This is a genomic window from Enterobacter sp. Ap-867, from assembly GCF_011752855.1.
Lineage (GTDB): Bacteria > Pseudomonadota > Gammaproteobacteria > Enterobacterales > Enterobacteriaceae > Cedecea.
Map to the genome: position 1 here is coordinate 344,628 of NZ_VWWS01000005.1, position 57,671 is coordinate 402,298.

A 57,671-nucleotide genomic window follows, 5' to 3' on the forward strand; every position below is an offset into this window, starting at 1 on the left:
ACCGCTCGCACCTGATTGAAAGCGCGATTGAAACGCTCTCCCACAAGCTGCTGGAAGAGTTTATCGTGGTCGCCATTATTTGTTCGCTGTTCCTGTTCCACTTCCGCTCTGCGCTGGTGGCTATTATTACTTTGCCGCTGGGGATTTTAGGGGCGTTTATCGTCATGCATTACCAGGGCGTGAACGCCAATATCATGTCGCTGGGCGGGATAGCAATTGCCATTGGCGCGATGGTCGACGCGGCGATAGTGATGATTGAAAACATGCACAAAGTGCTTGAGCAGTGGCGGCACGATCATCCGGGAGAGCAGCCGCGCAGCGAAGATTACTGGCAAATTTCCCAGCAGGCGGCGGTAGAAGTGGGGCCGGCATTATTTTGCAGCCTGCTGATTATTACCCTGTCGTTTATCCCGGTGTTCTCTCTTGAAGCGCAGGAGGGAAGGATGTTTTCGCCGCTGGCCTTCACCAAGACTTATTCTATGGCGGTGGCCGCGGGGCTGGGAATTACGCTGGTGCCGGTGCTGATGGGCTGGTTTATTCGCGGCAAGATCCCCGATGAAAAGGCCAACCCGATTAACCGCTGGCTGATTGCGGCCTACGAGCCTGTACTGGAAAAGGTGCTCGACAGGCCGAAAACCACGCTTGCGGTAGCCGGTGTGTTGCTGGTCGCCACGCTTTGGCCGCTGAGCAAACTGGGCAGCGAATTTATGCCGCCGCTGGATGAGGGGGATTTACTGTATATGCCTTCCACGTTGCCAGGTATTTCGGCGCGTGAGGCAGGACGATTGCTGCAGCAGACCGATCGCCTGATCAAAACGGTGCCGGAAGTTGAAACCGTTTTTGGCAAAGCGGGACGCGCCGAAACGGCCACCGACCCTGCGCCGCTAACAATGATTGAAACCACCATTCGCTTTAAGCCACGCGACCAGTGGCGGCCGGGAATGACGATGGACAAGCTGGTGAATGAGCTGGACAGCGTGGTGAAGGTGCCGGGCATTGCCAACGTGTGGGTGCCGCCTATTCGTAACCGACTGGACATGCTGGCCACCGGGATTAAAAGTCCGGTTGGGATAAAGGTGAACGGCAATAATATTGCCGCCATTGAGTCGGTTGCCGAGCAGATTGAACATGTGGTCAAGCAGGTGCCGGGTGTGACGTCCGCGCTGGCTGAGCGCCTGGGCGGCGGGCGCTATGTGGACATTGACATCGACAGGCGTAAAGCGGCGCGCTATGGCGTTTCGGTTAAAGAACTGCAGTCGCTGGTTGCCACGGTTATCGGGGGGGAAAACATGGGTGAAACTATCGAAGGGCGTGAGCGTTTCCCAATAAATGTGCGCTACCCGCGTGAACTGCGCGATAACCTGCAGAAACTGCGTGATTTACCGGTTATTACCTCCAACGGCAGCCAGGTGGCGCTTTCTGAGCTGGCAAATATTGCGATTACAGAAGGGCCGCCGATGCTGAAAAGCGAAAATGCGCGTCTTTCAAACTGGATCTATGTCGATCTGCGTGGCCGTGATTTGAAGTCCGCCGTGGAGGATATGCAGCGTGCGGTGGCCGAGCAGGTGAAATTGCCTGAAGGCGTTTCTCTTTCATGGTCAGGGCAGTTTGAATACCTGGAACGTGCGACGGCGAAATTAAAAGTTGTTCTGCCTTTTACCTTGTTAATCATATTTGTACTGTTATATGTCACCTTCTCGCGAGTGAAGGATGCGCTATTAATTATGGGGACTTTACCGTTCTCGCTAATTGGCGGCGTGTGGCTGCTTTACCTGTTGGGATATAACCTGTCGGTGGCCGGAGCCGTAGGCTTTATTGCCCTGGCGGGAGTTGCCGCTGAATTTGGCGTGATCATGGTACTTTATTTAAACCAGGCACTGACTAAGCATCAAAAAGCCGATGAGGTACAGGATGACGGTATGCTGCGGCGCGCCATTCACGAGGGGGCTGTCCTGCGCGTCAGGCCAAAGGTGATGACGGTGGCCACTATTATGGCAGGTTTACTGCCGATTATGTGGGGCAACGGGACCGGATCGGAAGTGATGCGACGTATTGCCGCCCCGATGATTGGGGGGATGGTGACGGCGCCATTGCTGTCGATGCTGGTTATCCCTGCGGTATATATGCTGATTAAAAAACGGAAATAAGTGTTGTTCGCCGGAGCGGATATAGTTATGCGCTCTGGCTTGCAATTTTATTCAACGTTGTCTGGCATCTGTTTGGGAATTCAGCGTATTGACAACAGGCAGTGGACAATTTTCTTTACAAGTCATGTGCTGATTTAGCCTTCATTGAGATATAATTCAGTAAGGTACCTGTCGAATTTTAATATGGTAATAAAGACGTGACTTACGCAAATAAACTGTTCTCAATTTTGATTTTTGTTTGCACGCTTGGGTTGAGCGCTTCTGCTGCTGCGGAAGGCGGCTTTTTCAGCAATGCATGGGAAACTTTCTCGGGCCAGGTGTCTGAAACCTGGAGTGAGCCAGAACACTACGATCTTTACGTGCCGGCGATTACCTGGCACGCCCGCTTTGCCTATGACAAAGAAAAAACGGATCGCTACAACGAGCGGCCGTGGGGTGCAGGTTTTGGCCAGTCCCGCTGGGATGAAAATGGTAACTGGAACGGCATCTATTTGATGGCGTTCAAGGACTCCTTCAATAAGTGGGAGCCAATCGGCGGCTATGGTTGGGAGAAAACCTGGCGCCCGCTGAGCGATGATAATTTCCATTTAGGGTTGGGGTACACCGTCGGGGTTACTGCTCGCGACAACTGGAAATACATCCCAATTCCGGTAGTGCTGCCGCTGGCGTCTATTGGCTACGGCCCGGCAACCTTCCAGATGACCTACATTCCAGGCACCTATAACAACGGTAACGTCTACTTCGCGTGGATGCGTTTCCAGTTCTGATTTTGTCGGCCTGAAGCCGGTGAAAACTGAGGGTTTTTATACCCCTTAAAAAACAAGGTGTAATGTGCAAGCTAGTAAAAAGTTAGCGACTTTTATCACTTTTTAGCAATTCTGGACTGGACAAAAGCCACCACAATTGTTGTACTGATGCCCGACACAGCATTTGTGTCGTTTTTTCATGTAAAGGTAATTTTGATGTCTAAGATTAAAGGTAACGTTAAGTGGTTTAATGAATCCAAAGGCTTCGGCTTCATTACTCCGGAAGATGGCAGCAAAGACGTGTTCGTACACTTCTCTGCAATCCAGAGCAATGGTTTCAAAACCCTGGCTGAAGGCCAGCGCGTTGAGTTTGAAATCACTAACGGTGCCAAAGGCCCTTCTGCTGCAAACGTAATGCCTATCTAAGTCATTACCAGTAGAATATAAAAACCCGCCAAGGCGGGTTTTTTTTTGCCTGTGATTTTAGGCAAACAGATAGGTTTTCAAAAACAGCCCAACGATAACGACGCTTATCAGCACGCTCGCCCAGCCGGTTATTTGCTTTTTCATTGCCCGCTCCCCCAAAGATATGGCTGGGATAGTGGCAGAGAAAAATTAAGCTAACATTAACGCTTCAGGGCTTATTGGGTCACGAAGAGAGAAACCAGCCAAAATGCGAGCGCGGTCATGATAAACGAGCCGGCCAGGTTGAGCAGGACGTTCATGCTGGCCCACATCAATCGCCCATCCTGCAGCAGCAAAACCACTTCCGCAGAAAACGTCGAAAACGTGGTCAGGCCGCCGCAGAAACCGGTGGTTATCAGCAACTTCCACATCGGATCGACGTTGCTGAAGCGGCTGAACAGCGCCAGCCCAAGGCCGATGATAAACGCCCCGGTCAGGTTAGCGATTAGCGTCCCGATGGGGATCCCCATATGCAGGGGATTGAACTTCATACTAAGAAACCAGCGTGCTACGCTGCCCATCCCGCCGCCGATAAAGACGGCGAATAGCATCTGAATCACGGTTAATCCTTATTAAACATCAACAATGGGAAAAGTGTAGCGTTCAGGTCGGGAGATTTATACCCAATGTGCTGTAATTAATCCTTTGAACGGCGAGGCGAATATGAAGGTGGCGGTCGGGCAGTTTGTGGTGGGGCCAGTCTGGCAGGAAAATGCGACGACCTGCGTCAGTCTTATGGCGCAAGCGGCGGCCAAAGAGGCCGATTTGTTAGTCTTACCCGAAGCGGTGCTAGCCCGGAGTGATACTGACCCGGATATGTCAGTCAAGTCCGCCCAGAAGCTGGATGACGGCTATGTACAACAGCTGCGGGCTGAAAGCCGGAAGAACGAGATGACAACGGTGCTAACGCTGCATGTCCCTACCCGTGATGGACGGGCGGCAAACACTCTGCTGGCCATTCGTGGCGGTGAGATTGTGGCGAGCTACCAGAAGGTTCATCTGTATGACGCTTTCAGCGTGCAGGAATCTAAGCAGGTGGATGCCGGAGCAAGCCTGGCCCCCTTGATTAAGGTTGCCGGCATGAACGTCGGGCTGATGACCTGCTACGATCTTCGTTTTCCTGACATGGCGTTGAGCCTGGCGCTTAGCGGAGCAGAAGTGCTGGTTTTGCCTGCAGCGTGGCTAAAAGGGCCGCATAAAGAGGCTCACTGGGCGACACTGCTCGCCGCTCGCGCGCTGGATTCAACCTGCTACATGGTTGCTTCCGGGGAGTGCGGCAATAAAAATATCGGCCAGAGCCGAATCATTGACTCGCTGGGCGTGACCGTCGCGGCAGCAGCCGAGGTGCCTGCGCTGATTTTTGCCGAGATGACAGCAGAGCGAGTGCTGGACGTAAGGCAAATGCTGCCGGTGCTGCGTAACCGCCGGTTTGCGCCACCGCAAATGTTATGATGCTTTTTTAATCAAATCTTGATTCACCTTGTTACAGATTGCTATTGTGTCGCGCGGACAAATGTCCGTTAATGCAATCAGGTCTTTTATTCGCCGTTGCCACGGCACGCATCACAAAAGAAGGTAGGTATGGGAGAGATTAGTATTACTAAGCTGCTGGTTGTCGGCGCGCTGATCGTATTGCTGTTTGGTACCAAGAAGCTGCGCACGCTGGGCGGCGATCTCGGTTCTGCCATCAAAGGCTTTAAGAAAGCGATGGCTGAAGACGACAATGGCAAAAAGCCCGATACCGAAGCTGAAGCCGCTGCAGAGCAACGCATCGTTCATAAAGACTGAACGACGACGGCAAAATAAAAAAACCGGCTCAGAATGGCCGGTTTTTTTATGAATGTCAGTTTATAAGTAACAAGATGTAACCAGCATTACTTCACTTCCATCCCTTTTGCCTGCAGGTCCGCATGGTAAGAGGAGCGAACAAACGGGCCACAGGCGGCGTGGGTGAAGCCCATGGCCAGCGCTTCGGCTTTCATCTCTTCAAACTCATCCGGGCTAACGTAACGCTGTACCGGCAAGTGGTGACGACTTGGCTGGAGATACTGGCCCAGCGTCAGCATGGTTACGCCGTGACGACGCAGGTCGCGCATCACTTCGATGATCTCTTCGTTCGTTTCACCCAGGCCCACCATCAGGCCGGACTTGGTTGGAATATTCGGATGAGCTTCTTTAAAGCGCTCAAGCAGCTTCAGAGACCAGTTGTAGTCAGCACCTGGGCGGACGTTGCGGTAGACGCGCGGTACGTTTTCCAGGTTGTGGTTGAACACGTCCGGCGGCGTTGCGGTCAGAATATCCAGCGCACGGTCCATACGCCCACGGAAGTCAGGCACCAGCGTCTCGATTTTGATGGTCGGGTTCTTTTCGCGAATAGCGCGGATGCAGTCAGCAAAGTGCTGGGCACCGCCGTCGCGAAGATCGTCCCGGTCAACGGAGGTAATTACGACGTAACGCAGACCCATATCGGCGATGGTCTGTGCCAGTTTTTCGGGCTCGTTAGCATCTGGCGCAACAGGGCGACCGTGTGCGACGTCGCAGAATGGGCAGCGGCGGGTACAAATTGCGCCCAGAATCATGAAGGTCGCGGTGCCGTGGTTAAAACATTCAGCGAGGTTAGGGCAGGAAGCTTCTTCGCAAACGGAGTGCAGACCATTTTTGCGCATCGCCGCTTTAATGCCCTGGATACGGGTTGAGTCAGACGGGAGTTTGATTTTCATCCATTCTGGTTTTCTCAACAGCTCCTGGCGCTCTGTCGCCACGTTTTTAACCGGGATCAGAGCCATTTTATCGGCGTCGCGGTATTTAACGCCGCGTTCCATCACAATGGGTTTGCTCATAGGGTGCGTGTTCCAGTTGCGGATAATGAAGTCAGGCTAATTCAAGCTAAGTTAGGATCTATCAACTATTTTTGAATTAATGGCCGGAAGTATATCATCACGGCCAGGGAGAATCAGTATACCCCAACGTGAAATGGAGAAAGAATTGTAAATGGGTTGTTGTTTTGTGCTAAATACGAGGTTAACGGGCATGGTGTTCACCTCTGAAACGTCCGGCAAGAGGTGAAAACCACTGAGGATCAAGCGAACTCGGTGTGAATGGCTTTGATTATCTCCTGCAGAACCGTGTCCCGGATGCTTAGCTTGTTAAAATGCATGCTGGTTTCCATTGTTTTATCAGCAAACAGATCGCAGTCAACGGCTCGCAGGTTCCAGGTCTCTTTGAACATTTCGTACAGCCGCCAGGGCATGAAGCCCAGCAAATCGCTGCTGCCAAGTAATGAAGACAGGGTGACATAGTTGTAGCTGCTAAACGCTATCTGCCTGTTGGGCAGCCGCTCGCTGATCTCCTGGCGTAGGTCGCGCAGCAAATCATCCTGCATGATCAGGAAGGTGTGCTCCATATTTTGCAGATCTTCGCGAGTGAGCCGCTGTTCAAGACAGGGATGACCTTCCCGGCAGACCACGGCGATACTTTCCTGATACAGCGGCACGCTGGTGATGGTGCGTGCATAGTGGCGACTGGTGTCAATAATCAAATCGGTTTGAAACTGGCTGAGCTGGGACTCACCATCGTTAATGGGCACATTGCGAATAAGCAGATTTGGATTGACCTTGCGGATCGCCGAATAGACTTTAGGGATAACTAAAGCCCCAATAGACGGCTGTGTGGCAATGGTGATGGTGCGCTGCTGGTCATTGCTGTTGTTGAAATCCAACGCGCCGAGAATGGATTCCAGGCCCTGGCTGATATATTCGTGCAGGTGTGCCGCATACGCCGTCGGCGTGACGCCCTGGCCTTTGCGAATGAATAAAGGATCGGGAAAAATATAGCGCAACTTTTGGATAGACTGGCTGATAGCCGAGGGCGTGAGATTTAGCACTCTGGCTGCATTGACGATGCCTTTATGAATGTAGACAGCTTCAAAAATGGTCAGCAAGTTTAAATCTATGTTGCGTAATGTCTTGAATACGGGATAGTTGTTTTCACCATCGCGATCCACGATTTTTTTCTCAGACAGTGGGTTTTGCCCCATGTCAGGTCTCCGCTAAAAAATAAAGAATATTATATTTATAGATACAAATAGACCGTTTGGGGGAATTAGCATAGTTATTTTGCCAACCCAAGCACGAATGAGAAAAATTAAGCCTCAGAAGCTATTCCCAGCTGTCATATTATTTAAATAATGACGTTGCTGAATTATCCAATTAGTGATTATAACCGATGGGCGAAAAAGTGATAAAAAGACAATATCAGGCCTGCGGGAGGCAGGCCTGACGTTTACTCCACTTCGCGGTATTCGTATGGCGGATGGTTTAGCAGGGAGATAAAGTTTTCTACCAGCCGGGGCTGGATATCCGCTACGGTGATGCCTTCTGCAAAATGGCTGACCTGGGTCATCTCCAGCCCGGCGTAGCCGCAGGGGTTAATCCGCAGAAAAGGGGATAAATCCATGTTGATGTTTAACGCCAGACCGTGGAAGGAACATCCCCTCCGAATACGAAGCCCCAGAGAGCAAATTTTGCGTCCGTCGACATACACGCCCGGCGCGTCGGCGCGGGGGTAAGCCTCAATATCATATTCTGCCAGCGTGTTCACCACGGTCTGTTCCAGCATGGTGACCAGTTCCCGTACGCCCAGCTTGCGTCGTTTTAAGTTCAGCAGGAAATACATAACCTGCTGGCCAGGGCCGTGAAAGGTCACCTGGCCGCCGCGATCGCTTTGCACAACGGGAATATCGCCCGGCATCAGGACGTGCTCGGCTTTACCGGCCTGGCCCTGGGTGAAAACCTGAGGATGCTCAACCAGCCAGATCTCGTCGGCCGTCGTCTCATCACGGGTGTCGGTAAAGTCATGCATTGCCTGCGAGACAGGTTCATAAGGCTGCAGGCCAAGGGTGCGGATCAGGATAGTGTCTTGAGACAAAACAACGTCTCCGGGAGAAAAGGGTGGCGGGAAGTATATCACAGCTAAAACCCGGCCTGAGCCGGGTTATCAGATTACAGCACCATACGAACGATTTCGATGTTGCCTAATTCTTCATACAGGGTTTCAACCTGCTCAATGTGGGTGGCATTGATGGTAATAGAAACTGAGTGGTAGTTCCCTTTGCTGCTCGGTTTAACCTGCGGCGTGTAGTCACCAGGGGCGTGGCGCTGCACCACCTCAACGACCAGATCAACCAGCTCCGGTTTCGCCAGGCCCATTACTTTGTAAGTAAAAGAGGTGGGGAATTCGAGCAGTTCGTTCAGTTTGGTTTTCATGGTAGCTCCAGCGTTACGGCAATAAAAATAATAACTCCCGCCGGCGGGCGGGAGTTGCTTTGATGCTAAGTATATGGGGTCAGGTTCGACACTTTCAAGTGTTCAATAATTAACCGAACCAGTGGTGGAACATCAGCTTGATGTAATCAATGATTCGGCTGAAGAAATTCCCTTCCGGCATCTCCTGCAGCACAACTAACGGACGCTGCTCGATGGTTTTACCGTCCAACTGGAAGTTGATGGTGCCCACAACCTGGTTTTTCTGCAGCGGGGCATGCAGTTCAGTCGTGGTCAGCACGTAGCTGGCTTTCAGATCTTTCATGCGGCCGCGAGGAATGGTCAGGTAAACGTCTTTATCCACGCCGAGAGAAACACGGTCGTTATCGCCAAACCAGGCTGGCTCAGAAGCAAACTCTTTACCGGCTTTCAGCGGAGAAACCGTTTCAAAGAAGCGGAAGCCCCAGGTCAGCAGCTTTTTGCTTTCTGTTTCACGGCCTTTGTAAGTGTGCCCGCCAAGAACCGCGGAGATCAGGCGCATCTGGCCTTCGGTAGCGGAAGCCACGAGGTTATAGCCTGCGGCATCGGTGTGGCCGGTTTTAATGCCGTCAACGTTGAGGCTGGTATCCCACAGCAGACCGTTACGGTTGGTCTGACGAATGTTGTTGAAGGTGAACTCTTTTTCTTTGTAGATAGCGTATTCGTTCGGCACATCGCGGATCAGCGCCTGGCCGATCAGCGCCATATCACGCGCGGAGCTGTACTGACCTTCAGCGTCCAGGCCGTGCACGGTCTGGAAGTGGGTGTTTTTCAGGCCCAGGGCAGAAACGTAGCCGTTCATCAGGCTTACGAAAGCATCCTGGCTGCCGGCGACGAAGTCGGCCATCGCCACACAGGCGTCGTTACCTGACTGCAGGTTAATACCGCGAACCAGTTTGTTGACCGGTACCTGCATACCCGGCTGCAGGAACATCAGCGAGGAGCCTTTAAACACCGGGTTACCGGTGGCCCAGGCATCTTTGCCGATGGTGACCATCGCATTGTCGTCGAATTTACCGGCTTTCATCGCCTGGCCAATGACATAGCTGGTCATCATCTTGGTGAGGCTGGCCGGGTCGCGGCGTGCGTCAGCATTTGATTCGGCCAGCACTTTGCCTGAGTTGTAGTCAATCAGGATATACGCTTCTGCATCAATCTGCGGGACGCCCGGGATCATAGTTTTAATGTTGAGGTCGTCAGCTTGAGCAGAGGCCATAGTCGCAAGAGCGAAAGCCGAGGTGAGCGCCAGGCGCTTAACAAAACGTGCAGAAGGAGCTGTATTCATGATGGAACTACGACGTCCGTGATGGAATTAAAAAAAAGTGCCTTACTATAGCAAAAGCATTTTTGACTGGCATCTGACTTTGCGCGTGAGTTTGTTAATGGTCTTTACACAAATTTACGGGCAAGAAACAGGCCAGTCATAGCTTTACATAGCGGGAGCGTTGGTCACAAATGACTGCTGTTGCGCTTCCGACATCAGGCGCTGCTGCAGGGCGGTGGCTTCAGTACGGCTGCTGAACGGGCCAAGCTGAACGCGATACACGGTGCCGTTATGAGACACTGCGCCCGGCACGCCAAACTGCTGGCTTAACTTTTGCTGCCACTGGCTGGCGCGTGCGCCGTCGCTCACGGCACCGACCTGAACAACGTAACGGCCGCTGCTGGCGGGTACGCTTGCTGTAGCTACACTGCGCTGAACGTGACCTTGAGTTGAACCAGGTGCGGTGACTGGCGCAGAAACGGCAGGCGCTGGCTGCTCAACGATCGGCGCTGGCTGTGGGGCTACTGGCGGAGTAGGCGCCACGGCTGGTGCCGCTGTTGCTGCGACAGGTTGCTGCGTCGCGGAGGCTGCTGCAGCCGTGGCCGGAGCATCAGGTGTTTCTATCACGCCTGCCGCAAGTGGCGTAGGAGCACCGAGAAAACCGCTGCTCTGAACAGGTGCGCCGGTGGTATCTGCGCTTTGCAGCGTCGAGTTGCTGATGGCGCGCACATCGCCCTGTGGTGCCGCTGGCTGAGAAGGGGAGGAGGCGCTTCCCATGCCGCCGCTAAGATCCGGACGGGCCGGCAGCGCATAGGTCTGTTTGGCGATAGTCGTACAGGCCGTACCTGGACCGGACATGGTGCCATCCTGTGCAACGATAATAGGGTCGATACGGACTTTAGTATTGTTTGAGGTGTTCAGCCTGTCTGCTGCCGCGCGAGACAGCGAGATCACCCGATCGTTGCCGTAAGGGCCGCGATCGTTGATGCGAACCACAATCATGCGGCCATTCGCGAGGTTAGTGATTCGCGCATAGCTTGGAATAGGCAGCGTTGGGTGTGCTGCGGTCAGCGCATTAGGATCGAACGCTTCGCCAGAGGCGGTCAGGTTGCTGCCTGGTTCGGCGTCGTAGATAGCCGCGAAGCCTGCCTGGCTGAAGTTTGCCGGATTCTGAACAATTTTGTAGCTTTTGCCGTTGTTCTGGTAATCCTGGTTAACTGACGGATTCAGCGGCTCGTAACGTGGCTCGGCGCCGCTGATTTCCACGACTGGACCGTTGCACACGGCCGGCTGTGGCGCCTGATTAACCGGCTGCTGACTCTCATCATTTGACGAACATGCTGCCAGTAACGCTGCTGCGATGCAGACGCCAGCCCACCGTTTTTGCTTACCCATTGCGCACCTCATCCAGTTACACGCTTTTTGATAACATTTTTCTGTGAGTATGTATCGACATGACGATACCAAACCCGGCCATCAGCACGATTAGCGCCGACCCCCCGTAGCTGACTAGCGGTAGCGGTACGCCGACCACCGGTAAGATACCACTAACCATGCCAATATTTACAAATACATAGACGAACAGGATCAGCATCAGCCCGCCGGCCATTACGCGGCCAAAGGTGGTCTGTGCCCGAGCGGCAATAAACAGGCCGCGCATGATCAGCAGCAGATAGAGCGCCAGCAGCACCAGAATGCCGACTAAGCCTAGCTCTTCCGCAAGCACCGCGAAGATAAAGTCCGTATGACGTTCGGGCAAGAACTCTAGCTGCGACTGCGTGCCGTGCAGCCAGCCCTTGCCGCGCAGGCCCCCGGAGCCGATGGCGATTTTGGACTGAATTATATGATAGCCCGCGCCGAGCGGATCGCTTTCTGGATCTAACAGCATCATCACGCGCGCGCGCTGGTAGTCATGCATCAGGAAGAACCACAGGATCGGCACGAAGGCGGCTACCAGCAGAACGGCAACCAGAATAAGTCGCCAGCTCATGCCGGAAAGGAACAGCACAAACAGGCCCGATGCGGCGACCAGAATGGAGGTACCCAGGTCCGGCTGGGCGGCGACCAGCAGGGTCGGCATGAAGATCAGGACGAGCGCAATGCCGGTGTTTTTCAGCGTGGGCGGGCAAACGTCGCGGTTAATAAAGCGGGCAACCATTAGCGGAACGGCAATCTTGGCGATTTCCGAAGGCTGGAAACGCACGAAGCCCAGATCGAGCCAGCGCTGGGCCCCTTTTGAAATGGCCCCGAAGGCATCAACCGCCACCAGCAGAATAATACAGAAGATATAGAGATAGGGCGCCCAGCCTTCGTAGACGCGAGGCGGAATTTGCGCCATGACGACCATAATCACCAGCCCCATCAGGATCTGGCCGATTTTACGCTCCATCATGCCCATATCCTGGCCGCTGGCGCTCCATACCACCAGGGCGCTGAACACCAGCAGCGCGAGGATGGTCACCAGGAAGGTCGGGTCGAGGTGAACCTTATCCCAAATTGTTTTTTTATTAGGATTGTCAGTCATGCTTATTGATCCTCTGCGGCCGAGGCGGCCGGTGCTTCCGACGGCAGTACCGTGTTGTTATCCCCTAACATGACGTGGTCGAGGATCTGACGCATGATGCTCCCGACGGCCGGGCCTGCACCGCCGTTCTCCAGTATCATGGTCACGGCGTACTGTGGGTTGTCATACGGCGCAAATGCTGTCATCAGCTTGTGGTCACGTAGGCGTTCGGCAATTTTATGTGCGTTATACGTTTCGTTGGCTTTCAGGCCAAAGACCTGCGCAGTACCAGATTTTGCTGCCACTTTATAAGGCGCATTCGCGAAGTATTTATGCGCAGTACCGTTAGGCCTGTTGGCTACGCCATACATCCCGTCTTTGGCAATTTCCCAATAGCCCGAGTGGATGTCGCCCACCGGTGCTTCAGTCGGCTGCTGCCAGGGAACCTGTTTACCGTTTTCGGTGGTGCTCATCAGCAGGTGCGGAACGCGAACGATGCCGTCGTTGATCAGGATCATCATCGCCTTGCTCATCTGGATTGGCGTGGCCGTCCAGTAACCCTGGCCGATACCGACCGGAATGGTGTCACCCTGATACCACGGTTTTTTAAAGCGCTTCAGCTTCCACTCGCGCGTCGGCATGTTGCCCGCGCGCTCTTCTGAAAGGTCGATGCCCGTCAGGTGACCGTAGCCAAACTTACTCATCCATTCGCCGATGCGGTCGATCCCCATGTCATAGGCGACCTGGTAGAAGAAGGTATCCGCCGATTCTTCCAGGGATTTTGTGACGTTCAGGCGGCCGTGGCCCCATTTTTTCCAGTCGCGGTAGCGTTTTTCCGAGCCGGGCAGTTGCCACCAGCCGGGGTCAAACAGCGAGGTGTTGCGGGTGATCACTCCGGCGCTCAATGCAGAAACTGCCATATAAGGCTTCACGGTAGAGGCCGGTGGATACACACCCTGAGTCGCACGGTTAATTAACGGCGTGTTCGGGTCGTTTAGCAGGCCAGAGTAGTCTTTGCTGGAGATACCGTCGACGAACAGGTTCGGGTTATAGCTTGGCATAGAAACCAGCGCCAGAATGCCGCCCGTACGCGGATCGGTAACGACCACCGCAGCACGACTCCCTGCGAGCAGGGTTTCGATGTAGGTTTGCAGCTTCAGATCGAGGGTCAGATAAATGTCATGCCCGGCCTGAGGCGGCACTTCTTTAAGCTGGCGGATGACGCGGCCACGGTTGTTAACCTCAACCTCTTCGTAGCCCGTTTGCCCGTGCAGGACATCTTCGTAATAGCGCTCGATACCGAGCTTGCCGATGTCGTGGGTCGAGGCGTAGTTGGCCAGCTTGCCTTCTTTATCCAGGCGCTCAACGTCTTTGTCGTTGATTTTAGAAACATAGCCAATGACGTGGGTTAGCGCGGAGCCATAAGGATAGAAGCGGCGTTTGTAGCCTTTCACTTCCACACCCGGGAAGCGGTACTGGTTTACGGCAAAGCGGGCAACCTGAACTTCCGTCAGGTTAGTTTTTACCGCAATGGAGGTGAAGCGGTGCGAGCGGGCACGCTCTTTCTTGAAATTCGCGATGTCGTCATCGGTCAGGTCAACCACCGGGCGCAGCGCCTCCAGCGTATCCTGAACGTTATCGACTTTCTCCGGCATCATCTCGATTTGATAGATGGTGCGGTTTAGCGCCAGCGGGGTGCCGTTACGATCGTAAATAATGCCGCGGCTGGGCGGGATGGGCACCAGCTTAATGCGGTTTTCATTGGACCGCGTCTGATAGTCGTTAAAGCGAACGATTTGCAGATTATAAAGGTTGGCGATCAGCACGCCGGTAAGCAGCAAAATGCCGATAAAAGCGACCAGCGCCCGGCGCACAAAGAGCGCAGACTCAGCAGTATAGTCGCGAAAAGAATTCTGTAATTTCATTCGCTGCTTAGTATTACCCGCTCAGGTTTACTCACGATGGTAAGGGTGGTTGGTGGTAATGCTCCACGCCCGATAGAGACTTTCCGCCACCAGCACTCTGACCAGCGGATGAGGCATGGTTAGCGTGGAGAGCGACCAGCTTTGCTCGGCAGCGGCCTTACAGGCTGGTGCTAATCCTTCGGGGCCACCGATTAACAGGCTGACATCGCGGCCATCCTGCTTCCAGCGCTCGAGCTGCGTGGCAAGCTGGGGGGTATCCCACGGTTGACCGGGAATATCCAGCGTCACGATTCGATTACCTTTGCCCGCGGCGGCCAGCATCATTTCACCCTCTTTTTCGAGGATACGTTTGATATCGGCATTTTTGCCGCGTTTTCCAGCCGGAATTTCTACCAGCTCAAAAGGCATATCTTTCGGGAAGCGACGCAGGTACTCGGTAAAGCCTGTCTGCACCCAGTCAGGCATTTTGGTTCCAACGGCCACCAGTTGCAGCTTCACCCGTTAGCTCCAGAGTTTTTCCAGTTCGTACAGCTGGCGGCTCTCTTCCTGCATGACGTGAACGATAATTTCGCCAAGATCGACAACAACCCAGTCGGAAGCGTTGATGCCTTTCACGCCCATCGGCGACAGGCCAACTTCGCGGGAGGACTGCACAACGTGTTCAGCAATTGACATGACGTGGCGGTTAGATGTCCCGGTGCAGATAACCATGCAATCGGTGATGCTGGATTTGCCTTTAACATCAATTGCGATGATGTCCTGGGCTTTGAGGTCGTCGATTTTATCGACAATGAAATCCTGAAGTGCTTTACCCTGCAAGTGTTCCCCCTGAGAGAATGAGAGTGTTTGGTTTAACCCGTAATAACCCTGGACCAGCAGGGCAGGCGGCTTTGGCTGAAAAATTGGCCGACCAGCGCGAATCGCGGGCTATCATCCCATTGCGCGCCGGAGTTTGCATTGCCATTTTTGTAAAACTATTTCAGAAAAGCCGGATTACGGGCAGGAAATTATGGCAGCGGAGCATAACAGCCTGAGAAGTGGTGTCAATGGCTGGCTTTCCCGGTGAATCATAATAGCGTAATCCAGTGCGCTTCACTGTTCTCCTCCCGTAATTTAGACGAGCCCCAACGCTTAGCGATAAAGCCCGTGCTGGAGAATAAAAGCCAGTACATCAGGCGGGAGCAGATCGTCGCAGGGCTGATTGCTCTCAAGCCGATGGCGAATGGTGGTTGCGGAGATATCGTAGAGCGGGGTTGGGGCTAGAAAGACTTTCCCGGCGGGCTGCTGGTGCAGCGTTACGACTGAATCAGTGACGTTTTGCGCGAGCCACGTTTGCTGTTCGGGTGTTTCCATGGTTAGCGGATAGCCGGGCCGCTGGGTGACCAACAGGTGGCACAGCGTGAGCAGCGTTTCCCAGCGGTGCCAGCGGTGCAGGCTGAGCAATGAGTCCTGGCCAATAATAAAGGCCAGCGGCTGTTTTGGCCCCAGCTCGGCGCGAAGCTGCTCCAGAGTTTCCACGGTCCATGACGGTGTCGACCGGCTCAGCTCCCGGTCATCCAGCGTGAAAAGCGGGTTGCCTGCTATTGCTAGCTCAATCATCTCTTTGCGCTGCGCGCTGCTCGCTTCCGGCTGTGGGCGATGCGGCGGCACATTATTGGGCATGATGGTGACGCTTTTCAGCTTCACCAGCCTGGCAAGGGCTTCAACGGATTTCAGATGACCATAGTGGATAGGATCAAAGGTGCCGCCATACAGCGCCAGAAGAGATGAATCAGGCATCAATAAAGATTTCCGGTAAGGCTTTATGGCAGATCAGAAGAGAAAGGCCTTCGAGTTCGTCCCAGACTGACTGCCCGTAGTCCTGCTTCAGCGTCAGTTCGATACGCGTCAGTAAACGAACGGCCTGATAAAGCTGTTCCGAAGAAACGCGATTGAGCGCTTCAGTAACCAACTGGCGGCGGTTTTGCCACACGCGTTGCTGATCGAACAGCGTCCGTAAGGGCGTCGTTGCCGACTGACGTTTGAGATTGACCAGTTGCAGCAGTTCCCGCTGCAGGGTTCGCAGCAGAATGACCGGCTCGCTGGCTTCCAGACGAAGCTGCTGCAATATGTGCAGTGCTCGTTTGCTCTTTCCGGCAAGCAGCGCATCTACCCAGTGAAAAGGCGTGAAATGGGCGGCATCGTTTACGGCTTGCTCAACGCGCGGTAGCGTCAATTTACCGTCTGTCCAGATGAGCGACAGCCTCTCTAATGCCTGAGAAAGCGCCAGCAAATTGCCCTCATAGCAGTAGCAGAGCAGCTGGTTAGCAGCCTCGTCCAGCGTCAGATTCATCTGTTTTGCGCGCTGAGATACCCAGCGGGGCAGATTGGCCTGTTCTGGCGTCTGGCAGGTCACCAGCACGGAGCGGTTTGCCAGTTGGGTAAACCAGGCGGCATTTTCCTGCGCTTTGGTCAGTTTGTTGCCGCGAACCAGGAGCAAAATATCGTCGTGGAGCAGGCTCACCAGCGTTTCTAGCTGAGCGTTAATGGCGGCATTTGGGCCGTTTTCCGGCAGCAATAAGAGCAGCGTCTGGCGGCTGGCAAACAGACTGAGCGCCTGGCAAATAGCAAACAGAGCCTGCCAGTCAGTGGAGGCATCTATCTGAACGGCGTGATGTTCTTCAAAGCCGTTTTGCTGGGCGTGTTTGCGCACCGCATCCTGGCTTTCCTGTAATAAGAGAGGATCGTTACCTAACAGCAGATACGCCGCGCGCAGCCCTTCATTGAGCTGCGCGTGGAGTTGTTCCGGATACACTCGGATCATTTGCTACCAGAGGTTGCCGGCAGAGTGGTGGACACCCGGCCTGCAGGTACGGCTGGTTTCTCTGCGCTAACGGGCTTTACTTCGTCTTTCGTTGCTGCAAGATCGGCCGCGTGTACTGCCATCAGTTTACGGATCAGCTGTTGGGCAACGTTGGTGTACATCTCTTTGATAATCAAATCCTGCTCGGCGTCTTTTGCCAAGGCAGTCAGTGGGTTATCAAAGAACGAACGGTAGGTCTTCGCGCTGATCGGATAAATGTCGTGCCCTGGGATCAGGACCTGAGCATTAACAACCATCACCATCTGGTATTCCGCGGTCTGGCCGTTCTGGAATACTGAAGCGGTGTCCTGGCTAAGACCGTAGGCGCCCACGCGCAGGGACGGAATATCCTTACGCACGCCAGTGCCGGTATCGTCAACAATCGTGACGCCGTTTAAGCGCAACTGTTTACGAATTTCACGCGTTAGCGGACCGTTAGGATCGCCAGAGTTGAGGATCAGCGTCTTCATCTCTGAAGGGACCTGCGTGTTGCCACGCAGGTGAAAACCACATCCAGCGGTGACCAGCACCGCCAGGGTTACTAACAGGGTGATAAAGGGATGTCGCACGCTTCCTCCTGCGCTTAGCCCACAACCAGGTTGAGCAGTTTACCCGGAACGTAAATCACTTTACGTACGGTTACACCCTCAAGATATTTCGCGACCAGATGTTCCTGACCGGCGCGCTCGCGCACTTGTTCTTCAGTGGCATCGGCAGGCACGGTGACTTTACCGCGTACTTTACCGTTAACCTGAACGACCACCAGGCGAGAGTCTTCGACCATTGCCTTTTCGTCAGCCTGCGGCCACGGTGCGTTATCCACATCACCTTCACCGCCCAGCGACTGCCACATATCGAAACAAACGTGCGGGGTGAACGGATACAGCATACGTACAACGGCCAGCAGCGCTTCGTTCAGCAACGCACGATCCTGTTCGCCGTCCTGCGGTGCTTTTGCCAGTTTGTTCATCAGCTCCATGATGGCAGCGATGGCGGTGTTGAAGGTCTGACGGCGGCCGATATCGTCGGTCACTTTAGCAATGGTTTTATGCACATCGCGACGCAGGGCTTTTTGATCTTCGCCCAGGGCAGCAATGTCCAGCGCTGGCGCAGCACCACGGTTGGTGTGTTCGTAGACCAGTTTCCAGACGCGTTTCAGGAAGCGGTTGGCGCCTTCAACGCCGGATTCTTGCCACTCAAGCGTCATGTCTGCAGGTGAAGCAAACATCATAAACAGACGCACGGTATCCGCGCCGTAGCGTTCAACCATGACCTGTGGGTCGATGCCGTTGTTTTTCGACTTCGACATTTTGCTCATGCCAGCATAGACCAGTTCACGGCCTTCTGCGTCACGGGCTTTGACAATGCGGCCTTTATCATCGCGCTCAACGATAGCGTCGACCGGGGAAACCCAGTTACGCTCGCCGTTAACGCCGGTGTAATAGAAGGCGTCCGCCAGCACCATGCCCTGGCAAAGCAGCTGTTTGGCTGGTTCGTTGGACGTCACCATGCCCGCATCGCGCATCAGCTTGTGGAAGAAGCGGAAGTAAAGCAGGTGCATGATGGCGTGTTCAATCCCGCCGATGTAGATATCCACCGGCAGCCAGTAGTTAGCAGCTTTGGAATCCAGCATGCCTTTGTCGTACTGAGGGCAGGTGTAGCGCGCGTAGTACCAGGAGGACTCCATAAAGGTGTCGAAGGTGTCGGTTTCACGCAGCGCAGGCATGCCGTTGACGGTAGTTTTCGCCCACTCAGGATCGGATTTAATCGGACTGGTGATACCGTCCATGACCACATCTTCCGGCAGAATAACCGGCAGCTGATCTTCCGGGGTTGGCATCACTGTGCCGTCTTCCAGGGTGACCATTGGGATGGGGGCGCCCCAGTAACGCTGACGGGAAACGCCCCAGTCGCGCAGACGGAAGTTCACTTTACGCTCGCCCACGCCTTTAGCGGCCAGCTTATCAGCAATGGCGTTAAACGCCTGCTGGAAGTCCAGACCGTCGAACTCGCCAGAGTTAAACAGCGCGCCTTTTTCGGTCATTGCGGAGGCGGAAAGATCCGGCTCGCTGCCGTCGGCATTCAGAATTACCGGCTTGATTGGCAGGCTGTATTTTGTGGCGAATTCCCAGTCACGCTGATCGTGGCCTGGAACGGCCATCACGGCACCTGTGCCATATTCCATCAGCACGAAGTTGGCCACCCAAACCGGAACGCTTTCGCCGGTCAGCGGATGAATGGCGTTAATGCCGGTGGCGACGCCTTTCTTCTCCATGGTCGCCATGTCGGCTTCGGCCACTTTGGTGTTACGGCATTCTTCAATGAATTCGGTAAGGGTAGGGTTATTGACTGCAGCCTGCTGCGCCAGAGGGTGACCGGCGGCAACGGCCAGATAAGTCACACCCATAAAGGTATCAGGGCGAGTTGTGTAAACGGTCAGCTTCTCGGCGCTGTTTTGTACGTCGAAGGTGATTTCCACGCCTTCGGAACGGCCAATCCAGTTGCGCTGCATGGTTTTAACCTGATCCGGCCAGTGATCGAGGGTATCCAGGTCGTTCAGCAGTTCGTCGGCGTAGGCGGTGATTTTGATGAACCACTGCGGGATCTCTTTGCGCTCAACTTTGGTGTCGCAGCGCCAGCAGCAGCCGTCGATAACCTGCTCATTCGCCAGCACGGTCTGATCGTTCGGGCACCAGTTAACCGCGGAGGTTTTTTTGTAAACCAGACCTTTGTTGTACAGCTGAGTGAAGAACTGTTGTTCCCAGCGATAGTATTCAGGCGTACAGGTAGCCAGTTCACGGCTCCAGTCGTAACCGAAGCCCAGCGTTTTCAGCTGGTTCTTCATGTAATTGATGTTGTCGTAGGTCCACGGGGCTGGCGCGGTGTTGTTTTTTACCGCGGCGCCTTCAGCCGGCAGGCCGAAGGCATCCCAGCCGATCGGCTGCAGGACGTTTTTACCCAGCATACGCTGGTAGCGTGCGATAACGTCGCCGATGGTGTAGTTACGGACATGGCCCATATGTAGTCGGCCGGAAGGATAGGGCAACATGGAGAGGCAGTAGTATTTCTCTTTGCCTTCGTCTTCGGTCACTTCAAAAGTACGGTTCTCTTGCCAGTGTTGCTGGACATTGGATTCTATCTCTTCCGGGCGGTATTGCTCTTGCATGGCAGCCAGTAGTCCTGTGTATGAAAGACGGCTACGAAACGTAGCCTTTAATGAATTCGAGTTTAGATCGCCATAGCATAGCCGATTCGACAGCGGCAAAACAGCCTTTCAACGCCCTCAGTAACCATTTCACCGTTCCGTAACGCTTGCAGTTTTTTACCCAGGGTGTGGCTAATCTAACAAAGCGTTGCCGGATTAACGTCTACTATTAGAGTCAGTTACCACGCCGCAAACGCGGGAATCCTTCAAGGAGGCAGGCTAACGATGAACAAGGTTGCTCAATTTTATCGGGAACTGGTCGAATCGCTAAGTGAACGGCTACGCAAGGGTGAGCGCGATATTGATGCGCTGGTTGCCAGCGCCCGTAAGCAGATGAATGATACAGGCGAACTGACCCGAACGGAGATAGAAGAGGTAACGCGTGCGGTGCGCCGTGACCTTGAAGAGTTTGCTCGTAGCTACGGGGAAAGTCAGGAAGAGTTCACCGACAGCGTTTTTATGCGGGTGATTAAAGAGAGTTTATGGCAGGAGCTGGCGGACATTACCGACAAAACGCAGCTTGAGTGGCGGGAAGTGTTTAAAGATCTCAGCCATCACGGGGTGTATCACAGCGGGGAAGTTGTTGGGTTAGGCAATCTGGTGTGTGAAAACTGTCACCACCACATTGCGATTTACACGCCTGATGTGCTGCCGGTTTGCCCGAAATGCGGCCATAATCAGTTTCATCGTCGGCCGTTTGAGCCTTAAAAAAAAGCCTTCCGTAAGGAAGGCTTTCAGACGGATACCAACTTCTGGCGAGAAAAGAAAAGTCCGGCGGCTCGTTAACCAACTGGAAAATCAATTCATTGATTTTCGGCTGATAACCACAAAGAGGGAAAAACCACGCTTTTTTCCTCTTTGTCATCAACATTAAAGCCTTCCGCAAGGAAGGCTTTTGACTGTGGTGCGTTACGTTTAGTGCAGGATTTTCGCCAGGAAGTCTTTGGCACGTTCAGACTGAGGGTTATTGAAGAAGTCGTCTTTGTTTGAGTCTTCGACAATTTTCCCCTCATCCATAAAGATCACGCGGTTTGCCACTTTGCGGGCAAAGCCCATTTCGTGGGTCACCACCATCATGGTCATGCCCTCATTGGCCAGCTCAACCATAACGTCCAGTACTTCGTTGATCATTTCCGGATCGAGCGCTGAGGTTGGTTCGTCAAACAGCATTGCAATCGGATCCATGCACAGGGCGCGGGCAATCGCCACACGCTGCTGCTGGCCGCCGGAAAGCTGCGCCGGATATTTATCGGCGTGTGCGGCCAGCCCTACGCGCTCAAGTAATTTTAACCCTTTGGCGCGGGAAGCGGCTTTATCACGTTTCAGCACTTTGACCTGGGCAAGCGTCAGGTTTTCGATAATCGACAGGTGAGGGAACAGCTCGAAGTGCTGGAACACCATGCCAACGTGGGAGCGGAGCTGCGCCAGATTGGTTTTCTTGTCGTTCACCTGGGTGCCGTTCACCAGGATTTCGCCTTTCTGTACGGGCTCAAGGCCGTTGACGGTTTTAATCAGCGTGGATTTGCCAGAACCAGAAGGCCCGCACACGACGACAACTTCGCCTTTCTTCACTTCGGTGGAGCACTCGGTCAGCACCTGAAAGTGACCATACCATTTAGAAACATTTTTCAGGGTAATCATTACACAGTCCTTTTCTTCAAGTAGCTGACCAACAGCGATGCACTGAGGCTAATCACAAAATAGACCAGGCCGGCAAACAGGATCATCTCGACCTGTGTACCGTCACGCTCGCCAATGGTGGAGGCGGTGCGGAAGAAGTCTGCCAGGCTTAAAACGTACACCAGCGAGGTATCCTGGAACAAAACGATGCCCTGGGTTAACAGCAGCGGCACCATCGCGCGGAAGGCCTGCGGCAGGATGATGAGTTTCATCGACTGCCAGTGGGTCATACCCAGCGCCAGGGCGGCATTTGACTGCCCTCTGGAAATACTCTGAATACCGGCGCGAATGATTTCCGAATAGTAGGCGGCTTCAAACATGGAGAAGGCGACCATCGCGGAAATCAGGCGGATATCGGTTTTTGGCGACAGGCCAAGCACCGACTGCAGGAAGCCAGGCACCACCAGATAGAACCACAGCAGTACCATCACTAACGGCACGGAGCGGAAAACGTTCACGTAAGCGGTAGCAAACCACGCGATCGGCTTGAAGCTCGACAGGCGCATGACGGCCAGCAGCGTACCCCAGACAATACCGATCACCACGGCGGTAACGGTGATTTTGAGCGTAATGACCAGCCCCTGCATTAAGTAAGGCAGGGCAGGAAGAATAGAACTCCAGTCAAGATTGAGCATTATTTGCCCCCCATATTGCCAGGCAGGCGAATTTTACGTTCTACCACATACATCACGCCCATGATGACGGCGTTGATCAGTACATAGGCAAGGGTAATCGCCGTAAAGGATTCATAGGCGTGTGCCGAGTAATCCAGCAGCTTGCCAGCCTGCGCCGCCATATCCACCAGACCAATGGTTGAAGCGATGGCCGAGTTCTTCACCAGGTTCATCATTTCGGAGGTCATCGGCGGCACAATAACGCGATAGGCATTAGGCAACAGCACGTAGCGATAGGCCTGAGGCAGCGTCAGTCCCATTGCCAGAGCCGCGTTCTTCTGGCCGCGAGGCAGGGATTGAATGGCGGCTCGTACCTGTTCACAAACGCGAGCGGCGGTAAACAGCCCGAGGCAAATCATTGACGAGAGGAAGAACTGAATATTGGGATCCAGCTCGGACTTAAACCACATGCCAATGTTTTCCGGCAGCAGTTCAGGCACCACCAGATACCAGGTAAAGAATTGGACGATCAGGGGAACGTTGCGAAAGAGTTCAACGTAGAGCGTACCTAGCCCGGACAGGAATTTGTTAGGGACCGTACGCAAAATACCAAACAGAGACCCCACCAGAAAAGCAATGATCCATGCGGTTATTGACAGGGCGACGGTGACCTGGAAGCCATTCCAAATCCAGCCCAGATAGGTTGTGTTGCCGAACGGGGCGGGCTGTAAAAAGATTCCCCAGTTCCAGTCTATAGACATAACTTACTCCGAGATAAAAAAAGAGGGTAGCGCAGGCTACCCTCGAAGATTGATGAGAAGCCGGTGCCCTGAAGCAGATCTTTGTCTGCATTTTTGGGCACCTTCACGCTGGTGGGGGAACGACCCACCAACGCATAGTCTGTCCTGGCTTCAGTTCGTCAATCGGGAGGGCGGATTTTTCCGGCCCCTGTGTTTCTAATTAGTTGAGAGCTTTGTCGTTTGGTTCCTTGAACAGCGCTTTCATTTCGTCAGAAAGGTCGAAGTTCATGTTGAGGTTTTTCGGTGGAATTGGCTGTTTAAACCATTTATCGAACCATTTCGCGGCTTCACCGGAGGTTTGTGCCTGCGCAATGGTGGTATCCATCAGCTTTTTAAACTCTGGGTCATTTTTACGCAGCATACAGCCGTAGGCTTCCTGGGACTGTGGCTTGCCGACGATCTCCCAGTTATCCGGCTGTTTAGCTTTCGCACGTTCACCGGCCAGCAGGGCATCATCCATCATAAAGGCAACGGCACGGCCGCTTTCCAGGGTACGGAAGGAGTCACCGTGGTCTTTGGCGCTGATAATACGCATGCCCATTTTCTGCTCGTCGTTCAGCTTGTTGAGCAGGATTTCGGAAGTGGTGCCAGAGGTCACAACAACGGTTTTCCCTTTCAGGTCAGGGAAGTCTTTAATTGGGCCGCCTTTTTTCACCAGCAAACGGGTGCCGACAACGAAGATGGTGTCGGAGAATGCGGCTTGCTTTTGACGTTCTACGTTGTTGGTGGTGGAACCACATTCAAAATCGAAAGTGCCGTTTTGCAGCAGCGGAATACGGTTCTGAGAGGTGATAGGAATGAGTTTTACCTGCAGATCGGGCTTATTCAGCTGCTTTTTCACCGCTTCTACGATGGCATTAGAGTAGTCCTGAGAGTAGCCAACCACTTTTTGCTGATTGTCGTAGTAAGAGAAAGGTACAGATGATTCACGGTGGCCGACCACGATAACGCCGTTGGCTTTGATTTTATCCAGCGTTGACTGCTGAGGCGTCGCGTCTTCTGCATGAACCATTGTGGCGCTCATGCCCATCACCAGCATTGCCGTGGCCAGTTTACGTAGTTGCATATCCAACTCCTTAATCTTAGTGCCAGAGGAGGCACCGGTATCCGATGTGAGTGTTGTGTTTTGTTGTTTTTTCATGCTGCTAAAAGCGTCATGCAATGCCCTTTTGTTAGCATCTACCCTAGCTGAATGTAAAGAAATTGCTAATAAGATGTTTATTTTTGCGAAGCGCGCCGCACCATTTAAAGGCAAAGATATGCCAGTGCACTATAACGGTGCTTGCGATGTCGCTTTTTGGTGCATGCATTTTTCACTGCCCGATACAGCCAGGCCACAGGGCGTCTTTGCGCCAGCTATTTGATTTCAACTGTTTATATCTAGCAAAGGTTGTGCCAGAAATGAAAAAGGCCAGCAAATTTGCCGGCCTCTATGAGCGAGAAGGGTGTGCTACTTTTTGCTGCGGTTACGCAGGCTTATCACCAGTGCGGTGAAACCGAATAAAGCGGTCACCACCCACAGCGGCCAGAAGCCGAAGCGTGCATAAGGCGTTAAGCCAGTGGTCGGTGTGACTTTCGCTTCCAGCACTTCGCGAGTGAACTGCGGGATGATGTTAGTGATCTCACCTTCGGCGTTGACCACGGCAGTTACGCCATTGTTAGTGCTGCGCAGCAAAGGCCGCCCCAGCTCCAGCGAGCGCATACGCGCCATTTGCAGGTGCTGCCATGGGCCGATGGATTTACCGAACCAGGCATCGTTGGAGATAGTCAGCAGGAAGTCAGTGTCTGGCCGGAAATTGTCCCGAACTTGTTCACCCAGGATAATTTCGTAGCAGATTGCCGCCGTCAGCTTGACGCCGTTAGAGATCAATTGCGGCTGAACATAGGGCCCACGGCTGAACGATGACATGGGCAGATCGAAGAACGGGGCCAGTGGGCGCAGAATCGATTCAAGCGGCACAAACTCACCGAATGGCACAAGGTGGTTTTTGTTGTAGCGATTACTGCTGGTGTAGCTGTAAGGGCTACCTTCACCGAGCGTGATAATGGTGTTGTAGGTATCGTACCTGTTTTGCTTATTCAGACGCGCATCGACGATACCGGTGATTAATGAGCTGTGTTTTGCCCGCAGCAGGTCATCCATCATGGTGAGGAACTGCTGCTGATTAATTTCCAGATCGGAGATAGCCGATTCCGGCCAGATGATAAGCTTGGCTTTGCCCATCTCCGGCTCTGTTTTATCCAGATAAATTTTCAGCGTGTCCAGCAGCTGGCTTTCATTCCACTTCAGAGACTGGGGAATGTTGCCTTGTACCATCGCTACGTCAACGGAACGCTCTGGCAGAGGCTGGAACCATTGAATGTTGCGCAGTGGCCAGGGTAATAACAGTAAAGCCGCAGAAACCACCGCAGGAGCCCATTTCCGTGCCTGCAGGGCGTACACCAGAAGGCCACTGATAATCATCAGCAGGAAGGTAATGGTGTCGACGCCCAAAATCGGCGCGATGCCTTTTAGTGGGCCATCGATCTGGCTGTAGCCAAACTGCAGCCAGGGGAAGCCGGTCAGCACCCAGCCACGCAGGAATTCGGTAATTTGCCAGACGACCGGCGCGGCAATAGCTACGCGCCACCACGTTGTTTTTGGCCACAGCCTGCTGAGAATACCGGCGAACAAACCTGTGTAGAGCGACAAATAAGCGGCCAGCAGAACCACCAGGAACACGTTCACCGGGCCCGGCATGCCGCCAAACTGTGCGATGCTGACATAGACCCAGTTGACCCCGCTGCCGAACAGCCCAAGCCCCCAGAAGAAGCCAATCGCGGCGCTTTGTACCGGGCGACGGTTAAGCGTCAGGCCCTGCAAGCCAGCAAGAGAAACAATAGCTGCAGGCCAGAAATCATAAGGGGAAAAAGCCAGCGTTCCGCAGGCCCCAAAGAAAAGCGCCAGCAGCAGGCGAACGCGCTGGCGTTGAAGAAGTTGAGCTATAGCCATAGCTGAGTTATTCGTCCAGTTTAGGTTGCGGCGAGTCGTCCGGAATTCTGACATGAACCTGAATAATACGACGGCTATCGGCCATGGCGACTTTGAACTGGTAACCATCTATTTCAATGGTTTCGCCACGGGCTGGCAGGTGCCCAAAGGCTTGCATCACCAGACCACCGATGGTGTCGACTTCTTCATCGCTAAAGTGCGTGTCGAAGGTTTCGTTGAAGTCTTCAATAGAGGCGAGGGCGCGCACCGTCCACGTATGGCGGCTCAGCTGACGGAAATCACCGTCTTCCTCGTCGTCGTACTCATCTTCAATTTCCCCGACAATCAGTTCGAGAATATCTTCGATCGTCACGAGACCTGAAACGCCGCCAAATTCATCAATGACAATCGCCATATGATAGCGCTGCTGACGAAACTCTTTTAGCATGCGGTCAACCCGCTTGCTTTCAGGCACGACAACCACCTGACGTAACACTTTTTCCATGCTGAAAGGCTCAGAGTCGCTGCGCATGAACGGCAGCAGATCTTTCGCCATCAGAATCCCTTCGATGTGATCTTTGTCTTCGCTTATCACCGGGAAACGGGAGTGAGCGGAATCGATAATGACATCGAGGCACTCGTCCAGCGTCTGGTTGTGTTTGAGCGTCACCATCTGCGAACGCGGGATCATGATATCGCGGACGCGCTGGTCGGCGATATCCATCACCCCTTCGAGCATGTCGCGGGTGTCCTGGTCTATCAGAGAGTTTTGCTCAGAATCACGAATAAGCGTCAGCAGATCGTCACGGTTTTTCGGTTCACCGTGAAACAGCTGGTTGAGAATGAGGGAGAAGAATCCCTTTTTGGCTTCCGGCGTGTCACTATTCTGTGAATTGTCGTCGCTCATGGCGTTAGGTTTTAGGCCTCATATAAATCAAAAACTAACAGGCAGCCTGATGGTGCACTGCCTGCGCGTGACGGCGGCAAAGGGAAAGCCCTGAGCCGACTACTCTTTCTCGGCAATGTACGGATCGGCATACCCAAGAGCAAGCATTATCTCTGTTTCCAGCGCTTCCATCTCTTCGGCTTCATCGTCTTCGATGTGGTCGTAACCGAGCAGATGCAGGCTGCCGTGTACAACCATATGTGCCCAGTGGGCCTCCAGCGGCTTCTCTTGTTCTTTGGCTTCCTGCTCAACCACCTGACGGCAGATGATCAGATCGCCGAGCAGCGGAAGCTCGATCCCAGGTGGGGCTTCAAACGGAAAAGAAAGCACGTTGGTGGACTTATCTTTTCCGCGATAGGTCAGGTTCAGGTCGTGGCTTTCGGCTTCGTCTACCAGACGAACGGTGACCTCAGACTCTGGCTGAAACTGAGGAATAACCGCATCCAGCCAGCGCTGAATTTGTGCTTCATCCGGCAGGCCGCTTTCTGCTTCGCAGGCAACCTGTAAATCTAAAATAACCTGACTCATTTGCTCTCCTGAGCGGTAGCCTGCAGGGCAAGGGCTTCGCGTTTACGCTCGGCGGCAAGCTCGTCTTTGCGTTTTTGATCGGCGGCTTCCCAGGCTTCATAGGCGTTAACGATGCGGGCCACAACCGGGTGGCGCACTACGTCTTCGCTATTAAGGAAGTTGAAGCTGATTTCATCCACCTCGGACAGGACGTCGATAGCATGACGTAAGCCGGACTTGAGGTTACGTGGCAGGTCTATCTGCGTCACATCGCCGGTAATCACCGCCTTGGAGTTGAAGCCTATACGGGTCAGGAACATTTTCATCTGTTCGGTGGTGGTGTTCTGACTTTCATCGAGAATGACAAAGGCATCGTTCAGGGTTCGGCCACGCATGTAGGCGAGCGGGGCCACTTCGATAACGTTGCGCTCAATCAGCTTTTCGACTTTCTCGAAGCCCAGCATTTCAAACAGCGCGTCGTACAGCGGGCGCAGGTATGGGTCAACCTTCTGGCTTAAATCGCCGGGCAGGAAGCCCAGTTTTTCACCCGCTTCAACCGCCGGGCGGGTCAGCAGAATGCGGCGGATCTCCTGGCGCTCCAGCGCATCAACCGCGGCGGCAACGGCAAGATAGGTTTTCCCTGTCCCTGCCGGCCCTATGCCGAATGTGATGTCGTGGTCGAGAATATTCGCGATGTACTGCGCCTGATTAGGCGTACGCGGCTTAATGACGCCACGCTTAGTTTTAATATGGATAGCTTTACCGTAATCCGGCACGCTGTCGGCCGTTTGCTCCAGCACCCGGCTTTCTTTAATAGCCAGATGAATTTGTTCCGGGTCGATATCCTGGCTTTGGCCGCGCATTGGCGCGGTGTCTACGTACAGATGTCGCAGAATATCCGCCGCGGCGTTAACGGAAAGCTCACGACCGGTGAGCCTGAAGTGATTGTCACGGCGGTTGATTTCAATCCCCAGTCGGCGTTCCAGCTGTTTGATGTTGTCATCAAAAGGGCCGCACAGACTAAGCAGACGGGCGTTATCCGCCGGTTCCAGCGTTAATTCACGTGTTTCGATATTCAAACTTATCCTCTTGGTCACTCGGGGCCAGTTAGAGTAAACGGTCTCGCGTAGCCGAAAATACGGTTCGGCTACAGGGAAATTATTTATCCCGCAGCGTGATGGCGCAAGCGTCACAATTGATATTTGGGTGATGCCTTCAGAATGCAAGTGCAAACAATGAGACAGCCTGCCGGGACGTGGAATTAGCGCTCCGGCAGGCCGTGGAGAGAATTAAGGCTGGTAAGTCCCGACGCCAATGTCATTCTCTTTGCGGGTACGAGCAATAACGGAAGCCGGGGTTTCAGCAATACGCAGGCCCATTTCGCTTTCTGTGCGCACCAGCTTCGCGCGCAGGGAGTTAGTCAGGACTTCGGTGATTTCGACATCCACGAATTTCCCTACCATATCCGGCGTCCCTTCGAAGTTCACCACACGGTTATTTTCGGTACGGCCGGACAGCTGCATAATGCTTTTACGCGAAGTCCCTTCCACCAGAATACGCTGTACCGTACCCAGCATTTTACGGCTCCATTCCATTACCTGCTGGTTAATACGATCCTGCAGGATATAAAGGCGCTGTTTTTTCTCTTCTTCCGGCACGTCATCAACCAGATCGGCCGCCGGGGTGCCCGGACGAGCGGAGAAAATAAAGCTAAAGCTGGTGTCAAAGTTGACGTCAGCAATCAGCTTCATGGTTTGCTCGAAGTCCTGGCTGGTTTCGCCTGGGAAGCCGACGATAAAGTCTGAGCTGATCTGGATGTCCGGGCGCGCTGCACGCAGCTTGCGGATAGTCGATTTATACTCCAGCGCGGTATGCGTGCGCCCCATCATATTCAGCACACGGTCGGCGCCGCTTTGAATCGGCAGGTGCAGGAAACTCACCAGCTCCGGCGTGTCGCGGTAGACTTCGATAATGTCATCGGTAAATTCAATCGGGTGGCTGGTGGTGAAGCGAATGCGGTCGATACCGTCAATCGCGGCAACCAGACGCAGGAGCTCGGCAAACGAGCAGATGCCGCCGTCGTAAGCTGCGCCGCGGTATGCGTTAACGTTTTGACCCAGCAGGTTAACTTCACGCACACCCTGTTCTGCCAGTTGAGCGATTTCAAACAGAATATCGTCGCAAGGGCGGCTCACTTCTTCGCCACGGGTATAAGGCACCACGCAATAGGTGCAATATTTGTTGCAGCCTTCCATGATGGAGACGTAGGCGGTCGGGCCGTCGGCCTTTGGCTCCGGCAGGCGGTCAAATTTTTCGATTTCCGGGAAGCTGACGTCCACCACCGGGCTGCGGGTGCCGCGAACCTGGTTGATCATTTCCGGCAGGCGGTGCAGGGTTTGTGGCCCAAAGACGATATCTACATAGTGCGCCCGCTGGCGAATTTTTTTTCCTTCCTGAGAGGCAACGCAGCCGCCGACGCCAATGATCACGTCCGGGCGTTTGGCTTTGATATGCTTCCAGCGCCCCAGCAGGTGAAACACCTTTTCCTGGGCTTTTTCGCGAATAGAACAAGTGTTCAGCAGCAGAACGTCCGCTTCATTCGCGTTATCGGTCAGCGTAAAGCCGTGGGTGCTGTCCAGCAGGTCGGCCATCTTCGATGAATCGTATTCGTTCATCTGGCAGCCCCAGGTTTTTATATGGAGTTTTTTTGTCATCGACTTGCCATTGCTCAAGGTGAAGTCAGGAATTAAGCCGGATAGTGTAATGCTTTGCTATGGATGTGACCAGCCTGGGAAAAGCCAGTAGAATCAGCAAAGATGAATGAAGGAAAGAGACTTATGGTAAATCAACCAATTGAATTAGCCGTTGTCGGCGGCGGTATGGTCGGCGCAGCGGCAGCGCTGGGGCTGGCACAGCACGGTTTCCGTGTGGCGGTGATTGAACATCATGCACCTGAGGCTTTTGTTCCTGACAGCCAGCCGGATGTCCGTATTTCGGCCATCAGCAGCGCATCGGTTGGCCTGCTCAAGTCTCTTGGCGTCTGGGACAGCGTTTTAGCGATGCGGACGCATCCTTATCGCCGGCTGGAAACCTGGGAATGGGAAAGCGCGCACGTTGGTTTTGATGCCGAAGAACTGGGCTTACCCGAGCTGGGCTTCATGGTCGAGAATAACGTGCTGCAGCGCGTGCTTTGGCAAGCGCTTGAGGCGCATCCGAATATCTCTTTACGCTGCCCGGCGAGACTGCGGCAAATCCATCGCCAGGCAGCAGATTGGGCGCTCGAGTTTGATGACGGCGCTTCACTCAATGCTGAAATGGTGATTGGCGCGGATGGCGCGAATTCCCAGATCAGAAAATGGGCGGGGATTGGCGTACATGCCTGGCAGTATCGCCAGGCCTGTATGCTGATTACCGTTAAATGCGAGTTTGAGCCGGGGGACAGCACCTGGCAGCATTTCACGCCGACAGGGCCGCACGCTTTCCTGCCGCTGTTCGATAACTGGGCCTCTCTGGTTTGGTATGACACCCCGGCACGTATTCGGCAGCTGCAGGGAATGAACATGCCCCAGCTGCAAAAAGCGATTACGGCCGCTTTCCCTCAGCGACTCGGGGCGGTTACGCCGGTTGCCAGTGGGGCATTTCCGCTGACTCGTCGACACGCTTTGCAGTACGTCCAGCCAGGGCTGGCGCTGATAGGGGACGCAGCGCATACGATTCATCCTTTGGCCGGGCAGGGCGTTAATCTGGGATATCGTGACGTGGATGCTTTGCTTGATGTCCTGATCGGTGCCCGTAGCCATGCGGAAGCCTGGGCGAGCGAGGCTATCCTGAAACGTTATCAGAGGCGGCGTCAGGCGGATAATTTCCTGATGCAGAGTGGAATGGATCTGTTCTATGCGGGATTCAGCAACAACCTGGGGCCGCTGCGCGTGGTGCGAAATATTGGGCTGATGGCGGCGGAAAGAGCCGGTGGCCTGAAGCGTAAAGCGCTGAAATACGCCCTGGGATTATAATGAAGACGAGCAGGGCGGTTTCCCGCTCTGCTTATGAGGACCACATTCCAGATAGCAAAAAGCCCGCTTGCGCGGGCTTTTCAGTGTGTGGCTGGGGTACGAGGATTCGAACCTCGGAATGCTGGTATCAGAAACCAGAGCCTTACCGCTTGGCGATACCCCAACAGGGTGCGCTCACAAAGTGAACGACTTTTGAAATTGGCTGGGGTACGAGGATTCGAACCTCGGAATGCTGGTATCAGAAACCAGAGCCTTACCGCTTGGCGATACCCCAACAATTTTTTTGGATTTATCGAAGTTAATCAATAATTCCTTTGTATGGTGGCTACGACGGGATTCGAACCTGTGACCCCATCATTATGAGTGATGTGCTCTAACCAGCTGAGCTACGTAGCCAAACTCTATCATATTTTTCGATGGCTGGGGTACCTGGATTCGAACCAGGGAATGCCGGTATCAAAAACCGGTGCCTTACCGCTTGGCGATACCCCAATAACCGTCGCGGTGAACCGCATGTATCGAAAAATAATGGCTGGGGTACCTGGATTCGAACCAGGGAATGCCGGTATCAAAAACCGGTGCCTTACCGCTTGGCGATACCCCATCCGTGCAACGCGAGAGATAAATGGTGCGGGAGGCGAGACTTGAACTCGCACACCTTGCGGCGCCAGAACCTAAATCTGGTGCGTCTACCAATTTCGCCACTCCCGCATAAAAAAGATGGTGGCTACGACGGGATTCGAACCTGTGACCCCATCATTATGAGTGATGTGCTCTAACCAGCTGAGCTACGTAGCCATCTTTTTACGCGCTACCTTATCGGCGTTGCGGGGCGCATTATGCTGAGTTGACTCTACAGCGTCAACTAGTTTTTTCCCGAAAACCCGCTCAGAATGCTCGTTTGAATGACTTGCGAACAGCTTGCTTGAAATATCGACAATAACGCACGTTTTTGTTTTTAATTCCGCTTAAAAACAGGGATAAAGCCTCGACAGGAATACAGAAACGACAACGGGCCATAAGGCCCGTTGTTTTAAGCTAAATCAGCGATTAATAGGCGGCCTGGTGCACACCTACCGCGCGTCCTGATGGATCGTTCATGGTTTTGAACGACTCATCCCATTCGATTGCTTTTGCGGAAGAACAGGCCACTGACGGGCCGCCAGGTACGCATTCTGCCGCGCTTTGCAGCGGGAATAGCTCTTCAAAGATTTCGCGGTACAAATAGGCTTCTTTCGAGCCCGGTGTGTTGTACGGGAAACGATAGGCCGCGGTAGCCAACTGCTGGTCGCTAATCTGCTCAGCGGCAACTTCTTTCAGCGTATCAATCCAGCTGTAGCCCACGCCGTCAGAGAACTGCTCTTTCTGGCGCCACGCCACGCTTGCAGGCAGGTAGGATTCGAAGCACTCGCGCAGGACATGCTTCTCCATTTTGCCGTTGCCGCACATTTTGTCCTGCGGGTTGATGCGCATTGCCACGTCGAGGAATTTTTTATCCAGGAACGGGACGCGGGCTTCAACGCCCCAGGCAGACATCGCCTTGTTCGCACGGGCACAGTCAAACATGTGCAGAGCCTGCAGTTTACGCACGGTTTCTTCATGCAGTTCTTTGGCATTTGGCGCTTTGTGGAAGTACAGGTAACCGCCGAATACCTCATCAGAGCCTTCCCCGGACAACACCATTTTGATGCCCATCGCTTTAATCTTACGCGACATCAGGTACATCGGTGTTGAAGCGCGGATCGTTGTCACATCGTAAGTTTCGATGTGATAGATAACATCCCGGATCGAATCCAGGCCTTCCTGCACGGTGAAGTGGATCTCGTGGTGAACCGTGCCCAGGTGGTTAGCAACTTCCTGCGCGGCTTTCAGGTCAGGAGAACCTTCCAGACCGACGGCGAAGGAGTGCAACTGCGGCCACCAGGCTTCGCTGCGCTCTTCATCTTCTACGCGACGCGCGGCAAATTTCTTGGTAATAGCGGAAATCACGGAAGAGTCCAGTCCGCCGGACAGCAGAACACCATAAGGCACGTCTGACATCAGGTGGCTCTTCACGGAATCTTCCAGCGCCTGGCGCAGCGCGTTTTTGTCCGTGACGTTGTCTTTTACTTCTTCGTAGCTGAACCAGTCGCGCTGGTAGTAGCTGCGAATTTCGCCGTCTTTGCTCCACAGGTAACTGCCCGCCGGGAACTCTTTGATGGTGCGGCAAACAGGCACAAGGGCTTTCATTTCTGAAGCGACGTACAGGTTGCCGTGTTCATCGTGGCCCATATACAGCGGGATAATACCGATGTGGTCACGGCCAATCAGGTAAGCGTCTTTCTCGCTGTCGTAAAGTGCGAAGGCGAACATCCCCTGCAGCTCATCAAGGAAGTCAGGGCCTTTTTCCTGATACAGCGCCAGGATGACTTCACAGTCTGAACCGGTCTGGAAGGTATAGCGGTCGCCGTATTCGGCGCGCAGAGCCTGGTGGTTGTAGATTTCGCCGTTAACCGCCAGGGCATGAGTTTTTTCGGTGTTGTACAGCGGCTGAGCGCCCGCGTTGACGTCAACGATGGACAGACGTTCGTGCACAAGAATCGCTTTATCGCTGGCGTAAACACCCGACCAGTCCGGGCCACGATGGCGCATCAGGCGCGATAATTCCAGCGCTTTTTTGCGCAATTCAACTGCATCAGTTTTGATATCCAGAACGCCAAAGATAGAACACATATAACTTCTCCGTACACTTGCCTGAGCGATTTGAGTTGTGGTGCTGCGTTGCCGATTTTTGCTTTTACTGCGGCTTTGCTGCGTTGCTTAGTAATGAAAATGCTCAATCGCTGAAGGGAATGCAAGGCTTTTAGCTTTCAGCTAATAAATAGTGCAGTGAGGATTGCTGATTGATGAAAAATGATGATGTTTTGGGCGTTAAAATTAACGGATCGTCAATTTTTAACAATTTGCACTGAGGTTTGCTTCTGCTACGCGGCGATTTTTTATCGATATAAAAATGCCGGCTCTGGGCCGGCATTCTGAATTAGAAGATATCGATTTCAGCCACAGAGGGGTAAATCCAGCTCGGCCTGAAGGGCATATCGTCAACGTTGTTCAGGCTGGAGACGCCAGACAGCACAAGGATGGTTTCAAGGCCGGCCTGGAAGCCCGCGAGAATATCCGTCCGCAGGTTATCGCCGACGATAACGGTTTGCTCGGAATGCGCCTGCATTTTGTTAAGCGCCGCGCGAATAATCCACGGGCTTGGTTTGCCGACATAAAACGGCTCGCGCCCGGAGATTTTCTCAATGCCAGCGCAAAGCGCGCCGCAGGCCGGACTAAATCCGTGGCCGTGGCTGTCAGGGTTGGTGGCAATAAAACGCGCCCCGTTTGCCACAAAGTAAGCGGCTTTATGCATCATCTCCCAGTTAAAAGAGCGGGTTTCACCGACGATGACAAAGTCGGGATTGATGTCGGTAATGGTAAATCCAGCTTTATAGAGCTCGTGAATCAGCGCCCCTTCACCGACGACATAGGCTTTCTTACCTTCCTGACGACGGAGGAAATCAGCCGTGGCCATGGCCGAGGTGTAAAACACGCTCTCCGGCACGTCGATGCCCGCGGAGGCAAAGCGGTTGGCAAGATCCTGGCTGGTCTGGGAAGGGTAGTTGGTTAGCAGCACCAGCGGCATTTCTTTGTCAAGAATACGTGCCAGAAATTCATTAGCGCCCGGCACGGCGACGTTGTCGTGCATCAGCACGCCGTCGATATCACAAATTACGTTCTGGATGGTGGTCATTAACAACTCTGGCTCACGGAATGAAGTCGGTAACTATAGCGTAAAATGCTGCCTGGGCAGCATTAACTTTCCAGCAAATGCTGAAGCAAGACGCCGTTTAGCATTGAGCGCTTAACCAGCGCAAAGGCGCCAATTGCCGAGCGGTCGTCCAGCTTTGAGCAGACGATAGGCAAGTTTTTACGGAAGGCATTCAATACCTGGGTGTTGATGCAGCCTTCGATGGCAGGCAGCAGCACTTTTTCGGCTTCGATTATCTCGCCGGCAAGGACAACTTTTTGCGGGTTAAACAGGTTAATGGCGATGGAGATGGCTTTCCCCAGATGGCGGCCAACGTGTTCCAGCACTTCACAGGCCAGCGCATCGCCTTTATTGGCCGCTTTGCAGATGGCCTGAATACTACAATCATCCAGCGTCAGGCGGCTGTTGTAGCCTTGCTCCAGCAAATGGCGGACGCGTTTTTCAATGGCGGCGTTCGCGGCAATGGTTTCCAGGCAGCCAAAATTACCGCAGTGGCAGCGCTCGCCCAGCGGATCGACCTGAATGTGGCCAATCTCACCCACGTTCCCATTACGGCCGATAAAAATCCGCCCGTTTGACAGAATTCCCGCCCCGGTGCCGCGGTGGACTCGCACCAAAATAGAGTCTTCGCAGTCGTGGGTTGCACCGAAGTAGTGCTCGGCCAGCGCCAGGCTGCGAATATCATGGCCGACAAAACAGGTCACCTTGAAACGTTTTTCCAGGCTGTCGACCAGCGCCCAGTTGTTGACGGCGATGTGCGGCATGTAGCGGATCACGCCGCTTTCGGGGTCAACCAGCCCTGGCAGGATGACGGAAATAGCGATAAGTTCGCGGGTTTTACGCTGCCAGGTTTCGATGAAGTGGCTAATGGCGTTAAGCAGCGCATGCTCGAGCGTTTCCTGCGTGCGTTCCGGCAGCGGATAGTGCTCTTCGGCGATGGATTTCGCGCTCAGGTCGAACAGGGTGATAGTGGCGTCGTGGCGCCCGAGGCGCACGCCAATAGCGTGAAAGTTACGTGTTTCGGTCGTAATAGAGATAGCGCGGCGGCCGCCGGTGGAGGCCTGCTGATCGACTTCTTTTATCAGGCCGCGCTCAATAAGCTGGCGAGTAATTTTTGTGACGCTGGCGGGCGCAAGCTGGCTTTGTTCGGCAATCTGGATGCGCGAGATGGGACCGTGCTGATCAATCAGGCGGTAGACCGCCGCGCTATTCAGCTGTTTTACCAGGTCAACGTTACCAATTTGGGCTTGTCCGCCAGTCGTCATGCTATTTACTCAGTTACGACCTCGTTACCATTAACGATGGTCTTGATAATTTTATAGTCGCGGTTAAACACGGTGAGGTTGGCCACTTTACCGGCTTCGATTGCGCCCAGGTGTTTATCCACGCCCATGGCGCGAGCAGGGTAGAGGGTTGCCATTCGCAGAACTTCATCCAGTGCGATGGCCGCGTGCTCCACCAAATTGCGAACGCCTTGAATCATGGTCAATGCAGACCCACTCAGCGTACCGTTCTCATCTACGCACAGACCGTCACGGTAGTATATTGTTTTGCCAGCAAAAATGAACTGATCGATGTTGGCACCTGCCGGCGCGGTTGCGTCGGTAACCAGGCACAGTTTATCGCCCTTCACACGTTTTGCGGTGCGGATGTTCGCATAATCCACATGTAAACCATCAGCAATGATGCCACAGTAAACGTCGGCTTCATCAAAAATTGCGCCCGCAAGGCCAGGTTCACGGCCGGTAATATAAGGCATCGCGTTGAAAAGGTGGGTTGCGAAGGTGATCCCTGCGCGGAAGCCAATTTTGGCTTCTTTAATCGTTGCATTGGAATGACCGGCAGAAACGATGATGCCTGCTGCCACCAGTTTCTGAATGACTTCTGGCTCAACCATTTCAGGTGCGAGGGTGATTTTGGTGATCACATCGGCATTCTGGCAGAGGAAATCAACCAGCTTCGCATCCGGCTTGCGGACGAAGCCTGGGTTGTGCGTCCCTTTTTTCACGATGTTGAGCCACGGCCCTTCAAGGTGCAAGCCCAGCGCCTGATGGCTGTATTTCGCCAGATAGTCGCGCATGACTTTCACGCCCTGCATCATCAGCTCGTCGCTGGTGGTGATAAGCGTTGGCAGGTAGCTGGTGCAGCCTGAGCGTTCGTTTGCTTTCTGCATGATTTCCAGCGTTTCAACGGAAACGGCTTCTGCTGTGTCGTTAAACTGCACGCCGCCGCAGCCGTTCAGCTGTACATCAATAAAACCGGGGGCAATGACGGCTCCGCCCACATCGCGCGTTTCGATACCTGCCGGCAGTGCATCAACAGGGCAAACGCGCTCAATCAGGCCATCGGCAATAACTACCGCGTGGTCATCCAAAATTTCGTGGCCGGTATAAATCCGACCGTGGATTAATGCATACATATCCTACCCCCGGTAATAACGTCGTGCTTTAAGACTGTAAGATCGCTAATAAAGAGGAAAAGCCGAAACACCTTCCTCTTTATGACTGACTTTAGAAAACCAATGCATTGATTTTCCAGAACTACTGACGCCCTCAGCGGTTGCCGTTTGAGGCGCATCAGTGGCCGACCAGGCCTTAAAGGCCTTTAATGTTTTCTGCTTCCAGCTCGTTGAAATATTTCAACGTTTTCACCTTCAGCTCCATGGTGGACGGCTCGTCACACACGATCACCGCCTTCGGATGCAGCTGCAGGCAGGTGATAGTCCACATATGGTTAACGTTGCCTTCCACGGCCGCCTGCAGCGCCAGCGCTTTGACGCCACCCAGCACCAGGATCATCACTTCTTCTGCATCCAGCAGGGTGCCCACGCCAACGGTCAGCGCGTATTTAGGTACCTGAGTCACGTCGCCGCCGAAGAAGCGGGAGTTTGCCACGCGTGTGTCATGGGTCAGGGTTTTAATACGGGTTCGGGAAGCCAGAGAAGATGCTGGTTCGTTGAACGCGATATGACCGTCGTTACCCACGCCGCCCATGAACAGGTGAATTTTGCCGTAGGAGCGAATTTTCTCTTCGTAGCGGCGGCACTCTGCATCAACGTCTTCCGCATTGCCGTTCAGCAGGTTGATATTTTCTGCAGGGATATCAACGTGATCAAAGAAGTTGCGGTGCATGAAAGTATAATAACTTTCCGGGTGTTCTTTCGGCAGGCCGACGTATTCATCCATGTTGAAGGTAACGACGTTCTTAAAGCTAACCTGGCCTGCTTTATGCATCTCAACCAGAGCTTTGTAAGCCTCCAGCGGCGTGCCGCCGGTTGGCAGACCCAGAACAAAAGGACGGTCCGCGGTCGGTTTGAATGCATTGATGCGATTTACAATATGGCGAGCTGCCCATTTGCCGACTTGTGCCGGGGTAGCCAGGGGAATCAGTCTCATCATTCACCTCGTAGTTTAAGAGTAAAAATAGGGTTAGCTGAATCGATCTCGATAAGCATAAGGGTAAACCACTTTTATACTGAACCGACAGGGATCAATCCGTCTTGATTTTTTGAATCATAAAATAAGTTTTCGGAGATAGCCAGTGAAGGGGGAGGGTTGAAGCGATATTTGGTGATAAATATCACAAAAAAGGTGCGTTTAATTTGCGGTACGAATTAATTTTTTTCACACTTCACCGTGTGATGTGAATCGTCGCCGTGTATTCAATGTAAGTAAGACAATAAAAACACTGCTTGAGCGAGCCTTAACGGGGTCTCATAGGGGGAATAAAGTGAGTATTCTAGGTTATCTACAGCGCGTGGGCCGGGCACTTATGGTGCCGGTGGCTACACTGCCAGCAGCAGCAATATTAATGGGGGTTGGTTACTGGATTGACCCAGTTAGTTGGGGTGGAGATAACGCGTTAGCCGCGCTCTTCATTAAATCCGGTTCCGCCATTATCGATCACATGTCCGTGTTGTTCGCCATCGGCGTCGCTTACGGTATGTCCAAAGACAAAGACGGTGCCGCGGCACTGACCGGCTTTGTTGGCTTCCTGGTTCTGACCACCCTCTGCTCACCGGCAGCGGTTGCTATGATCCAGAAAATTCCGGTGGATCAGGTTCCGGCGGCATTTGGTAAAATTGAAAACCAGTTCGTAGGTATTCTGGTCGGTATTATCTCTGCGGAATTGTACAATCGCTTCAGCGGCGTTGAGCTGCCGAAAGCGCTTTCGTTCTTCAGCGGTCGCCGTTTGGTTCCTATTCTCACCTCCTTCCTGATGATCGTTGTTGCCTTCATCATGATGTACGTCTGGCCGATGATCTTCGACGGTCTGGTGAACTTCGGGGAGCACATTCAGAAGCTGGGTTCTGCGGGCGCAGGTATCTACGCCTTCTTCAACCGTCTGCTGATCCCGGTTGGCCTGCACCACGCTCTGAACTCCGTGTTCTGGTTTGACGTGGCAGGGATTAACGACATCCCTAACTTCCTGGGTGGCGCTCAGTCCATCGAAGCAGGTAAAGCGGTTGTCGGTATCACCGGTCGCTACCAGGCGGGCTTCTTCCCAATCATGATGTTCGGTCTGCCGGGTGCAGCGCTGGCCATCTACCACTGTGCACGTCCTGAAAACAAAGCAAAAGTTGCCGGTATCATGATGGCCGCTGCTTTCGCTGCGTTCTTCACCGGTATCACCGAACCGCTGGAGTTCTCCTTCATGTTCGTTGCGCCGGTACTGTACGTGATTCACGCAGTGCTGACCGGTATCTCAGTATTTATCGCAGCAAGCATGCACTGGATTGCGGGCTTTGGCTTCTCCGCGGGCCTGGTGGATATGGTGCTTTCTTCCCGTAACCCGCTGGCAACCCACTGGTGGATGCTGATCCCTCAGGGTCTGGTGTTCTTCGTTCTCTACTACGTGGTGTTCCGTTTCACTATCACCAAATTCAACCTGCTGACGCCAGGCCGTGAACTGGCTGTAGCCGGTGACGAAGCTGATGGTCAGGACGTGAACGTGAGCGGTGACGCAAACCAGGACGTTTCTGGTCTGGCTCGTCAGTACATCTCTGCGGTAGGTGGCTCTGCAAACCTGACCGGTATTGATGCCTGTATCACTCGTCTGCGCCTGAGCGTGAAAGACTCTTCCGTTGTTAACGAAGCGCTGGCTAAGCGTCTCGGTGCGACAGGCGTTATTCGCCTGAACAAAACCAGCGTGCAAATCATCGTTGGCTTTGCGGCAGAAAAAATTGCTAACGCAATGAAAACAGCTGGCACTGTAGAAGCAGCGGCGCCTGTTGCTGCTGCGGCACCGGCTCCTGCGGCTAAACCACAGGCTGTTCCAAACGCGACCAGCACAACTATTGCCGCTTTGGTTTCTCCAGTCACTGGCGACGTGGTTGAGCTGGATCAGGTGCCTGACGAAGCTTTCGCCAGCAAAGCAGTCGGTGATGGCGTAGCCGTTAAGCCAACGGACAAAACCGTGGTTTCTCCTGCCGCCGGGACCATCGTGAAAATCTTCAACACCAACCACGCGTTCTGCCTTGAAACAGAAAAAGGTGCAGAGATTGTGGTTCACATGGGCATCGATACCGTTGCTCTGGGTGGCAAAGGCTTCACGCGTCTGGTGGAAGAAGGGGCCGAAGTGGTTGCCGGCCAGCCGATTCTGGAAATGGATCTCGATTTCCTGAACGCCAACGCGCGCTCCATGATTAGCCCGGTAGTTTGCAGCAACATCGACGACTTCAGCGGTCTGGTTATCCAGGCTAAAGGTCAGGTGGTTGCAGGCCAAACGCCACTGTATGAGATTAAAGGCAAATAATCGCTCCTGAGTAAGCATTTGTGCCTTAAGCGGCTGACGTAAATCGTCAGCCGCTTTTTTATTGCGTGCCGTTAGCCGACATGGATAACCCTAATTTATGCAACTAAAGGTTGTTTCCCGAGGCCGCTTATTAGATCATACGCAGTTAACTAAGGTACACGCTTTGAGGAACCCGCGATGAGTGAGGCTGAAGCCCGCCCAACTAACTTTATTCGTCAGATTATTGATGAAGACCTGGCGAACGGTAAGCACACCAGTATTTGCACCCGTTTTCCGCCTGAGCCAAATGGCTATCTGCATATTGGTCACGCCAAGTCTATTTGCCTGAACTTTGGCATCGCCCAGGATTACCAGGGGCAATGCAACCTGCGCTTCGATGACACAAACCCGGTAAAAGAAGACATCGAATACGTAGAGTCCATCAAGCACGACGTTGAATGGCTGGGCTTCCACTGGTCCGGCAACGTGCGTTATTCGTCTGACTATTTTGACCAGCTTTTTAATTATGCCGTTGAGCTGATAAATAAAGGACTGGCGTATGTTGATGAGCTGAGTCCGGAACAAATTCGTGAATACCGTGGCTCTCTGACTGCGCCCGGTAAAAATAGCCCGTTCCGCGATCGTAGCGTTGAGGAAAACCTCGCGCTGTTCGAGAAAATGCGCAACGGGGAGTTTGCCGAGGGTACCGCCTGCCTGCGTGCCAAAATCGATATGGCTTCGCCGTTCATCGTTATGCGCGACCCGGTGCTGTACCGCATTAAATTTGCCGATCACCACCAGACCGGCAACAAGTGGTGCATCTACCCGATGTACGACTTCACCCACTGTATTTCCGATGCGCTGGAAGGCATTACGCACTCGCTGTGTACCCTGGAGTTCCAGGACAACCGCCGTCTGTATGATTGGGTGCTGGATAACATCACCATTCCTGCTCACCCGCGTCAGTACGAATTTTCTCGCCTGAATCTCGAATACGCCATCATGTCCAAGCGTAAGCTGAACCTGCTGGTGACCGAGAAGATTGTAGAAGGCTGGGACGACCCGCGTATGCCGACTATCTCCGGCCTGCGTCGCCGCGGCTATACCGCAGCATCCATTCGCGAGTTCTGTAAGCGCATTGGCGTAACCAAACAGGACAACACCGTTGAAATGGCGTCTCTGGAATCCTGCATCCGTGACGATCTTAACGAGAATGCGCCGCGTGCAATGGCCGTGCTGGATCCGGTAAAAGTTATTATCACTAACTACCCTGAAGGTGAAGAAGAGACGGTTACCATGCCGAATCATCCTAACAAACCTGAAATGGGTAGCCGTGAAGTGCCGTTCAGCCGCGAGATCTATATCGATCGCGCTGACTTCCGCGAAGAAGCAAACAAGCAGTACAAGCGCCTGGTGCTGGGTAAAGAAGTTCGCCTGCGTAATGCCTATGTGATCAAAGCCGAACGCGTAGAAAAAGACGCAGAAGGTAATATCACCGAACTTTACTGCACCTACGATCCGGAAACCCTGAGCAAGGATCCGGCGGACGGTCGCAAGGTGAAGGGTGTTATTCATTGGGTGAGCGCGGCACACGCGCTGCCGGTTGAAATTCGTCTGTACGACCGCTTGTTTAGCGTCGCGAATCCAGGGGCTGCTGAAGACTTCCTGTCTACCATTAATGCAGATTCCCTGATCATTCGCCAGGGCTTCGCTGAGCCTAGTCTGCAGAACGCGGAAAAAAGTAAGGCATATCAGTTCGAGCGTGAAGGTTACTTCTGCCTGGACAGCCGCTATGCGACGGCGGAAAAACTGGTGTTTAACCGCACCGTTGGCCTGCGTGATACCTGGGCTAAGATCGGCGAATAATTGCCGTTTATTGCCTGATGAAAACGCCGCTAAATGCGGCGTTTTTTCTTTTTGATTACCAGTCATTAACCTTATATGCACATTCGCGATGCGAATTAATTCTCATTTACATTTCTGTAAGAATCTCCTCACAGGAAGTCATGCCTTCCCCGTAATCTCCTGATGCTTATAATGAAAGCGCTCTCAATGAAGTTTTATTCTTAAAATCAATCGTAATCAGGGTTAATAATCTGCTGCGCAATTTTGTTACAAATGCACATAGATTATGTGCTCTCTGTCATACTCCAGGAAATCTCTGATACAAAGTCATTGATAATTCGCGTCGCGAAAAATAGTCTATGAGCAGCAGTAATGCGGGTGTGTTAGGCAAAAACCGCTTTTAGCCGTCAGGCAATTTTACTTTTTTTCGTCATTGGCGCTTTTCACGTCAGACGATGATTTTTACGTCAAAGAGGAATTTAACTATGCGTACGTTTAGTGGCAAACGTAGTGCGCTTGCTCTTGCTATTGCAAGCGTTACCGCTCTTTCAGGTTTTGTCGTGGCTCCGCAGGCTAGCGCCGCGGGCTTTGTTGATGACTCCACGCTGACCGGCGGCATCTATTACTGGCAGCGTGAACGTGACCGTAAAGACGTCTCCGACGGTAAGTACAAAACTAACCTGTCGCACTCAACCTGGAACGCCAACCTCGACTTCCAGTCTGGCTATGCGGCCGATATGTTTGGTTTTGATATTGCCGCTTTCACCGCCATTGAAATGGCCGAAGACAGCGCCAGCGGTCACCCGAACGAAATCGCATTCTCCTCTAAAAATAAAACCTACGACGAAGACTACTCCGGCGATAAAGGTGGCATCAGCCTTTATAAAGCGGCGGCCAAATTCAAATACGGCCCGGTTTGGGCTCGCGCAGGTTACATTCAGCCAACCGGTCAAACGCTGTTAGCACCACACTGGAGCTTCATGCCTGGTACTTATCAGGGGGCTGAAGCGGGAGCCGCATTTGACTACGGTGATGCCGGTGCGCTGAGCTTCTCCTACATGTGGACTAACGAGTACAAGGCGCCATGGCACCTTGAAACCGATAAGTTCTACCAGAACGATAAAAAGACCAAAGTTGACTATCTGCACTCCATCGGCGCGAAGTATGACTTCAAAAACGATCTGATTCTGGAAGCCGCATTCGGTCAGGCTCAGGGCTTTGTTGATCAGTACTTTGCTAAAGCCAGCTACAAATTCGACGTTGCAGGCAGCCCGCTGAGCACCAGCTACCAGTTCTACGGCACCCGTGATAAAGCCGCGAACAACACCATCAATGATATCTACGATGGCACCGCATGGCTCCAGGCGCTGACATTTGGCTATAAAATTGGCCAGGTCGACCTGCGTCTGGAAGGGACCATGGTGAAGGCAGAAGGCCAGCAGGGTTACTTCCTGCAGCGTATGACGCCAACCTACGCGTCTTCCAACGGTCGTCTGGATGTGTGGTGGGATAACCGCTCTGACTTCAACGCCAACGGTGAAAAAGCCGTGTTCTTCGGTGCAATGTATGACCTGAGCAACTGGAACCTGCCGGGTTGGGCAGTGGGTGCTTCTTACGTTTATGCATGGGACGCAAAACCGTCTACATGGGCGCTTGATGCTTCCGGTAACCGCCAGGATCTCGCTTCCAACAAGATCAAAGAGTCTTCTTACAGCCTCGACGCCATGTATACCGTGCAGGAAGGCCGTGCGAAAGGCACGCTGTTCAAACTGCACTTCACTCAGTACGACAACCACTCTGACATCCCAAGCTGGGGCGGCGGGTACGGCAACATCTTCCAGGATGAGCGTGACGTGAAATTCATCGTGATTGCTCCGTTCACCATCTTCTGATGTGAAACCGGGCGCGCAAGCGCCCGTTTTTTTATAAGGAACCGAACATGAAAAAGATTCTGCTGATTACCGCCGCTGTATTCACGCTGTCTGCCTGCGTTCAACCTCCTGCACCTCCGGAAGATTCACGCCTGAAGCAGGCCTATAGCGCCTGTATCAATACGGCGGAAGGCAATCCGGATAAAATTGAAGCCTGCCAGAGCGTGCTGAACGTACTGCGCCAGGAAAAACAGCATAAAGCGTTTGTTGAGAAAGAAACGGTGAACGTGCTGGATTACCAGAAATGTATCCAGGCAAGAAAGAGCGGCAATGATGAAGCCGCGAAGGTACGCTGCGATAAGATTTGGCAGGAGATTCGCGCCAATAACAGCTGATAGCCTTTTTCAGTCAATAAAAAAACCGGCAAGGGAAACCTGCCGGTTTTTGCTTTTAAACGCCACCGAAGCAGCGTTTGTTAATGCGGATTACTTATTTAGGATCGTGGGCCGTGTCGTCTTCGCGGCAATCACCTTCAGCACAGTGTCCGTACAGATAGAGGCTGTGGTTAGTCAGGCGGATGCCGTGGCGAGTGGCAATTTCACGCTGGCGGGATTCAATAGAATCATCGCTGAACTCGATCACTTTACCGCAGTCGAGGCAGATCAGGTGGTCGTGGTGATGCTGCTGGGTCAACTCAAAAACGGACTTGCCGCCTTCAAAATTATGGCGGGTCACGATCCCTGCATCATCAAACTGGTTCAGCACGCGATAGACGGTCGCCAGGCCGATTTCTTCGCCCATGTCGATCAGACGTTTATATAAGTCTTCCGCGCTGACGTGATGATTTACCGGCTCTTGCAGCACTTCGAGGATTTTTAATCGAGGAAGCGTGACTTTCAAGCCGGCCTTCTTTAATGCGGTATTGTTGTCAGTCATGCGGAAAGTGTCCTGTTGCTTAACGATTCGCTCAAACTGCAGTGAGCGTAAAGAGTAATGCGTCTCATTATAGAACTGCTACTTCTAAATGGGAACCGCAAGTATGGTGCAAAATAAGGCTGAAAAATCGTGGCGGCGTCGCCATTTACAGTAATTATCAGCCAAGCTATCAGGAAGACATTGTACAGGGATGTACGAGAAAGTTACAAACTTGTAGCAATTATTTTCATTGCTACAAGCTATCAAGATGGCGCAAATGCTGTATTTGCGCCAGAGAAATCAGGCGTTAATGATATCCGACAGATTCAGTTCTTCAGAAACCTGTTTAACCCACTTCTCAACGCGCTCAGCGGTCAGTTCCGGCTGGCGATCTTCATCGATGGCCAGGCCGACAAAATTGTCGTCATCCGCCAGGCCTTTGGAGGCTTCAAAGTGGTAGCCCGCGGTTGGCCAGTGGCCCACAATCGCCGCGCCGCGCGGTTCGATAATGTCGCGAATGGTGCCCAGCGCATCACAGAAGTATTCCGCGTAGTCTTCCTGGTCGCCGCAGCCGAACAGCGCCACCAGTTTACCGTTGAAATCGACTTCTTCAAGCGTAGGGAAGAAGTCATCCCAGTCACACTGGGCTTCGCCGTAGTACCAGGTCGGGATGCCGAGCAAGAGAATGTCGAAACCTTCGAGATCTTCTTTGCTGCTTTTAGCAATGTCATGCACCTCAGCAACGTCTTTACCGAGCTGTTTTTGAATCATTTTCGCGATATTTTCGGTGTTACCGGTGTCGCTGCCGAAAAAAATGCCTACGATTGCCATGAGTAAAATAACCTCTTGAAACTTAATAGTATGCTGGCCGTTCAATGCCCACGTATAGGGCAATCATAGCAGAACAGCTCCAGCAGCGGAAACAGCTATCACGCCCGGGTGCACAGTCTGCAACATGGTTTTGCTCACCCTTTTGAGATTTCAGATAACCCGCAGGGTGGCTGAAGGCGTTACCCGAGATTTTTAAGCTGCTCGAGCAGCATCTCTTCGATCAGTTCGCTGCGGCTGATGTTACGGGCGTCAGCCAGCTGGTTGAGGGCATCGACCGCCTCGTTGTTCAGTTTTAGCTCAACCCGCTTCAAACCACGCACTTTATCGCGCTTCAGCTGATTGCGCTTATTGATACGCAATTGCTCATCGCGCGAGAGCGGATTAGTTTTCGGCCGCCCGGGGCGACGCTCGTCCGCGAACAGATCTAATGTAGTACGGTCCGTTTGTTCTTTTGCCATGATTAGAATACTGACAGGAAATTCTGGCTGCAGGGGCAGGGTGCCGGTGCAATTAAGCGCGCCATCATACATCAGCGCGCCATTCGCGCCAACGCGTTAGCGACTTCAGCTGCCCGGTCGGTCTGTTTTTAATCAGTTTTTCTACTCTGCGTCGATAAATCGGTGGATCGCCCGTAGAACGGCATCCGGTTTTTCCGCATGAACCCAATGACCCGTTCCAGCGATGACGTGAGCACGGGCCTGTGGGAACTGACTTAGCAGCGCCTCGCGGTGGCTTTCATCAACATATGGAGAATTCCCGCCGCGAATAAATAGTGCAGGATATGGCCAGGCCGGAACAGGCCGCCAGCCAACGATAGTTTCGTATTGCTGCCAAAGCACGGGCACGTTGAACTTCCACTCGCCGTCAGCAAAGGATTTCAGCAGAAACTGAATGACGCCTTCCTCAGCTACGTGGTCGCGCATGATTTGCGCCGCCTGCTGGCGAGTTTTTACGCCCGCTTCGGTGACCGCGCGAATAGCCGCGAAAATTTCGTCGTGACGGCGAACCTGATAGTTAACCGGCGCAATATCTATCATCACAAGCTTATCAATACGCTGAGGGGCGATTGCGGTAAGCGCCATCACCACTTTGCCGCCCATGGAATGGCCAATAAATGTGGCCTTCTCGATGCCGTATTCGTCCAGCGTGTCCAGAACGTCCCCGGCCATTGCGGCATAGCTCATATCATCACTGCGCGGTGACAGCCCGTGATTGCGCAGATCGATCTGCAGCAACGCATGATCTTTACCCAGATCTCGTGCCAGGACACCCAGGTTATCCAGGCTGCCGAACAGGCCGTGGATCAGTACGATAGGGGAATTGCTATTCAATTGTTGCGCAGTTTGCAGGCGAGCATTTAATTTCATGGCAAAGTTCTTTATTTTGGTTCGTTTGGTTAGGGTATCATGTTGGCATTCTCGCGGGCGTGCGGCAAATATTCAGTTTACTCTGACTTTGAGTCGCCTCTCCTGTTCGCTGTTGGGATTTGACCCTATAATCCCAACGACTTGTATTCAGAAAAGATATCGCACTGGATTAAGATGAAAACAATCGAAGTTGATGACGAGCTTTACCGCTATATTGCCAGCCAGACAAAACACATCGGCGAGAGCGCGTCAGACATTTTACGGCGTATGCTTAAATTTACCGCCGGGCAAACACCAGCAGCCACTTCTACGCCCGCTGCGCCTGAGCGCGCTGCGGCTCCCGTTGTTGAAGAAAAACCTGCGAACACCGCTCGTAATCGCGTGCGTGGCGTTCGTGAGCTGCTGCTTTCCGACGAGTACGCTGCCCAGAATAAAGCCGTAAACCGCTTTATGATGGTGCTGTCCACGCTGTATATGCTGGATGCAAAAACCTTTGGCGAAGCCACTGAATCGCTGCATGGCCGCACCCGCGTCTATTTTGCTGGCGATGAGCAAACTCTGCTGGCAAACGGCAATCAAACCAAGCCGAAACATGTTCCGGGCACCCCATACTGGGTGATCACCAATACGAATACTGGTCGTAAATGCAGCATGATCGAACACATCATGCAGTCAATGCAGTTCCCTGCGGAGCTGATTGAAAAGGTTTGCGGCACTATTTAAAAACCTGGCGTCAGTAAGGAAGAGCCAATGGCTAACCACGATCGTGCGGGTCAACCTGCACAACAGAGCGACTTGATTAACGTAGCCCAGCTTACGGCGCAGTATTACGTGCTTAAGCCAGTGGTGGGGAATAGCGAACACGCGGTGAAATTCGGGACCTCCGGCCACCGCGGCAGTGCAGCACGGCATAGCTTTAACGAACCTCATATTCTGGCGATTGCGCAAGCTATCGCTGAAGAACGCGCAAAGAATGGGATCACCGGTCCATGCTATGTGGGCAAAGACACCCACGCGCTGTCCGAACCTGCGTTTATCTCCGTGCTGGAAGTGCTGGCCGCTAACGGCGTGGACGTCATTGTGCAGCAGGATAACGGCTATACGCCGACGCCTGCAATTTCTAACGCCATCCTGGTGCATAACCAAAAGGGCGGCCCTCAGGCGGACGGGATTGTTATCACGCCATCCCACAACCCACCGGACGACGGCGGCATCAAGTACAACCCGCCAAACGGTGGCCCGGCTGATACTAACGTCACCAAAGTCGTTGAAGATCGCGCTAACGCGTTGCTGGCCGACGGCCTGAAAGGCGTGAAGCGCATTACGCTGGATAAAGCGTGGGAAAGCGGTCACGTTCAGGCGCAGGATCTGATTCAGCCGTTCATCGAAGGGCTGGTGGATATCGTCGACATGGCCGCGATTCAAAAAGCGGGCCTGAAGCTGGGGGTTGATCCTCTCGGCGGTTCCGGGATCGAATACTGGCACCGTATCGCGAAGCATTACAACCTCGATCTGACCATCGTGAACGATCAGGTCGACCAGACCTTCCGCTTTATGCACCTGGATAAAGACGGCGCAATTCGCATGGACTGCTCCTCCGAATGTGCGATGGCGGGCCTGCTGGCGCTGCGCGACAAATTCGATCTGGCGTTTGCCAACGACCCGGATTACGACCGCCACGGCATCGTCACGCCAGCGGGCCTGATGAACCCGAACCATTACCTGGCTGTGGCTATTAACTATCTGTTCCAGCACCGTCCGCTGTGGGGCAAAGATGTGGCCGTCGGTAAAACCCTGGTTTCCTCCGCGATGATTGACCGCGTGGTAGAAGATCTGGGCCGCAAGCTGGTGGAAGTCCCGGTTGGCTTTAAGTGGTTCGTTGACGGCCTGTTCGACGGCAGCTTCGGCTTCGGGGGCGAAGAGAGCGCCGGGGCATCGTTCCTGCGCTTCAACGGCACCCCATGGTCGACCGACAAAGACGGTATCATCATGTGCCTGCTGGCGGCCGAAATCACCGCCGTGACGGGCAAAAACCCGCAGCAGCATTACGATGAGTTAGCCGCGCGCTTTGGCGCACCGAGCTATAACCGTATTCAGGCACCAGCCACTTCTGCACAGAAAGCCGCGCTGTCCAAGCTGTCACCTGAAATGGTGAGTGCAGACACGCTGGCAGGTGACCCGATCACCGCGCGTCTGACGGCGGCTCCGGGCAACGGCGCTTCCATTGGCGGCCTGAAGGTGATGACCAAGAACGGCTGGTTTGCCGCTCGTCCGTCCGGCACCGAAGACGCCTACAAGATTTACTGTGAAAGCTTCCTCGGCGCAGAGCACCGCGAGCAGATCGAGAAAGAAGCGGTAGAGATTGTCAGCGAAGTGCTGAAAAGCGCGAAGTAATATGCAAAAAGGCTCCCCAGGGAGCCTTTCTCTTTTAACCCAAAGCCACCATCAGTGCGCCGCAGGTGATAAGCGCTACGCCTATCCCGGCAATCAGCGACACTTTCTCACCAAACAGAATCACCGCCAGAATCACCGCGAACACCACGCTTAGCTTATCGATAGGGGCGACCTTCGACACGTCACCACTTTTGATCGCCATAAAATAGAACAGCCAGGACAGCGCCCCGGCCACGCCGCTTAACAAAATAAACAGCAGCGCTTTTTTATCGGCAAACACCGTACTAACAAGATTCAGTTTTCCCTGAACGACGACCACCCCAACTAAAAATAACGCCATGACCACAGCGCGAACGGCTGTGGCGGTATTGGCATCCAGATGCTGCAAACCAACTTTGCCAAAAATAGCGACCAGCGCTGCCGTAGCGGCAGACAACAGGGCGTAGACTAACCATGCGCTCATAACGGGCTCCTCTTGAACGAGCCAGAGATTACTCCTTCAGAGCATAAAACGGTAGCCGATCCCGGTTTCGGTGAGCAGATGGCGAGGGCGAGCGGGGTCGCTCTCCAGCTTCTGGCGCAGGTGGCCCATATAAATGCGCAGATAGTGGCTGTGTTCCACGGCATTCGGGCCCCAAACCTGATTAAGCAACTGGCGCTGGGTCAGGACTTTGCCGTGATTATTCAGCAGGGTTGCCAGCAGGCGGAACTCAATGGGGGTCAGGTGAATTTCCTCTTCGCCGCGGGTAATACGGCGCGAGGCGAGGTCGACCCGAATTTCGGAAAACTGATAAACCGGATCGGGCTGAACGGTGCTGGCGTGGCGGCGCAGGGCGACGCGAAGCCTGGCCTGCAGTTCACCGATGCCAAACGGCTTGCTGAGAAAATCGTCTGCGCCAGCATCCAGGGCGGCAATCTTCGCCTGCTCGTCACTCCGGGCCGACAGGACGATGACCGGCGTCTGGCTCCACTGGCGGAAGTCACGAATAAAATCGATGCCGTCGCCATCCGGCAGGCCGAGATCCAGAATCACCAGATCCGGCTTGCGGGTGGCGGCTTCAATCAGGCCGCGCTGCAGGGTTTCGGCATCAAACACGCGCAACGATTCATCTTCCAGCGCGGTGCGCAGAAAGCGGCGGATCTCTTTTTCATCCTCAATTATCAGAACCGTTGTCACAGCACCTCAATCATTTCAGGGAGTTCGGGGGGAGGCGATAAAGGTAGCACAACGTGGAAGCTGGCACCGCCTTCCGGGCGGTTAAGCGCATAAATTGTGCCGCCGTGAACTTCAACAATCGCCCGGCAGATAGCCAGCCCAAGCCCAACGCCTGGAATAGCTGACTCTTTGTTACCGCGGGCAAATTTATCAAAAATCAGCAGCTCTTTACCAGCGGGAACCCCCGGGCCGCTGTCCCAAACTTCCAGGTCCAGCTTGTCTGCTGTCGAGGTCGCTTTAATACCGATGTTGGCTTTATAACCGGCATATTTCACCGCATTCTCCAGCAGGTTGATCAGCACGCGTTCGAACAGCGGGCCGTCGACTTCAATCAGCATCAGCGGATCAGGCAAATTAAGGGCGATATGGCGGCCGCCGAGGCCCGGTTCGAGCATCTTCAGCGCGCTGCCGACGACTTCCTCTAGCGTCAGCCACTCCTTGCGAAGATTAAAACCGCCCGACTGAATGCGGGCCATATCCAGCAGATTATTCACCAGCCGGGTGGTGTTCAGCACATGCTGACGGATTTCGTTGGCCTGCGGGGCATGTTTTGATCCTTCACTGGCGAGATCCAGCGTGAGGATTTCTGCCTGGCCAAACAGCACGGTCAGCGGCGTGCGCAGGTCGTGCGAAAGCGCGGCCAGCAGCGAGTTGCGGATTTGCTCCCGTTCGCTGGAAAGCCGGGCCTGTTCTTCGCTGGCGGTGAGCAGCAGCCTGTCGAGCGCGGTGGCCACCAGCAGGGTAAAGGTTTCCAGCAGGCGCTGCTGTTCGGGGATCATCAGCTGGCGCAGATTCTCCGGCTCAACGACCAGCAGACCCAGGGTCCTTTCCGTGGTGCTAAGCGGCAGGATGCGGTAGGGCACGCCCGGCAGCGTATCCGTTCCGGCACCGGCGGGCTGGCCTTTATCAAAGCTCCAGCGGGCAATCGCTTCATCCCACTGAGCGGGTTCCCCTTCGGCTGCGATACGGCTGAGTTTCCCGTGATCGTCCGGCAGCAGCAGCAGGCTGCGGGCCTGGAAGGTGTTGTTAATAAACTGCACGCTGGTGGCGGCGACGTCCTGCGGCGTGCGGTCATCGGCCAGAGCTTTAGACATTTCATACAGATGACGGGTGCGCTGTTCCCGGTAGCGGGCGATGCGTGCCTGATAACGTACTCCGGCGGTCAGATTCCCGATCACCAGCCCGACGGTGAGCATTACGCCGAAGGTCAGCAGATACTGAACATCCGACACGGCGAGCGTGCCTCGCGGCGCAATAAAGAACAGGTCGAAGCTAATCACGTTGATGACCGTCGCGAGGACGGACGGCCAGCGGCCATAAAACAGCGCGACCATCACCACGCCAAGCAGGTAGATCATCACCAGGTTGGCGGCATCAAAGGCCACCAGCCACTGATTGGCGATAAAGGTAATAAACGCACAGAGCACCACTGCCACGGCGCAGCCGCGCAGTTGAATGCGCCATTTCTCGCTTAGCGTTCTGGTGTCCGGTGCTCTGGTCGGGGAGGGGAGCGGTTTTTCATCCAGCGCAACAATCACCAGATCGAGGTCCGGGGCGCGTTTGGCTAACCGGTCGGCGAAAGACGTACGGTGCCACCAGCGGCGCGTGGTATGACGGCCAATAATGATTTTGCCGAGATTGTGTTCGCGGGCGTAGCGCAGCACCGCTTTTTCTTCATTGGGATCGGCAAGCGTGGCGGTTTCGGCTCCCAGCTCCTGGGCGAGCCGCAGAGCGCTTAAAATGGTCCGGCGCTGATGTTCCGGCAGGCGGTGAAGCTGCGGCGTTTCGACGTAGACGGCGTGCCAGACGCTGCCGAGCTTGGCGGCAAGGCGAGCGGCGGTGCGAACCAGTTTTTCATTGCCGTTGCTATGGCCGATGCACAGCAGAATGGCGTCCCGCGTGTGCCAGACTTTTTCCTGTCCCTGGTTGTCCCGCCAGGCGCGCATCTGATCGTCAACGCGGTCGGCTGTGCGTCGCAAGGCCAGCTCTCGCAGCGCTATCAGGTTGCCTTTACGGAAGAAGTGCTCGATGGCGCGTTCGGCCTGGCCGGAGATATAAACTTTGCCTTCGTGCAGGCGCTGGCGGAGGTCGTCCGGCGGCAGGTCAACCAGCACGACTTCGTCGGCGGCGTCGAAAATAGGGTCGGGGACGGTTTCGCGTACCTGAATCCCGGTGACTCCGCCCACCACATCATTCAGGCTTTCCAGATGCTGAACGTTAACGGAGGTCAGGACGTCGATCCCGGCCTCAAGCAGCTCTTCCACGTCCTGCCAGCGTTTGGGGTGGCGCGATCCTGGCGCGTTACTGTGCGCCAGTTCGTCCATCAGAATCAGGGCAGGGTTGCGGGCGAGGGCGGCGTCCAGGTCAAACTCCTGGACCAGACGCCCCCGGTGGTGAATACGACGAGGGGGCTGAATCGTCAGCCCCTTTAACAGTTCGGCAGTTTCCTGGCGGCCGTGGGTTTCCACCACGCCCACCAGCACATCGAGGCCCTGCGCCCGCAGGCGCTGCGCCTCCTGAAGCATCGCGTAGGTTTTCCCGACGCCTGCACAGGCGCCGAAGAAGATTTTCAGTTTCCCACGCGGCTGGCGGTTGACTTTCTCCAGCAGCTTATCGGGGTTGGGGCGCAGCGGCTCCTCGGTCATAACACGTCCTTTTTACTTCGCCTGGAGATGGTCCAGCGCCAGGTTCAGCTTAACGATATTCACTACCGGCATGCCGATAAAATTCACCAGCGGCGTGGTGGTGTTCTCCGCCACCAGGCGAGCGATTTGCTCCACCGGCAGATTTCTGGCTTTCGCTACCCGTGGGATTTGCCACGCGGTCGCTTCAGGAGAAAGCTGCCCGTCCAGGCCGCTGGCGGAGGTGGTGACTAAGTCAACGGGTACCGCTGGATTAGCCTCCGGGTTAGCCGCACGCAGCGCACTAACGCGAGCCTTAACCTCTTTGTCCAGCTCCGGGTTGCTGGCCGCAAGGTTGCTGCCGCCGGATGCCATTGGATTATAGGGGCTATCCGAGGTGGCAGAGGGGCGGCCCTGGAAATATTTTGCGTTAGTGAAGTCCTGACCAATCAGTTCTGAACCGCGAACCTTGCCGTCTTCAACGATTAACGAGCCGTTGGCCTGAGCCGGGAACCACCATTGCCCCAGCAGCGTGGCGAGGAGAGGATAAACCCCTCCGGTAATCAGCGTCAGGATAATCAGCAGTAATAAAGCTGGGCGTAACGTAGCCATGTTCTTTTCCTCTTAGACCAGACCGAGTACGGTCAGGATCACGTCAATCACTTTGATACCAATAAACGGCACGACGATACCGCCCAGGCCATAGATCCACAGGTTGCGGCGCAGCATCGCGGCCGCGCTCAGCGGCTTGTAGCTAATGCCTTTTAGCGCCAGCGGAATGAGGCAGATGATGATCAGCGCATTGAAGATCACCGCGCTCAAGATGGCCGAAGCAGGGGAGTGCAGGTGCATCACGTTCAGCGCGTTCAACTGCGGGTAAGTCACCGCAAACGCCGCCGGGATAATGGCGAAGTATTTCGCCACGTCGTTAGCGATACTGAAGGTGGTCAGTGACCCGCGAGTCATCAGCATTTGCTTCCCGATGTGGACCACTTCAATCAGCTTGGTTGGGTTAGAGTCCAGGTCAACCATGTTCCCGGCCTCCTTCGCTGCCTGAGTCCCGGAGTTCATGGCTACCGCTACGTCTGCCTGCGCAAGGGCAGGGGCGTCGTTGGTGCCGTCGCCGGTCATCGCCACCAAACGTCCTTCGGCTTGATACTGGCGAATCAGCGCCAGCTTGGCTTCGGGTGTGGCTTCAGAAAGGAAGTCATCCACCCCGGCTTCGGCGGCAATCGCCGCGGCGGTCAGGCGGTTATCCCCGGTGATCATCACCGTTTTGATGCCCATCTGGCGCAGCTGTGCGAAACGCTCTTTAATGCCGCCTTTCACGATGTCTTTCAGCGCGATTACGCCCAGCACGTTAGCGCCTTCGGCAACCACCAGCGGCGTACCGCCCTGGCGAGCCACGCCTTCAACCAGCGTGTCGACCTGGGCCGGGAAGTGGCCGTTGTTCACTTCTACGTGGCGGCGGATGGCATCCACAGAACCTTTGCGGATCATGCGGTCCTGAATATTGATGCCGCTCATACGGGTTTGCGCGGTAAACGGCACAAACGTTGCCTGCAGGTTCTGCACGTCGCGTTCACGCAGGTTAAAGCGCTGTTTTGCCAGCACCACGATACTGCGGCCTTCTGGCGTTTCATCCGCCAGTGAGGCCAGCTGCGCGGCATCGGCCAGCTCTTTTTCATCCACGCCTGGGGCAGGGAGGAAGGCGGAGGCCTGGCGGTTACCGAGCGTGATGGTGCCGGTTTTATCCAGCAGCAGGACGTCGATATCCCCGGCGGCTTCTACCGCACGGCCGCTGGTGGCGATCACGTTCGCACCCAGCATACGGCTCATCCCGGCCACGCCGATGGCGGAAAGCAGGCCGCCGATGGTGGTTGGGATCAGGCAGACCAGCAGGGCTACCAGCACGGTTACGCTAGCCGCCTGGCCGCCGTAGGCAGAGAACGGCCACAGGGTTGCGGTCGCCAGCAGCAGGACGATTGTCAGCGCTACCAGCAGGATAGTCAGGGCGATTTCGTTCGGCGTTTTACGACGCTGGGCGCTTTCCACCATGGCAATCATGCGGTCGAGGAAGGTTTCCCCTGGGTTAACGCTGCACTGGATGACCAGCCAGTCGGACAGAATGCGCGTCCCGCCGGTCACCGAGGCAAAGTCGCCGCCGGACTCACGGATAACCGGGGCGGATTCCCCGGTGATGGCGCTTTCATCCACCGACGCGCCGCCCTCAAGGACTTCGCCATCGCAAGGGATGATGTCCCCGGCTTCCACCAGCACGACGTCGCCTTTACGCAGATCGGCCGCCGGAATGTGGTCCACCTGCGCATCATGCTGCGGGCTGCGCAGTTTGCGTGCCCAACTGGTTTTTTTCACCCCTTTCAGGCTGTTCGCCTGGGCCTTGCTGCGGCCTTCTGCCAGCGCTTCAGCAAAGTTGGCGAACAGCACGGTAAACCATAGCCACAGGCTGATGGCGAGCGTGAAGAGGGCATCCCCCTGCTGCAGGCCGGTGAACATCGCTATCCCGAGCAGGGTAGTGATGATGCTCCCCACCCAGACGATAAACATCACCGGGTTGCGCCACTGCACCTGCGGGGCGAGCTTTTTAAAAGAATCAATTAGCGCCTGACGGATCAGACCAGGTTCAAACAGCGCCTGTTGCTTGCGACTCATGGAAGCCTCGTAATCAGAAATTAACCAGAGAAAGGTGTTCCGCAACCGGGCCTAAAGCGAGGGCGGGGATAAAGGTCAGGGCGCCAACCAGCAGCACTGTCCCAATCAGTAAACCGATAAACAGCGGGCCGTGCGTTGGCAGCGTACCGATGCTGACGGCCTGGGATTTTTTCGCGGCCAGGGAACCGGCAATAGCCATTACCGGGATAATCACCCCAAAGCGGCCAAACCACATGCATACGGCCAGCAGAACGTTCCAGAACGGCGTGTTGGTGCTCAGGCCGGCGAAGGCGCTACCGTTATTGTTTGCGGCGGAAGAAATCGCATACAGCACCTCGCTGAAGCCGTGGATCCCTGGGTTTGCCATGCCGCTGCGGCCTGCATCCGTCATCATCGCCAGCGCGGTGCCGAGCAGCACCAGGGCAGGGGTGATAAGAATGGCCAGCGAAGTCATCTTCATTTCCGGCACGTCAATTTTCTTACC

Annotated in this window: 53 protein-coding genes and 7 tRNA genes (2 of these 60 cut by a window edge); 14 read left to right on the forward strand and 46 right to left on the reverse strand. The window is 54.2% G+C overall.

Annotated features, from left to right (window positions below):
* The 3 genes from F3J26_RS14460 to cspE all read left to right on the forward strand — a co-directional run.
* On the forward strand, positions 1–2,147 hold the 3' portion of the coding sequence (locus tag F3J26_RS14460) for an efflux RND transporter permease subunit (protein WP_008456020.1). 973 nt of this gene lie to the left of the window's left edge; 2,147 of the gene's 3,120 nt are visible here — the last part of the coding sequence; the start codon falls outside the window, past its left edge; it ends in the stop codon at positions 2,145–2,147.
* Positions 2,148–2,344: 197 nt separating this feature from the next.
* Positions 2,345–2,914 (forward strand): lipid IV(A) palmitoyltransferase PagP, encoded by a 570-nt coding sequence (gene pagP, locus F3J26_RS14465; RefSeq protein WP_166994526.1) that lies wholly within the window; start codon positions 2,345–2,347, stop codon positions 2,912–2,914.
* Positions 2,915–3,109: 195 nt separating this feature from the next.
* Positions 3,110–3,319, forward strand: coding sequence for a transcription antiterminator/RNA stability regulator CspE (gene cspE / locus F3J26_RS14470; protein ID WP_004100146.1), 210 nt, complete (start codon positions 3,110–3,112; stop codon positions 3,317–3,319).
* A gap of 215 nt (positions 3,320–3,534) precedes the next feature.
* Here the strand turns inward: cspE and crcB are convergent, their stop codons facing one another.
* The gene (gene crcB, locus F3J26_RS14475; protein WP_166875870.1) at positions 3,535–3,918 is read right to left on the reverse strand and encodes a fluoride efflux transporter CrcB; all 384 of its coding nucleotides are present in this window, start codon (positions 3,916–3,918) and stop codon (positions 3,535–3,537) included.
* A 103-nt stretch (positions 3,919–4,021) separates the two neighbouring features.
* Here crcB and F3J26_RS14480 point away from each other — a divergent pair, with 103 nt between their 5' ends.
* The gene (locus F3J26_RS14480; protein WP_166994527.1) at positions 4,022–4,810 is read left to right on the forward strand and encodes a deaminated glutathione amidase; all 789 of its coding nucleotides are present in this window, start codon (positions 4,022–4,024) and stop codon (positions 4,808–4,810) included.
* Between the two features lie 129 nt (positions 4,811–4,939).
* The gene (gene tatE / locus F3J26_RS14485; RefSeq protein ID WP_008456034.1) at positions 4,940–5,146 is read left to right on the forward strand and encodes a twin-arginine translocase subunit TatE; all 207 of its coding nucleotides are present in this window, start codon (positions 4,940–4,942) and stop codon (positions 5,144–5,146) included.
* Positions 5,147–5,232: 86 nt separating this feature from the next.
* Here the strand turns inward: tatE and lipA are convergent, their stop codons facing one another.
* The 14 genes from lipA to leuS all read right to left on the reverse strand — a co-directional run bounded on the left by lipA (position 5,233) and on the right by leuS (position 20,358).
* The gene (lipA, locus tag F3J26_RS14490) at positions 5,233–6,198 is read right to left on the reverse strand and encodes a lipoyl synthase (protein WP_008456035.1); all 966 of its coding nucleotides are present in this window, start codon (positions 6,196–6,198) and stop codon (positions 5,233–5,235) included.
* Positions 6,199–6,437: 239 nt separating this feature from the next.
* Positions 6,438–7,394: a YbeF family transcriptional regulator gene (locus F3J26_RS14495; RefSeq protein WP_008456036.1), complete on the reverse strand. Its 957-nt coding sequence runs from the start codon at positions 7,392–7,394 to the stop codon at positions 6,438–6,440.
* A 245-nt stretch (positions 7,395–7,639) separates the two neighbouring features.
* A complete protein-coding gene (gene lipB, locus F3J26_RS14500; protein ID WP_008456039.1) occupies positions 7,640–8,284 on the reverse strand; it encodes a lipoyl(octanoyl) transferase LipB in 645 nt (214 codons plus the stop codon).
* Between the two features lie 74 nt (positions 8,285–8,358).
* On the reverse strand, positions 8,359–8,622 hold the full coding sequence (gene ybeD, locus F3J26_RS14505; RefSeq protein WP_008456041.1) for a DUF493 family protein YbeD: 264 nt from the start codon (positions 8,620–8,622) through the stop codon (positions 8,359–8,361).
* A gap of 109 nt (positions 8,623–8,731) precedes the next feature.
* Complete coding sequence (gene dacA / locus F3J26_RS14510; protein WP_008456045.1) at positions 8,732–9,943, reverse strand: D-alanyl-D-alanine carboxypeptidase DacA; 1,212 nt, start codon at positions 9,941–9,943, stop codon at positions 8,732–8,734.
* Between the two features lie 144 nt (positions 9,944–10,087).
* Positions 10,088–11,317: an endolytic peptidoglycan transglycosylase RlpA gene (gene rlpA, locus F3J26_RS14515; protein WP_166994528.1), complete on the reverse strand. Its 1,230-nt coding sequence runs from the start codon at positions 11,315–11,317 to the stop codon at positions 10,088–10,090.
* Between the two features lie 16 nt (positions 11,318–11,333).
* Positions 11,334–12,446 (reverse strand): peptidoglycan glycosyltransferase MrdB, encoded by a 1,113-nt coding sequence (gene mrdB / locus F3J26_RS14520; protein WP_008456051.1) that lies wholly within the window; start codon positions 12,444–12,446, stop codon positions 11,334–11,336.
* A gap of 2 nt (positions 12,447–12,448) precedes the next feature.
* Entirely contained in the window at positions 12,449–14,350 is a 1,902-nt protein-coding gene (gene mrdA / locus F3J26_RS14525) for a peptidoglycan DD-transpeptidase MrdA (RefSeq protein ID WP_008456052.1), read from the reverse strand.
* Positions 14,351–14,377: 27 nt separating this feature from the next.
* Positions 14,378–14,848 carry a 23S rRNA (pseudouridine(1915)-N(3))-methyltransferase RlmH gene (gene rlmH, locus F3J26_RS14530; RefSeq protein ID WP_008456055.1) on the reverse strand — a complete coding sequence of 157 codons (471 nt, stop codon included), beginning with the start codon at positions 14,846–14,848 and terminating at the stop codon, positions 14,378–14,380.
* A gap of 3 nt (positions 14,849–14,851) precedes the next feature.
* A complete protein-coding gene (gene rsfS, locus F3J26_RS14535) occupies positions 14,852–15,169 on the reverse strand; it encodes a ribosome silencing factor (protein ID WP_008456058.1) in 318 nt (105 codons plus the stop codon).
* 312 nt (positions 15,170–15,481) lie between these two features.
* Positions 15,482–16,129, reverse strand: a complete 648-nt coding sequence (gene nadD, locus F3J26_RS14540) for a nicotinate-nucleotide adenylyltransferase (RefSeq protein ID WP_166994529.1) — start codon at positions 16,127–16,129, stop codon at positions 15,482–15,484.
* Positions 16,122–17,153 carry a DNA polymerase III subunit delta gene (gene holA, locus F3J26_RS14545; RefSeq protein WP_008456061.1) on the reverse strand — a complete coding sequence of 344 codons (1,032 nt, stop codon included), beginning with the start codon at positions 17,151–17,153 and terminating at the stop codon, positions 16,122–16,124. The genes nadD and holA overlap by 8 nt, the downstream gene beginning before the upstream one ends.
* Complete coding sequence (lptE, locus tag F3J26_RS14550; RefSeq protein ID WP_008456062.1) at positions 17,150–17,761, reverse strand: LPS assembly lipoprotein LptE; 612 nt, start codon at positions 17,759–17,761, stop codon at positions 17,150–17,152. Before lptE ends, holA begins: the two co-directional genes overlap by 4 nt.
* A 14-nt stretch (positions 17,762–17,775) precedes the next feature.
* Positions 17,776–20,358: a leucine--tRNA ligase gene (gene leuS, locus F3J26_RS14555; protein ID WP_166994530.1), complete on the reverse strand. Its 2,583-nt coding sequence runs from the start codon at positions 20,356–20,358 to the stop codon at positions 17,776–17,778.
* A 264-nt stretch (positions 20,359–20,622) separates the two neighbouring features.
* Here leuS and F3J26_RS14560 point away from each other — a divergent pair, with 264 nt between their 5' ends.
* The gene (locus F3J26_RS14560) at positions 20,623–21,105 is read left to right on the forward strand and encodes a zinc ribbon-containing protein (protein ID WP_008456066.1); all 483 of its coding nucleotides are present in this window, start codon (positions 20,623–20,625) and stop codon (positions 21,103–21,105) included.
* 207 nt (positions 21,106–21,312) lie between these two features.
* Here the strand turns inward: F3J26_RS14560 and F3J26_RS14565 are convergent, their stop codons facing one another.
* The 4 genes from F3J26_RS14565 to F3J26_RS14580 form a co-directional block, all read right to left on the reverse strand.
* A complete protein-coding gene (locus F3J26_RS14565) occupies positions 21,313–22,038 on the reverse strand; it encodes an amino acid ABC transporter ATP-binding protein (protein ID WP_008456069.1) in 726 nt (241 codons plus the stop codon).
* Positions 22,038–22,712: a glutamate/aspartate ABC transporter permease GltK gene (gene gltK / locus F3J26_RS14570; RefSeq protein ID WP_166994531.1), complete on the reverse strand. Its 675-nt coding sequence runs from the start codon at positions 22,710–22,712 to the stop codon at positions 22,038–22,040. Before gltK ends, F3J26_RS14565 begins: the two co-directional genes overlap by 1 nt.
* On the reverse strand, positions 22,712–23,452 hold the full coding sequence (locus F3J26_RS14575; RefSeq protein WP_008456073.1) for an amino acid ABC transporter permease: 741 nt from the start codon (positions 23,450–23,452) through the stop codon (positions 22,712–22,714). The genes gltK and F3J26_RS14575 overlap by 1 nt, the downstream gene beginning before the upstream one ends.
* A gap of 199 nt (positions 23,453–23,651) precedes the next feature.
* Complete coding sequence (locus F3J26_RS14580) at positions 23,652–24,557, reverse strand: amino acid ABC transporter substrate-binding protein (protein ID WP_008456075.1); 906 nt, start codon at positions 24,555–24,557, stop codon at positions 23,652–23,654.
* Between the two features lie 46 nt (positions 24,558–24,603).
* On the opposite strand from F3J26_RS14580, the gene F3J26_RS14585 reads away from it, so the two are divergent.
* Positions 24,604–24,855 (forward strand): hypothetical protein, encoded by a 252-nt coding sequence (locus tag F3J26_RS14585; protein ID WP_166994532.1) that lies wholly within the window; start codon positions 24,604–24,606, stop codon positions 24,853–24,855.
* Positions 24,856–24,941: 86 nt separating this feature from the next.
* Here the strand turns inward: F3J26_RS14585 and lnt are convergent, their stop codons facing one another.
* The 5 genes from lnt to miaB all read right to left on the reverse strand — a co-directional run bounded on the left by lnt (position 24,942) and on the right by miaB (position 30,629).
* On the reverse strand, positions 24,942–26,483 hold the full coding sequence (lnt, locus tag F3J26_RS14590) for an apolipoprotein N-acyltransferase (RefSeq protein ID WP_166994533.1): 1,542 nt from the start codon (positions 26,481–26,483) through the stop codon (positions 24,942–24,944).
* A 7-nt stretch (positions 26,484–26,490) separates the two neighbouring features.
* On the reverse strand, positions 26,491–27,369 hold the full coding sequence (gene corC, locus F3J26_RS14595) for a CNNM family magnesium/cobalt transport protein CorC (RefSeq protein WP_008456079.1): 879 nt from the start codon (positions 27,367–27,369) through the stop codon (positions 26,491–26,493).
* Between the two features lie 99 nt (positions 27,370–27,468).
* Positions 27,469–27,936 (reverse strand): rRNA maturation RNase YbeY, encoded by a 468-nt coding sequence (gene ybeY / locus F3J26_RS14600; protein ID WP_008456081.1) that lies wholly within the window; start codon positions 27,934–27,936, stop codon positions 27,469–27,471.
* A complete protein-coding gene (locus tag F3J26_RS14605) occupies positions 27,933–28,994 on the reverse strand; it encodes a PhoH family protein (protein ID WP_008456082.1) in 1,062 nt (353 codons plus the stop codon). The genes ybeY and F3J26_RS14605 overlap by 4 nt, the downstream gene beginning before the upstream one ends.
* Positions 28,995–29,204: 210 nt before the next feature.
* On the reverse strand, positions 29,205–30,629 hold the full coding sequence (miaB, locus tag F3J26_RS14610) for a tRNA (N6-isopentenyl adenosine(37)-C2)-methylthiotransferase MiaB (protein WP_008456083.1): 1,425 nt from the start codon (positions 30,627–30,629) through the stop codon (positions 29,205–29,207).
* A gap of 123 nt (positions 30,630–30,752) precedes the next feature.
* Here miaB and ubiF point away from each other — a divergent pair, with 123 nt between their 5' ends.
* Positions 30,753–31,928, forward strand: a complete 1,176-nt coding sequence (gene ubiF / locus F3J26_RS14615) for a 3-demethoxyubiquinol 3-hydroxylase (RefSeq protein ID WP_166994535.1) — start codon at positions 30,753–30,755, stop codon at positions 31,926–31,928.
* Positions 31,929–32,016: 88 nt separating this feature from the next.
* Here the strand turns inward: ubiF and F3J26_RS14620 are convergent.
* The 12 genes from F3J26_RS14620 to nagB form a co-directional block, all read right to left on the reverse strand.
* Positions 32,017–32,091 (reverse strand) — tRNA-Gln (locus F3J26_RS14620).
* Between the two features lie 36 nt (positions 32,092–32,127).
* Positions 32,128–32,202: transfer RNA gene (locus F3J26_RS14625), tRNA-Gln, on the reverse strand.
* A 45-nt stretch (positions 32,203–32,247) separates the two neighbouring features.
* Positions 32,248–32,324, reverse strand: a tRNA-Met gene (locus F3J26_RS14630).
* A 21-nt stretch (positions 32,325–32,345) separates the two neighbouring features.
* Positions 32,346–32,420 (reverse strand) — tRNA-Gln (locus F3J26_RS14635).
* Between the two features lie 37 nt (positions 32,421–32,457).
* Positions 32,458–32,532, reverse strand: a tRNA-Gln gene (locus F3J26_RS14640).
* Between the two features lie 22 nt (positions 32,533–32,554).
* A tRNA-Leu gene (locus tag F3J26_RS14645) sits at positions 32,555–32,639 on the reverse strand.
* Positions 32,640–32,649: 10 nt separating this feature from the next.
* Positions 32,650–32,726: transfer RNA gene (locus tag F3J26_RS14650), tRNA-Met, on the reverse strand.
* A 252-nt stretch (positions 32,727–32,978) separates the two neighbouring features.
* Entirely contained in the window at positions 32,979–34,640 is a 1,662-nt protein-coding gene (gene asnB, locus F3J26_RS14655; RefSeq protein ID WP_166994537.1) for an asparagine synthase B, read from the reverse strand.
* A 307-nt stretch (positions 34,641–34,947) separates the two neighbouring features.
* Positions 34,948–35,703 carry an HAD-IIA family hydrolase gene (locus F3J26_RS14660; protein ID WP_166994539.1) on the reverse strand — a complete coding sequence of 252 codons (756 nt, stop codon included), beginning with the start codon at positions 35,701–35,703 and terminating at the stop codon, positions 34,948–34,950.
* A gap of 62 nt (positions 35,704–35,765) precedes the next feature.
* Positions 35,766–36,986, reverse strand: a complete 1,221-nt coding sequence (gene nagC, locus F3J26_RS14665) for a DNA-binding transcriptional regulator NagC (RefSeq protein WP_008456092.1) — start codon at positions 36,984–36,986, stop codon at positions 35,766–35,768.
* 5 nt (positions 36,987–36,991) lie between these two features.
* Complete coding sequence (gene nagA / locus F3J26_RS14670; protein WP_166994541.1) at positions 36,992–38,140, reverse strand: N-acetylglucosamine-6-phosphate deacetylase; 1,149 nt, start codon at positions 38,138–38,140, stop codon at positions 36,992–36,994.
* Positions 38,141–38,315: 175 nt separating this feature from the next.
* Entirely contained in the window at positions 38,316–39,116 is an 801-nt protein-coding gene (gene nagB / locus F3J26_RS14675) for a glucosamine-6-phosphate deaminase (protein WP_008456097.1), read from the reverse strand.
* A 334-nt stretch (positions 39,117–39,450) separates the two neighbouring features.
* On the opposite strand from nagB, the gene nagE reads away from it, so the two are divergent.
* From nagE to F3J26_RS14695, 4 genes are all read left to right on the forward strand, one after another.
* Positions 39,451–41,475, forward strand: coding sequence for an N-acetylglucosamine-specific PTS transporter subunit IIBC (gene nagE / locus F3J26_RS14680; RefSeq protein ID WP_008456098.1), 2,025 nt, complete (start codon positions 39,451–39,453; stop codon positions 41,473–41,475).
* Positions 41,476–41,652: 177 nt separating this feature from the next.
* Positions 41,653–43,320 (forward strand): glutamine--tRNA ligase, encoded by a 1,668-nt coding sequence (glnS, locus tag F3J26_RS14685; RefSeq protein WP_166994543.1) that lies wholly within the window; start codon positions 41,653–41,655, stop codon positions 43,318–43,320.
* A gap of 464 nt (positions 43,321–43,784) precedes the next feature.
* Positions 43,785–45,191, forward strand: coding sequence for a chitoporin ChiP (gene chiP, locus F3J26_RS14690; protein WP_008456102.1), 1,407 nt, complete (start codon positions 43,785–43,787; stop codon positions 45,189–45,191).
* Between the two features lie 47 nt (positions 45,192–45,238).
* A complete protein-coding gene (locus tag F3J26_RS14695) occupies positions 45,239–45,565 on the forward strand; it encodes a ChiQ/YbfN family lipoprotein (RefSeq protein WP_008456104.1) in 327 nt (108 codons plus the stop codon).
* A 94-nt stretch (positions 45,566–45,659) separates the two neighbouring features.
* On the opposite strand, the gene fur is transcribed toward F3J26_RS14695, so the two are convergent.
* The 4 genes from fur to ybfF all read right to left on the reverse strand — a co-directional run bounded on the left by fur (position 45,660) and on the right by ybfF (position 48,283).
* The gene (gene fur, locus F3J26_RS14700; protein ID WP_008456106.1) at positions 45,660–46,106 is read right to left on the reverse strand and encodes a ferric iron uptake transcriptional regulator; all 447 of its coding nucleotides are present in this window, start codon (positions 46,104–46,106) and stop codon (positions 45,660–45,662) included.
* Between the two features lie 279 nt (positions 46,107–46,385).
* Entirely contained in the window at positions 46,386–46,916 is a 531-nt protein-coding gene (fldA, locus tag F3J26_RS14705) for a flavodoxin FldA (protein ID WP_008456108.1), read from the reverse strand.
* A 179-nt stretch (positions 46,917–47,095) separates the two neighbouring features.
* Complete coding sequence (gene ybfE, locus F3J26_RS14710; RefSeq protein WP_008456110.1) at positions 47,096–47,374, reverse strand: LexA regulated protein; 279 nt, start codon at positions 47,372–47,374, stop codon at positions 47,096–47,098.
* 141 nt (positions 47,375–47,515) lie between these two features.
* Positions 47,516–48,283 (reverse strand): esterase, encoded by a 768-nt coding sequence (gene ybfF / locus F3J26_RS14715; RefSeq protein WP_166994545.1) that lies wholly within the window; start codon positions 48,281–48,283, stop codon positions 47,516–47,518.
* A 174-nt stretch (positions 48,284–48,457) separates the two neighbouring features.
* On the opposite strand from ybfF, the gene seqA reads away from it, so the two are divergent.
* Complete coding sequence (gene seqA / locus F3J26_RS14720) at positions 48,458–49,006, forward strand: replication initiation negative regulator SeqA (RefSeq protein WP_166994547.1); 549 nt, start codon at positions 48,458–48,460, stop codon at positions 49,004–49,006.
* Between the two features lie 27 nt (positions 49,007–49,033).
* Complete coding sequence (gene pgm, locus F3J26_RS14725; protein WP_166994549.1) at positions 49,034–50,677, forward strand: phosphoglucomutase (alpha-D-glucose-1,6-bisphosphate-dependent); 1,644 nt, start codon at positions 49,034–49,036, stop codon at positions 50,675–50,677.
* A 34-nt stretch (positions 50,678–50,711) separates the two neighbouring features.
* Here pgm and F3J26_RS14730 read toward each other — a convergent pair whose 3' ends face one another.
* The 6 genes in view from F3J26_RS14730 to kdpA are tightly spaced (at most 36 nt apart) and all read right to left on the reverse strand, a layout consistent with a single transcriptional unit that may run on beyond the window.
* On the reverse strand, positions 50,712–51,140 hold the full coding sequence (locus F3J26_RS14730) for an EamA family transporter (RefSeq protein WP_008456117.1): 429 nt from the start codon (positions 51,138–51,140) through the stop codon (positions 50,712–50,714).
* A gap of 36 nt (positions 51,141–51,176) precedes the next feature.
* Positions 51,177–51,854, reverse strand: coding sequence for a two-component system response regulator KdpE (gene kdpE, locus F3J26_RS14735; protein ID WP_008456119.1), 678 nt, complete (start codon positions 51,852–51,854; stop codon positions 51,177–51,179).
* On the reverse strand, positions 51,851–54,538 hold the full coding sequence (gene kdpD / locus F3J26_RS14740; RefSeq protein WP_008456121.1) for a two-component system sensor histidine kinase KdpD: 2,688 nt from the start codon (positions 54,536–54,538) through the stop codon (positions 51,851–51,853). The genes kdpE and kdpD overlap by 4 nt, the downstream gene beginning before the upstream one ends.
* A gap of 12 nt (positions 54,539–54,550) precedes the next feature.
* Positions 54,551–55,126, reverse strand: coding sequence for a potassium-transporting ATPase subunit KdpC (gene kdpC, locus F3J26_RS14745; protein ID WP_166994551.1), 576 nt, complete (start codon positions 55,124–55,126; stop codon positions 54,551–54,553).
* A 12-nt stretch (positions 55,127–55,138) separates the two neighbouring features.
* Positions 55,139–57,187, reverse strand: a complete 2,049-nt coding sequence (gene kdpB / locus F3J26_RS14750; protein ID WP_008456125.1) for a potassium-transporting ATPase subunit KdpB — start codon at positions 57,185–57,187, stop codon at positions 55,139–55,141.
* Between the two features lie 13 nt (positions 57,188–57,200).
* Positions 57,201–57,671, reverse strand: partial view of a potassium-transporting ATPase subunit KdpA gene (kdpA, locus tag F3J26_RS14755; protein WP_166994553.1) — the 3' portion only. The gene runs 1,215 nt beyond the window's last position; 471 of the gene's 1,686 nt are visible here — the last part of the coding sequence; the start codon falls outside the window, past its right edge — the gene reads right to left on this strand; it ends in the stop codon at positions 57,201–57,203.

Coding starts and splice junctions, on each gene's coding strand:
- dacA (WP_008456045.1), bottom strand. CDS start 9,943: ATGAATACAGCTCCTTCTGCACGTTTTGTTAAGCGCCTGGCGCTCACC.
- fldA (WP_008456108.1), bottom strand. CDS start 46,916: ATGGCAATCGTAGGCATTTTTTTCGGCAGCGACACCGGTAACACCGAA.
- ubiF (WP_166994535.1), top strand. CDS start 30,753: ATGGTAAATCAACCAATTGAATTAGCCGTTGTCGGCGGCGGTATGGTC.
- nagC (WP_008456092.1), bottom strand. CDS start 36,986: ATGACGACTGGCGGACAAGCCCAAATTGGTAACGTTGACCTGGTAAAA.
- asnB (WP_166994537.1), bottom strand. CDS start 34,640: ATGTGTTCTATCTTTGGCGTTCTGGATATCAAAACTGATGCAGTTGAA.
- ybfE (WP_008456110.1), bottom strand. CDS start 47,374: ATGGCAAAAGAACAAACGGACCGTACTACATTAGATCTGTTCGCGGAC.
- kdpD (WP_008456121.1), bottom strand. CDS start 54,538: ATGACCGAGGAGCCGCTGCGCCCCAACCCCGATAAGCTGCTGGAGAAA.
- holA (WP_008456061.1), bottom strand. CDS start 17,153: ATGATCCGAGTGTATCCGGAACAACTCCACGCGCAGCTCAATGAAGGG.
- mrdA (WP_008456052.1), bottom strand. CDS start 14,350: ATGAAATTACAGAATTCTTTTCGCGACTATACTGCTGAGTCTGCGCTC.
- lnt (WP_166994533.1), bottom strand. CDS start 26,483: ATGGCTATAGCTCAACTTCTTCAACGCCAGCGCGTTCGCCTGCTGCTG.
- kdpC (WP_166994551.1), bottom strand. CDS start 55,126: ATGGCTACGTTACGCCCAGCTTTATTACTGCTGATTATCCTGACGCTG.
- F3J26_RS14495 (WP_008456036.1), bottom strand. CDS start 7,394: ATGGGGCAAAACCCACTGTCTGAGAAAAAAATCGTGGATCGCGATGGT.
- F3J26_RS14575 (WP_008456073.1), bottom strand. CDS start 23,452: ATGTCTATAGACTGGAACTGGGGAATCTTTTTACAGCCCGCCCCGTTC.
- ybfF (WP_166994545.1), bottom strand. CDS start 48,283: ATGAAATTAAATGCTCGCCTGCAAACTGCGCAACAATTGAATAGCAAT.
- F3J26_RS14695 (WP_008456104.1), top strand. CDS start 45,239: ATGAAAAAGATTCTGCTGATTACCGCCGCTGTATTCACGCTGTCTGCC.
- F3J26_RS14580 (WP_008456075.1), bottom strand. CDS start 24,557: ATGCAACTACGTAAACTGGCCACGGCAATGCTGGTGATGGGCATGAGC.
- pgm (WP_166994549.1), top strand. CDS start 49,034: ATGGCTAACCACGATCGTGCGGGTCAACCTGCACAACAGAGCGACTTG.
- F3J26_RS14660 (WP_166994539.1), bottom strand. CDS start 35,703: ATGACCACCATCCAGAACGTAATTTGTGATATCGACGGCGTGCTGATG.
- F3J26_RS14560 (WP_008456066.1), top strand. CDS start 20,623: ATGAACAAGGTTGCTCAATTTTATCGGGAACTGGTCGAATCGCTAAGT.
- nadD (WP_166994529.1), bottom strand. CDS start 16,129: ATGCCTGATTCATCTCTTCTGGCGCTGTATGGCGGCACCTTTGATCCT.
- F3J26_RS14730 (WP_008456117.1), bottom strand. CDS start 51,140: ATGAGCGCATGGTTAGTCTACGCCCTGTTGTCTGCCGCTACGGCAGCG.
- seqA (WP_166994547.1), top strand. CDS start 48,458: ATGAAAACAATCGAAGTTGATGACGAGCTTTACCGCTATATTGCCAGC.
- kdpB (WP_008456125.1), bottom strand. CDS start 57,187: ATGAGTCGCAAGCAACAGGCGCTGTTTGAACCTGGTCTGATCCGTCAG.
- glnS (WP_166994543.1), top strand. CDS start 41,653: ATGAGTGAGGCTGAAGCCCGCCCAACTAACTTTATTCGTCAGATTATT.
- nagA (WP_166994541.1), bottom strand. CDS start 38,140: ATGTATGCATTAATCCACGGTCGGATTTATACCGGCCACGAAATTTTG.
- mrdB (WP_008456051.1), bottom strand. CDS start 12,446: ATGACTGACAATCCTAATAAAAAAACAATTTGGGATAAGGTTCACCTC.
- leuS (WP_166994530.1), bottom strand. CDS start 20,358: ATGCAAGAGCAATACCGCCCGGAAGAGATAGAATCCAATGTCCAGCAA.
- nagB (WP_008456097.1), bottom strand. CDS start 39,116: ATGAGACTGATTCCCCTGGCTACCCCGGCACAAGTCGGCAAATGGGCA.
- lipA (WP_008456035.1), bottom strand. CDS start 6,198: ATGAGCAAACCCATTGTGATGGAACGCGGCGTTAAATACCGCGACGCC.
- gltK (WP_166994531.1), bottom strand. CDS start 22,712: ATGCTCAATCTTGACTGGAGTTCTATTCTTCCTGCCCTGCCTTACTTA.
- miaB (WP_008456083.1), bottom strand. CDS start 30,629: ATGACAAAAAAACTCCATATAAAAACCTGGGGCTGCCAGATGAACGAA.
- fur (WP_008456106.1), bottom strand. CDS start 46,106: ATGACTGACAACAATACCGCATTAAAGAAGGCCGGCTTGAAAGTCACG.
- ybeY (WP_008456081.1), bottom strand. CDS start 27,936: ATGAGTCAGGTTATTTTAGATTTACAGGTTGCCTGCGAAGCAGAAAGC.
- chiP (WP_008456102.1), top strand. CDS start 43,785: ATGCGTACGTTTAGTGGCAAACGTAGTGCGCTTGCTCTTGCTATTGCA.
- rlpA (WP_166994528.1), bottom strand. CDS start 11,317: ATGGGTAAGCAAAAACGGTGGGCTGGCGTCTGCATCGCAGCAGCGTTA.
- corC (WP_008456079.1), bottom strand. CDS start 27,369: ATGAGCGACGACAATTCACAGAATAGTGACACGCCGGAAGCCAAAAAG.
- ybeD (WP_008456041.1), bottom strand. CDS start 8,622: ATGAAAACCAAACTGAACGAACTGCTCGAATTCCCCACCTCTTTTACT.
- F3J26_RS14480 (WP_166994527.1), top strand. CDS start 4,022: ATGAAGGTGGCGGTCGGGCAGTTTGTGGTGGGGCCAGTCTGGCAGGAA.
- tatE (WP_008456034.1), top strand. CDS start 4,940: ATGGGAGAGATTAGTATTACTAAGCTGCTGGTTGTCGGCGCGCTGATC.
- F3J26_RS14565 (WP_008456069.1), bottom strand. CDS start 22,038: ATGATTACCCTGAAAAATGTTTCTAAATGGTATGGTCACTTTCAGGTG.
- cspE (WP_004100146.1), top strand. CDS start 3,110: ATGTCTAAGATTAAAGGTAACGTTAAGTGGTTTAATGAATCCAAAGGC.